This is a genomic window from Sinorhizobium sp. 8-89, assembly GCF_030124325.1.
Taxonomy (GTDB): Bacteria; Pseudomonadota; Alphaproteobacteria; order Rhizobiales; family Rhizobiaceae; genus Sinorhizobium.
Genome location: NZ_JASKLR010000001.1, coordinates 405,626 through 460,189 on the forward strand (window position 1 = coordinate 405,626; position 54,564 = coordinate 460,189).

Annotated in this window: 56 protein-coding genes, 2 tRNA genes and 1 pseudogene; 33 read left to right on the top strand and 26 right to left on the bottom strand. The window is 62.0% G+C overall.

Going from position 1 to position 54,564, the window contains the following annotated elements; all coding sequences use genetic code 11:
• Nucleotides 1-198: 198 nt before the first annotated feature.
• Both QN219_RS01935 and QN219_RS01940 read left to right on the top strand, forming a co-directional pair.
• Nucleotides 199-792 (top strand): biotin transporter BioY, encoded by a 594-nt coding sequence (locus QN219_RS01935; protein ID WP_283997536.1) that lies wholly within the window; start codon nucleotides 199-201, stop codon nucleotides 790-792.
• On the top strand, nucleotides 789-1,205 hold the full coding sequence (locus QN219_RS01940) for a DUF1284 domain-containing protein (protein WP_283997537.1): 417 nt from the start codon (nucleotides 789-791) through the stop codon (nucleotides 1,203-1,205). The genes QN219_RS01935 and QN219_RS01940 overlap by 4 nt, the downstream gene beginning before the upstream one ends.
• A 27-nt stretch (nucleotides 1,206-1,232) precedes the next feature.
• Here QN219_RS01940 and QN219_RS01945 read toward each other — a convergent pair whose 3' ends face one another.
• On the bottom strand, nucleotides 1,233-1,913 hold the full coding sequence (locus QN219_RS01945; protein ID WP_283997538.1) for a winged helix-turn-helix domain-containing protein: 681 nt from the start codon (nucleotides 1,911-1,913) through the stop codon (nucleotides 1,233-1,235).
• Nucleotides 1,914-1,985: 72 nt separating this feature from the next.
• On the opposite strand from QN219_RS01945, the gene QN219_RS01950 reads away from it, so the two are divergent.
• The 3 genes from QN219_RS01950 (at nucleotide 1,986) to QN219_RS01960 (ending at nucleotide 3,952) form a co-directional block, all read left to right on the top strand.
• Nucleotides 1,986-2,306: an NIPSNAP family protein gene (locus QN219_RS01950; RefSeq protein ID WP_283997540.1), complete on the top strand. Its 321-nt coding sequence runs from the start codon at nucleotides 1,986-1,988 to the stop codon at nucleotides 2,304-2,306.
• A gap of 4 nt (nucleotides 2,307-2,310) precedes the next feature.
• On the top strand, nucleotides 2,311-2,670 hold the full coding sequence (locus tag QN219_RS01955; protein WP_283997541.1) for an antibiotic biosynthesis monooxygenase: 360 nt from the start codon (nucleotides 2,311-2,313) through the stop codon (nucleotides 2,668-2,670).
• A gap of 151 nt (nucleotides 2,671-2,821) precedes the next feature.
• Nucleotides 2,822-3,952, top strand: a complete 1,131-nt coding sequence (locus tag QN219_RS01960; protein ID WP_283997543.1) for a site-specific DNA-methyltransferase — start codon at nucleotides 2,822-2,824, stop codon at nucleotides 3,950-3,952.
• Between the two features lie 170 nt (nucleotides 3,953-4,122).
• On the opposite strand, the gene QN219_RS01965 is transcribed toward QN219_RS01960, so the two are convergent.
• The 3 genes from QN219_RS01965 to mutY form a co-directional block, all read right to left on the bottom strand.
• On the bottom strand, nucleotides 4,123-5,160 hold the full coding sequence (locus QN219_RS01965) for a calcium-binding protein (RefSeq protein WP_283997544.1): 1,038 nt from the start codon (nucleotides 5,158-5,160) through the stop codon (nucleotides 4,123-4,125).
• A gap of 180 nt (nucleotides 5,161-5,340) precedes the next feature.
• Nucleotides 5,341-5,958 carry an HAD family phosphatase gene (locus QN219_RS01970; RefSeq protein ID WP_283997546.1) on the bottom strand — a complete coding sequence of 206 codons (618 nt, stop codon included), beginning with the start codon at nucleotides 5,956-5,958 and terminating at the stop codon, nucleotides 5,341-5,343.
• A gap of 73 nt (nucleotides 5,959-6,031) precedes the next feature.
• The gene (gene mutY, locus QN219_RS01975; protein WP_283997547.1) at nucleotides 6,032-7,126 is read right to left on the bottom strand and encodes an A/G-specific adenine glycosylase; all 1,095 of its coding nucleotides are present in this window, start codon (nucleotides 7,124-7,126) and stop codon (nucleotides 6,032-6,034) included.
• Nucleotides 7,127-7,319: 193 nt separating this feature from the next.
• Between mutY and QN219_RS01980 the strand changes: the two genes are divergently transcribed.
• From QN219_RS01980 to ppdK, 4 genes are all read left to right on the top strand, one after another.
• The gene (locus QN219_RS01980) at nucleotides 7,320-7,829 is read left to right on the top strand and encodes a DUF721 domain-containing protein (RefSeq protein WP_283997549.1); all 510 of its coding nucleotides are present in this window, start codon (nucleotides 7,320-7,322) and stop codon (nucleotides 7,827-7,829) included.
• A 117-nt stretch (nucleotides 7,830-7,946) separates the two neighbouring features.
• Nucleotides 7,947-8,762, top strand: a complete 816-nt coding sequence (locus QN219_RS01985; protein WP_283997551.1) for a DsbA family protein — start codon at nucleotides 7,947-7,949, stop codon at nucleotides 8,760-8,762.
• Nucleotides 8,763-8,876: 114 nt separating this feature from the next.
• Nucleotides 8,877-12,338: a chromosome segregation SMC family protein gene (locus tag QN219_RS01990; RefSeq protein ID WP_283997553.1), complete on the top strand. Its 3,462-nt coding sequence runs from the start codon at nucleotides 8,877-8,879 to the stop codon at nucleotides 12,336-12,338.
• 181 nt (nucleotides 12,339-12,519) lie between these two features.
• Nucleotides 12,520-15,210, top strand: a complete 2,691-nt coding sequence (gene ppdK / locus QN219_RS01995; protein WP_283997555.1) for a pyruvate, phosphate dikinase — start codon at nucleotides 12,520-12,522, stop codon at nucleotides 15,208-15,210.
• Between the two features lie 43 nt (nucleotides 15,211-15,253).
• On the opposite strand, the gene QN219_RS02000 is transcribed toward ppdK, so the two are convergent.
• On the bottom strand, nucleotides 15,254-15,496 hold the full coding sequence (locus QN219_RS02000) for a hypothetical protein (protein WP_283962870.1): 243 nt from the start codon (nucleotides 15,494-15,496) through the stop codon (nucleotides 15,254-15,256).
• 310 nt (nucleotides 15,497-15,806) lie between these two features.
• Complete coding sequence (locus QN219_RS02005; RefSeq protein ID WP_309486537.1) at nucleotides 15,807-16,193, bottom strand: hypothetical protein; 387 nt, start codon at nucleotides 16,191-16,193, stop codon at nucleotides 15,807-15,809.
• 251 nt (nucleotides 16,194-16,444) lie between these two features.
• On the opposite strand from QN219_RS02005, the gene QN219_RS02010 reads away from it, so the two are divergent.
• Nucleotides 16,445-17,359: a DUF1499 domain-containing protein gene (locus tag QN219_RS02010; RefSeq protein ID WP_283997558.1), complete on the top strand. Its 915-nt coding sequence runs from the start codon at nucleotides 16,445-16,447 to the stop codon at nucleotides 17,357-17,359.
• A gap of 15 nt (nucleotides 17,360-17,374) precedes the next feature.
• Here QN219_RS02010 and QN219_RS02015 read toward each other — a convergent pair whose 3' ends face one another.
• Nucleotides 17,375-18,298 (bottom strand): MBL fold metallo-hydrolase, encoded by a 924-nt coding sequence (locus QN219_RS02015; protein WP_283997559.1) that lies wholly within the window; start codon nucleotides 18,296-18,298, stop codon nucleotides 17,375-17,377.
• Between the two features lie 294 nt (nucleotides 18,299-18,592).
• Between QN219_RS02015 and QN219_RS02020 the strand changes: the two genes are divergently transcribed.
• Nucleotides 18,593-18,667 (top strand) — tRNA-Gln (locus tag QN219_RS02020).
• A 110-nt stretch (nucleotides 18,668-18,777) separates the two neighbouring features.
• On the opposite strand, the gene paoC is transcribed toward QN219_RS02020, so the two are convergent.
• From paoC to paoA, 3 genes are read right to left on the bottom strand one after another with little or no spacing between them, the layout of a single operon-like run.
• Nucleotides 18,778-20,979 (bottom strand): aldehyde oxidoreductase molybdenum-binding subunit PaoC, encoded by a 2,202-nt coding sequence (paoC, locus tag QN219_RS02025; RefSeq protein ID WP_283997560.1) that lies wholly within the window; start codon nucleotides 20,977-20,979, stop codon nucleotides 18,778-18,780.
• A gap of 4 nt (nucleotides 20,980-20,983) precedes the next feature.
• Nucleotides 20,984-21,934, bottom strand: a complete 951-nt coding sequence (locus QN219_RS02030) for a xanthine dehydrogenase family protein subunit M (RefSeq protein ID WP_283997562.1) — start codon at nucleotides 21,932-21,934, stop codon at nucleotides 20,984-20,986.
• A complete protein-coding gene (gene paoA, locus QN219_RS02035; protein WP_283997564.1) occupies nucleotides 21,931-22,578 on the bottom strand; it encodes an aldehyde dehydrogenase iron-sulfur subunit PaoA in 648 nt (215 codons plus the stop codon). Before paoA ends, QN219_RS02030 begins: the two co-directional genes overlap by 4 nt.
• A 259-nt stretch (nucleotides 22,579-22,837) precedes the next feature.
• Here paoA and QN219_RS02040 point away from each other — a divergent pair, with 259 nt between their 5' ends.
• From QN219_RS02040 to QN219_RS02060, 5 genes are all read left to right on the top strand, one after another.
• On the top strand, nucleotides 22,838-23,140 hold the full coding sequence (locus QN219_RS02040) for a hypothetical protein (RefSeq protein WP_283997566.1): 303 nt from the start codon (nucleotides 22,838-22,840) through the stop codon (nucleotides 23,138-23,140).
• Nucleotides 23,141-23,294: 154 nt separating this feature from the next.
• Entirely contained in the window at nucleotides 23,295-24,287 is a 993-nt protein-coding gene (locus tag QN219_RS02045) for a YihY/virulence factor BrkB family protein (protein WP_283997568.1), read from the top strand.
• A 225-nt stretch (nucleotides 24,288-24,512) separates the two neighbouring features.
• Nucleotides 24,513-25,112, top strand: coding sequence for a nutrient deprivation-induced protein (locus QN219_RS02050; RefSeq protein WP_283997570.1), 600 nt, complete (start codon nucleotides 24,513-24,515; stop codon nucleotides 25,110-25,112).
• A complete protein-coding gene (locus QN219_RS02055) occupies nucleotides 25,105-25,524 on the top strand; it encodes a phage holin family protein (protein ID WP_173510572.1) in 420 nt (139 codons plus the stop codon). Before QN219_RS02050 ends, QN219_RS02055 begins: the two co-directional genes overlap by 8 nt.
• Nucleotides 25,521-26,492: a DUF3618 domain-containing protein gene (locus QN219_RS02060; protein ID WP_283997573.1), complete on the top strand. Its 972-nt coding sequence runs from the start codon at nucleotides 25,521-25,523 to the stop codon at nucleotides 26,490-26,492. Before QN219_RS02055 ends, QN219_RS02060 begins: the two co-directional genes overlap by 4 nt.
• A gap of 268 nt (nucleotides 26,493-26,760) precedes the next feature.
• Here QN219_RS02060 and QN219_RS02065 read toward each other — a convergent pair whose 3' ends face one another.
• Nucleotides 26,761-27,234 (bottom strand): DUF2269 family protein, encoded by a 474-nt coding sequence (locus QN219_RS02065; RefSeq protein WP_283997575.1) that lies wholly within the window; start codon nucleotides 27,232-27,234, stop codon nucleotides 26,761-26,763.
• Nucleotides 27,234-28,523 (bottom strand): SDR family oxidoreductase, encoded by a 1,290-nt coding sequence (locus QN219_RS02070; RefSeq protein WP_283997576.1) that lies wholly within the window; start codon nucleotides 28,521-28,523, stop codon nucleotides 27,234-27,236. The genes QN219_RS02065 and QN219_RS02070 overlap by 1 nt, the downstream gene beginning before the upstream one ends.
• A gap of 706 nt (nucleotides 28,524-29,229) precedes the next feature.
• Here QN219_RS02070 and QN219_RS02075 point away from each other — a divergent pair.
• The 5 genes and pseudogenes from QN219_RS02075 (at nucleotide 29,230) to QN219_RS02095 (ending at nucleotide 31,563) form a co-directional block, all read left to right on the top strand.
• Entirely contained in the window at nucleotides 29,230-29,604 is a 375-nt protein-coding gene (locus tag QN219_RS02075) for a hypothetical protein (RefSeq protein ID WP_283997578.1), read from the top strand.
• Nucleotides 29,605-29,724: 120 nt separating this feature from the next.
• Entirely contained in the window at nucleotides 29,725-30,183 is a 459-nt protein-coding gene (locus QN219_RS02080) for a hypothetical protein (protein WP_283997580.1), read from the top strand.
• A gap of 147 nt (nucleotides 30,184-30,330) precedes the next feature.
• Nucleotides 30,331-30,514 (top strand): annotated as a pseudogene (locus QN219_RS02085) (hypothetical protein).
• An 8-nt stretch (nucleotides 30,515-30,522) separates the two neighbouring features.
• Nucleotides 30,523-30,723, top strand: coding sequence for a hypothetical protein (locus tag QN219_RS02090; protein ID WP_283997582.1), 201 nt, complete (start codon nucleotides 30,523-30,525; stop codon nucleotides 30,721-30,723).
• 327 nt (nucleotides 30,724-31,050) lie between these two features.
• Nucleotides 31,051-31,563, top strand: coding sequence for a cupin domain-containing protein (locus tag QN219_RS02095; RefSeq protein ID WP_283997584.1), 513 nt, complete (start codon nucleotides 31,051-31,053; stop codon nucleotides 31,561-31,563).
• Nucleotides 31,564-31,666: 103 nt separating this feature from the next.
• Here QN219_RS02095 and QN219_RS02100 read toward each other — a convergent pair whose 3' ends face one another.
• Complete coding sequence (locus tag QN219_RS02100; protein WP_283997586.1) at nucleotides 31,667-32,080, bottom strand: hypothetical protein; 414 nt, start codon at nucleotides 32,078-32,080, stop codon at nucleotides 31,667-31,669.
• A 288-nt stretch (nucleotides 32,081-32,368) separates the two neighbouring features.
• On the opposite strand from QN219_RS02100, the gene QN219_RS02105 reads away from it, so the two are divergent.
• Together QN219_RS02105 and QN219_RS02110 are read left to right on the top strand one after the other, a co-directional pair.
• Nucleotides 32,369-32,445, top strand: a tRNA-Pro gene (locus tag QN219_RS02105).
• Nucleotides 32,446-32,854: 409 nt separating this feature from the next.
• Nucleotides 32,855-32,998 (top strand): hypothetical protein, encoded by a 144-nt coding sequence (locus QN219_RS02110; protein WP_283997588.1) that lies wholly within the window; start codon nucleotides 32,855-32,857, stop codon nucleotides 32,996-32,998.
• Nucleotides 32,999-33,023: 25 nt separating this feature from the next.
• On the opposite strand, the gene QN219_RS02115 is transcribed toward QN219_RS02110, so the two are convergent.
• The 4 genes from QN219_RS02115 to QN219_RS02130 all read right to left on the bottom strand — a co-directional run bounded on the left by QN219_RS02115 (nucleotide 33,024) and on the right by QN219_RS02130 (nucleotide 36,628).
• Nucleotides 33,024-33,215, bottom strand: a complete 192-nt coding sequence (locus QN219_RS02115) for a hypothetical protein (RefSeq protein ID WP_283997590.1) — start codon at nucleotides 33,213-33,215, stop codon at nucleotides 33,024-33,026.
• Nucleotides 33,216-33,370: 155 nt separating this feature from the next.
• Nucleotides 33,371-34,873 (bottom strand): sulfate adenylyltransferase subunit CysN, encoded by a 1,503-nt coding sequence (gene cysN / locus QN219_RS02120; RefSeq protein ID WP_283997592.1) that lies wholly within the window; start codon nucleotides 34,871-34,873, stop codon nucleotides 33,371-33,373.
• Nucleotides 34,873-35,826: a sulfate adenylyltransferase subunit CysD gene (cysD, locus tag QN219_RS02125; protein WP_283997593.1), complete on the bottom strand. Its 954-nt coding sequence runs from the start codon at nucleotides 35,824-35,826 to the stop codon at nucleotides 34,873-34,875. Before cysD ends, cysN begins: the two co-directional genes overlap by 1 nt.
• 46 nt (nucleotides 35,827-35,872) lie before the next feature.
• The gene (locus tag QN219_RS02130; protein WP_283997594.1) at nucleotides 35,873-36,628 is read right to left on the bottom strand and encodes a phosphoadenylyl-sulfate reductase; all 756 of its coding nucleotides are present in this window, start codon (nucleotides 36,626-36,628) and stop codon (nucleotides 35,873-35,875) included.
• A 346-nt stretch (nucleotides 36,629-36,974) separates the two neighbouring features.
• Here QN219_RS02130 and QN219_RS02135 point away from each other — a divergent pair, with 346 nt between their 5' ends.
• Complete coding sequence (locus QN219_RS02135; RefSeq protein ID WP_283998237.1) at nucleotides 36,975-37,337, top strand: DUF6152 family protein; 363 nt, start codon at nucleotides 36,975-36,977, stop codon at nucleotides 37,335-37,337.
• Nucleotides 37,337-37,819 carry a DUF2214 domain-containing protein gene (locus QN219_RS02140; RefSeq protein WP_283997596.1) on the top strand — a complete coding sequence of 161 codons (483 nt, stop codon included), beginning with the start codon at nucleotides 37,337-37,339 and terminating at the stop codon, nucleotides 37,817-37,819. Before QN219_RS02135 ends, QN219_RS02140 begins: the two co-directional genes overlap by 1 nt.
• Nucleotides 37,820-37,935: 116 nt before the next feature.
• Here the strand turns inward: QN219_RS02140 and betA are convergent, their stop codons facing one another.
• The 4 genes from betA to betI all read right to left on the bottom strand — a co-directional run bounded on the left by betA (nucleotide 37,936) and on the right by betI (nucleotide 43,529).
• Nucleotides 37,936-39,585, bottom strand: coding sequence for a choline dehydrogenase (gene betA, locus QN219_RS02145; RefSeq protein WP_283997598.1), 1,650 nt, complete (start codon nucleotides 39,583-39,585; stop codon nucleotides 37,936-37,938).
• Nucleotides 39,586-39,785: 200 nt separating this feature from the next.
• Nucleotides 39,786-41,249, bottom strand: coding sequence for a betaine-aldehyde dehydrogenase (betB, locus tag QN219_RS02150; RefSeq protein WP_283997600.1), 1,464 nt, complete (start codon nucleotides 41,247-41,249; stop codon nucleotides 39,786-39,788).
• A gap of 1 nt (nucleotide 41,250) precedes the next feature.
• Nucleotides 41,251-42,789, bottom strand: a complete 1,539-nt coding sequence (betC, locus tag QN219_RS02155; RefSeq protein WP_283998238.1) for a choline-sulfatase — start codon at nucleotides 42,787-42,789, stop codon at nucleotides 41,251-41,253.
• Nucleotides 42,790-42,923: 134 nt separating this feature from the next.
• Complete coding sequence (gene betI / locus QN219_RS02160) at nucleotides 42,924-43,529, bottom strand: transcriptional regulator BetI (protein WP_283997601.1); 606 nt, start codon at nucleotides 43,527-43,529, stop codon at nucleotides 42,924-42,926.
• Between the two features lie 147 nt (nucleotides 43,530-43,676).
• Here betI and QN219_RS02165 point away from each other — a divergent pair, with 147 nt between their 5' ends.
• From QN219_RS02165 to QN219_RS02175, 3 genes are all read left to right on the top strand, one after another.
• Nucleotides 43,677-44,225, top strand: coding sequence for an HdeD family acid-resistance protein (locus QN219_RS02165; protein ID WP_283997603.1), 549 nt, complete (start codon nucleotides 43,677-43,679; stop codon nucleotides 44,223-44,225).
• 165 nt (nucleotides 44,226-44,390) lie between these two features.
• On the top strand, nucleotides 44,391-46,190 hold the full coding sequence (locus QN219_RS02170; protein ID WP_283997605.1) for a GGDEF domain-containing protein: 1,800 nt from the start codon (nucleotides 44,391-44,393) through the stop codon (nucleotides 46,188-46,190).
• An 83-nt stretch (nucleotides 46,191-46,273) separates the two neighbouring features.
• Complete coding sequence (locus QN219_RS02175) at nucleotides 46,274-47,281, top strand: NAD(P)H-quinone oxidoreductase (RefSeq protein ID WP_283997607.1); 1,008 nt, start codon at nucleotides 46,274-46,276, stop codon at nucleotides 47,279-47,281.
• A gap of 394 nt (nucleotides 47,282-47,675) precedes the next feature.
• On the opposite strand, the gene QN219_RS02180 is transcribed toward QN219_RS02175, so the two are convergent.
• Nucleotides 47,676-48,413, bottom strand: a complete 738-nt coding sequence (locus tag QN219_RS02180; protein WP_283997609.1) for a DUF3750 domain-containing protein — start codon at nucleotides 48,411-48,413, stop codon at nucleotides 47,676-47,678.
• 71 nt (nucleotides 48,414-48,484) lie between these two features.
• On the opposite strand from QN219_RS02180, the gene QN219_RS02185 reads away from it, so the two are divergent.
• Nucleotides 48,485-49,492 carry an asparaginase gene (locus QN219_RS02185; RefSeq protein WP_283997610.1) on the top strand — a complete coding sequence of 336 codons (1,008 nt, stop codon included), beginning with the start codon at nucleotides 48,485-48,487 and terminating at the stop codon, nucleotides 49,490-49,492.
• Nucleotides 49,493-49,496: 4 nt separating this feature from the next.
• Here the strand turns inward: QN219_RS02185 and QN219_RS02190 are convergent, their stop codons facing one another.
• The gene (locus QN219_RS02190) at nucleotides 49,497-50,249 is read right to left on the bottom strand and encodes a DeoR/GlpR family DNA-binding transcription regulator (protein ID WP_283997612.1); all 753 of its coding nucleotides are present in this window, start codon (nucleotides 50,247-50,249) and stop codon (nucleotides 49,497-49,499) included.
• Nucleotides 50,250-50,342: 93 nt separating this feature from the next.
• Between QN219_RS02190 and QN219_RS02195 the strand changes: the two genes are divergently transcribed.
• Both QN219_RS02195 and QN219_RS02200 read left to right on the top strand, forming a co-directional pair.
• A complete protein-coding gene (locus QN219_RS02195; protein WP_283997614.1) occupies nucleotides 50,343-50,714 on the top strand; it encodes a DUF4406 domain-containing protein in 372 nt (123 codons plus the stop codon).
• A gap of 124 nt (nucleotides 50,715-50,838) precedes the next feature.
• Complete coding sequence (locus QN219_RS02200; RefSeq protein WP_283997616.1) at nucleotides 50,839-51,459, top strand: glutathione S-transferase family protein; 621 nt, start codon at nucleotides 50,839-50,841, stop codon at nucleotides 51,457-51,459.
• 70 nt (nucleotides 51,460-51,529) lie between these two features.
• Here the strand turns inward: QN219_RS02200 and QN219_RS02205 are convergent, their stop codons facing one another.
• Together QN219_RS02205 and QN219_RS02210 are read right to left on the bottom strand one after the other, a co-directional pair.
• The gene (locus QN219_RS02205) at nucleotides 51,530-51,892 is read right to left on the bottom strand and encodes an MmcQ/YjbR family DNA-binding protein (protein WP_283997618.1); all 363 of its coding nucleotides are present in this window, start codon (nucleotides 51,890-51,892) and stop codon (nucleotides 51,530-51,532) included.
• Between the two features lie 58 nt (nucleotides 51,893-51,950).
• The gene (locus QN219_RS02210) at nucleotides 51,951-52,145 is read right to left on the bottom strand and encodes a hypothetical protein (RefSeq protein ID WP_283997619.1); all 195 of its coding nucleotides are present in this window, start codon (nucleotides 52,143-52,145) and stop codon (nucleotides 51,951-51,953) included.
• Nucleotides 52,146-52,235: 90 nt separating this feature from the next.
• Here QN219_RS02210 and QN219_RS02215 point away from each other — a divergent pair, with 90 nt between their 5' ends.
• Nucleotides 52,236-53,159: a LysR substrate-binding domain-containing protein gene (locus tag QN219_RS02215; protein ID WP_283997620.1), complete on the top strand. Its 924-nt coding sequence runs from the start codon at nucleotides 52,236-52,238 to the stop codon at nucleotides 53,157-53,159.
• Between the two features lie 15 nt (nucleotides 53,160-53,174).
• Here the strand turns inward: QN219_RS02215 and QN219_RS02220 are convergent, their stop codons facing one another.
• Nucleotides 53,175-53,834 (bottom strand): glutathione S-transferase family protein, encoded by a 660-nt coding sequence (locus QN219_RS02220; protein WP_283997622.1) that lies wholly within the window; start codon nucleotides 53,832-53,834, stop codon nucleotides 53,175-53,177.
• Nucleotides 53,835-54,104: 270 nt separating this feature from the next.
• Between QN219_RS02220 and QN219_RS02225 the strand changes: the two genes are divergently transcribed.
• On the top strand, nucleotides 54,105-54,564 hold a 460-nt coding region (locus tag QN219_RS02225), incomplete at its 3' end, for a PAS domain-containing protein (RefSeq protein ID WP_283997623.1).

Genomic DNA, 54,564 nt, shown 5'->3' on the forward strand with positions numbered 1-54,564 from the left:
TCGCTGCGACGATTCAAAATTATCTATAATTTCTCCAGCCGGAGGCGCGTGGATGCGTCGCTCCAGAGCTTCCATTCGGTTGCGAGCGCCAGTTCGCAGCCTCATGACTATTGATCGCGTCTCGGCTTACGGCTATTGGATAATTATAGATAGTTCCAGAAATTATCTATAATTCTGAATTCCAACTTGAGAGAACCAATGTCCGATCTTGTTTCTGCGCATTCGCCCGTTTTCGATCCGCTGCGTCTCGACGGAAAAGCGTGGCCACTCAAGGCGCTGTTCGTGCTGGCAGGCACAGGCTTCCTTGCAATCTCCTCGCAGATCAGCGTGCCGATGGTGCCGGTGCCGATCACCATGCAGACCTTCGCAATCACCATGATCGGCGTCATCTACGGCTGGCGTCTGGGTGTGGTCACCATCCTGGCATGGCTGACGGAGGCCTTGGTCGGGCTGCCGGTGCTTGCCAATGGCGCGGGCGGCATCGTCCACTTTGCCGGTCCGACGGCCGGTTACCTCGCCTCGTTTCCGCTGATCGGCGGCCTCGCCGGTTGGCTCGCCGCGCGCGGCTGGACGGGTGATCGGGTGGTGCTGAGCTTCCTGGCGCACTTCTCCGCCAATATCCTCTGCCTCGTCATCGGTGTGGCGTGGCTTGCCACGCTGATCGGCCTCGAAGAGGCGATCATGTTGGGCGCCGCTCCATTCCTGCTCGGTGCGGTCCTGAAATCAGCGTTAGCGGCGGCGGTTCTCAAGGCAATCCAGCGCTCCATTCGCAAGCCGGCAGGCCTGTTTTGATGGTTCGCCTGCGCGGGCATCATCTTCTGTGTCTGCTGACCTTCGTGGGCGAGGGCTATACGCCCTCGTTCACCCGCAACTATCGCCAGATTGCCGGTCGCCTTTCGGCCGGCGAGCCGATCGAGATTGTCGACGGGCCGGACGATATCTGCGCGCCGATGCGGGATGTGCCCGAGGCGCATTGCCGTAACGAAAATATCCGCTGTCGCGACAACCGGGCTTTGGCTGCGGTATCCAACCTGCTCGGGCTGCCGCTTGGTCCCGGCTCGGTTCTCATTCTCGATGATGGCCGCCTTCAGGACCTGCGCGGCGCCTTTACGCGTGGCTCTGTTCGCGCCGCCTGCGACGAATGCGAATGGTCCACGCTTTGTACACGCGTCGCGACCGATGGCTTTGATGGCGTGCTCGTTTGAGGAGTGCCGGCGTCGGCTGCCGTATCCCTATTGCGGAAAGAGCTCTGAGAAGGCTTTTTCGCCAGTGGCGGTAAAGCGGATGGCACGGCTGTTCTGCTCGCGCTTCGCCCAGCCCTTGTCGATGAAGAGGGTCAGGAGCGCCTCACCGAGCGAGCCGGCGAGATGCGAACGGCGCTCGCTCCAGTCGAGGCAGGTCCGACAGATCGGTCGGCGTGATTTCTTGAGCGCGGCGTAGTCGATGCCCAGCGCCTCGACGCGGGCGCGACCGCCATCGGTCAGCGCAAGGTCTTCGCCTGTCACTGCGATCTGCCGTGCGGCCACCAGGCTGTCGAGCATGCGTACGCCGTAATCGCCGGCCAGATGATTGTAGCAGACGCGCGCCTTTCTCAGCGCCGGGTCCTTCGGCCCCGGTTGATGGCGCGTCAGGCCGCGGCTCGCTGCAAAACCCATGATGCTTTCGAGCATCAGCCCGACCTCATCCTCGCTCAAGGCATAATAGCGGTGGCGGCCCTGCTTGCGCTGCGTCAACAGGCCGCCAGCCTCGAGCTTGGCGAGGTGTGAACTCGCGGTCTGCAATGTGATTCCGGCATGTGCCGCAAGCTCCGTCGGCGTCAATGCCCGACCGCCCATCAGCGCGGTCAGCATATTGGCGCGCGCAGGATCGCCGATGAGCGAGCCGATCAAGGCAATGTCCGGACCTTCCTTCATACTTCGATCTTAATCGAAGCATTCGCGCCGGACAAGGAGGCATAATTGTTCCCAAGCCAGAAGGAGAAAACCATGATCACCTGCTTCATCCGTTACGAGATCGATCCGTTTCGCAAGGACGACTTTGCGACCTACGCCCGCAATTGGGGCCAAGCCATCCCTCGCTGCGGCGCCGATCTCATCGGCTATTTCGGCCCGCACGAAGGTTCGGCGACGACCGCCTACGGCGTCTACAACATCGAAAGCCTCGCCGCCTACGAAGCCTATCGCGCCACACTCGCCGCCGACCCGCTTGGGCGCGAGAACTACGAGTTCGCGCGGAGGGAACGCTTCATCTTGAAGGAGGAACGCATCTTTTTGAGGAATGTCTCTCTGCCGCATGGAAAGGAGTGACGCGATGATTGCTGTGATATTCGAAGTTGTGCCGGCCGCAGGGAGGCGTGACACCTATCTCGGCCTTGCCGCCGATCTGCGGCCCCTTCTGGACAGCATCGATGGCTTCATTTCCATCGAGCGTTTCCAGAGCCTCACCGATCCGAATAAGCTGCTGTCGCTCTCCTTCTGGCGCGATGAAACGGCGGTGCAGGCGTGGCGCATCGGCGCCGAGCATCGCACCGCGCAGGAGGCGGGCCGGCGTGGAGTCTTTGCCGACTACCGGCTGAGGATCGCGGCAGTCGTCCGGGACTACGGTCTCAACGATCGCGATCAGGCGCCGGCCGACAGCCGCCAGTGGCATGATCGGGACGAGACGACTTGAGGAAAGCGCTGCACAGGTGAACCACTGATCGCGGATTGGTCGGCATAAGCATGGACGCGAATTTTTCTGGAGCGGCTTCAGCCTTTGGTAACCATCTTCGGTAACCATAAGCGTATAGTCAGTCCGAGTAAGCGTATTTGCGAGTTGTCCAATGTCTTCAGTTGTTTCGCTTGCCGAAATCTCCCGTGCCGCCCGTCCGTTGAGCTGGCTCGACAGCATCATCAAGGGAGATTGCGTGGCAGCGCTGAACGCGCTTCCCGATAATTCCGTCGATGTTGTTTTTGCCGATCCGCCGTACAATCTTCAGCTCGGCGGCATGCTGCATCGCCCGGATCAATCGCTGGTCGACGCCGTCGACGACGACTGGGACCAGTTCGCCTCCTTCGAGGCTTACGATGCCTTCACCCGCGCCTGGCTGCTCGCCTGCCGCCGCGTCCTCAAACCGACCGGTACGCTTTGGGTGATCGGCTCCTATCACAATATTTTCCGGGTCGGCGCAATTCTGCAGGACCTGCATTTCTGGATCTTGAACGACATCATTTGGCGCAAGACCAATCCGATGCCGAACTTCAAGGGCCGACGTTTTCAGAACGCGCATGAAACGCTGATCTGGGCGACGCCGAACGCGAAGGCCAAGGGCTACACCTTCAACTACGAAGCCATGAAGGCGGCAAACGACGACGTTCAGATGCGCTCCGACTGGCTGTTCCCGATCTGCTCGGGCAATGAGCGCCTGAAGGGTGACGACGGCAAGAAGGTGCATCCGACGCAGAAGCCGGAGGCGCTTCTCGCCCGTATCCTGATGGCCTCGACCAAGCCCGGCGACGTCGTGCTCGATCCCTTCTTCGGCTCCGGCACCACCGGCGCTGTTTCCAAGCGCCTCGGTCGCCATTTCGTCGGCATCGAGCGCGAACAGGACTACATCGACGCCGCCGCCGAACGCATCGCCGCCGTCGAGCCGCTCGGTAAGGCGACGCTTTCCGTGATGACCGGCAAGAAGGCGGAACCGCGCGTTGCCTTCAACACGCTCATCGAAAGCGGGCTGATCAAGCCCGGCACGGTCCTAACCGATGCAAAGCGCCGCTACAGCGCTATCGTGCGTGCGGATGGTACGCTCGCCTCGGGCGGCGAGGCGGGCTCCATCCATCGCCTTGGCGCGAAAGTTCAGGGGCTCGATGCCTGCAACGGTTGGACATTCTGGCACTTCGAAGAGGGGAGCAGCCTGAAGCCGATCGACGAACTCCGATCCGTCATTCGAAATGACCTGGCAAAACTGAACTGATCAACCAGTTCCGCTCGGGTCTTCGAAAGGCGCTCCGTCCGGTTTTTGTACCTTCAGTCCCGGAGGGAGAGCTTTAAACGCCCGGAATCCGCAAGGATTCCGGGCGTTTGTAATCAATGTCGGAAAAGGAAACCCGCCGCGGCAGGTCTTCCATCGAGAGATGCAGCGTATCAGAGAAAGAAGTCGTCGAACCGCAAGCTGGAGACGCCATTGACCTTGATCTGGAAATCGGCGTAGCCGTCGCCATTGACGTCACCGGAGACGACCCCGTAGCGGAAATTGAGCTCGCCCGCCTCTCCGGAGAAGGTGCTGCTGCCGATGAAGGTGAAGCTCTGATTGCCGCTCCAGGTCGTGTCGGCGTCGATCGTCGAAAGGTCGATCACGTCGTATTCGGAACGATGGAAATCGGTGATCACATCGCGGCTGCTGCCGACCGCCGTTTCGCTGATCGAATTGAAGTCGAAGTCGTCGGCGCCAGTACCGCCGACCAGATAATCGAACCCTGTCCCGCCGCGCAGGATGTCTGCGCCGGAGCCGCCATAGAGATCGTCGGCACCGCTGCCGCCGTCGAGAAAGTCGTTGCCGCCGAGGCCGTCAAGAATGTCGTTGCCACCGAGCCCGCGCAGGACATTGGCGACCGAGCTGCCGGTAATATCGTCGTGGCCGTAATTCGTGCCCGTCGCATTCTCGATACTGATCAGGTCTTCCCGACGACCCGTGCCGGTGGTCGCATATTTATAGCCGAGGTCGATCGTCACCCCTCTGCCGCGCTCCGAGCTGAAGCTGTCCTGCAGTTGATAGCTGATCGTATCGACTCCGGTTCCGCCGTTGAAATAGTTCTTGAAACCGACGGAGAGGAAGGTGTCGTTGCCGCTATCGCCATAATAGTCGCTGGCGTAGGTCTCAATCTCAAACCGGTCGTTGCCGGTGCCGCCGGAAACTACGTCATAGGAGCTTGCGTCGCGGACACGTGCGTCGGCGATGTAAAGGTCGTCGCCGGCACCCATGAAGATATCGTTGCCACCCTCGAAGTAATTCACGACCATGTCGTTGCCGTAGCCGGCATCGACGAAGTTGTATCCGCCGTAGGCGTCAGTCCTGTTCAGGTAAATCTGGTCGTTGCCATCAAGTGCATAGATCTCAACCGAGATGTAACCGTTCTGAACGATCTTATCGCTGTAGTTCGTTCCGTAGATACGCGTGGCCATGGAGAAGAACCTTTCGGGGTGGGCGTCGAATTCTGGCCGTGATCATTAAGGGTGAGACCTGAATGACGGCTGAACCGATTGTGGCGCTTTGGTGATTTCACAGCCACCACGGACATTAAAAAATCGTGCGACTCAAAGAGTTGGATCATTTCACCGTTTCAATGGAAACAGTGAAATGATCTAGTGATGAATGCCATACGCCGCGAGGTCGACCTTCAGCTTCTCGGGGTCGGTGAAGCGAACCGCATGCCAGCCCGCAGCGCGCGCGCCTTCGACATTGGCGATGCTGTCGTCGATGAAGAGCGTGGCGGCGGGATCGAGGTCAAAGGCCTCGGCATGGGCCTCGTAGATTGCGACGTCCGGCTTGATCAGCCCGACGTCACCGGAGACCGTCACGCCGCGCGGCAGCGTCAGGAACGGAAAGAGCTTCTGCGCCTCCCGGAACGTATCGGACGCAAAATTGGTGAGCATGGTGACGTCGCGTCCTTCGGCGATCAGTCCCTCCATCAGGGAGACGGTCTCGACATAGGCATGCGGTACCATCTCCTGCCAGCATCGGCGAAATGCGCGAATCTGTTCCTCGCGGTCCGGGTGTTCCCGTATCAAGATTTCCTCCGCCTCTTTCCATGAGCGTCCGCGATCCTGCTCGACGTTCCAGTCGTGCGTGCAGACCTTGGCGAAGAACCAGTTGCGCTCGGTCTCGTCGGGAATGATGCGGCAGTAGGGAAGATGTGGGTCGTAGTGGATCAACACCTTGCCGATGTCAAAGACGATGTGGCGGATGTTGGCGCTGCTCATCGGCAATCCTTGGTTGTCCAACAGGTTCTGTGCGGGGGAGATTGACGAAAAACGCTTCATGCCTTGGCTCTATCTAGTTTCGCTCGGCCTTGAAGGCGTTTGGTATAGCCTGGGCGATTGCCTTTTTCATGACGGTTGGCAGCGCCTGCGCCTTGAGTGACGCGATCGGTTCCCACCATCCGTTCGCGCCCGTCTCGGCGCGCTGGACATTGGCGCGGTAGACCGAAAGGTGCAACTCGAAATGCGTGAAAATATGCGTGATCGCTCCGCAGGGCGCCCAGGGCGCGGCGAAGGGCTGGGCATCGATCGTGGTCTCGCCGTCGCGGCGGGCCGTCCATCCTGTGCCGGGAACCTCGGTCATGCCCCCGAGAAGGCCCGTGTCGGCGCGCTTCTGCAGGTAGACGGCGTTCGAGTTGTCGATCGCCACGAAAGCTGCGCCGAGACGTAGCGGCTTTTGCTTCTTTTCCGCCTTGCGCGGGAAGGTTTCGGGGTCGGCCGTCGCAAGTGCCAGACAGCTTGAACGGAAAGGACAGAGCGAACAGGCTGGCCGCTTCGGGGTGCAGATCGTCGCGCCGAGATCCATCATCGCCTGCGCAAAATCCCCCGGGCGATCCACCGGCGTCAGGGCAAGGACACGCGCCCGCATTTCGGGCTTGGCGGCCGGCAGCGGCGTTTCGATGGCATGGAGTCGCGAAATCACGCGCTCGACATTGCCGTCGAGAACGGCGCTTCGGCGGTTGAAGGCAATCGCGGCGATCGCCGCCGCCGTGTAGTCGCCGATGCCTGGAAGTGCTTTCAGCCCCTCCTCGGTGTTCGGAAAGTGCCCGCCGTGCTCACCCGCCACCGCTTCGGCGCATTTTTTCAGGTTGCGCGCGCGGGCGTAATAACCGAGCCCGGCCCAGGCCTTCATCACGTCTTCCGTATCTGCAGCGGCAAGATCACCGACCGTCGGCCAAAGCTTCAGGAACTTGTTGAAATAGGCCCTGACCGCCTGGACGGTGGTCTGCTGCAGCATGACCTCGGACAGCCAGACATGGTAGGAGTCGGCGACCGCGCCCTTTCGCGCCATAGGCGGCGAGACCCGCCATGGCAGGTCGCGATGGTGGCGATCATACCAGTCGAGGAGAAGAAAGGTGGCTTCCGCCGCCTTCGGGGTGTCGTGCATCATTTGCCGGGGAATCCTTTTCCGGCCTATAGTTGGATGACGTCAGCCTACAGCGCCACGCGTCTTATCAGACGCGCAAAGGACGCTGTAGCATTTTGAATGGCTGCATGTGTTTATCCTTAAATCGGCGATGATTTAAGGAAACATGCAGTAGGCCGCAAGGCGCAATCGGAGTTGCAAACAGAAAGTCGTGCCGGTGAATCAAGAGAAGGCCCGCAAGGGCGTCGTCCAGATCAGCGAGGTCGCGAACGGCCTTATCGATCCGGTGCTCGCCAAGCGCGCGGGCATCAACACCATGCTGCTGGGGTCCTGGGACGAGATCGCCGGGCCCGAGTTTGCCGACTGTACGCGGCCGGAAAAAATCGCCTGGCCGCGGCGCGCCTCCGAAATGGGCGGCGAGGGCGGCCATCAACCGGGTGTTCTGACCGTCGCCTGCGAGGGCGCGAGAGCACTTTTCCTGACTCACGCCCAGGGCGAGCTTATCCAGCGCATCAACGGCTTCTTCGGTTTCCATGCGATCGGGCAAGTGCGCATCGTGCAGAAGCCGGTTGCGGCGCCTAGGCCGTTCCGTCGTTCGCGTCCGCTCGTCGGCGAGCCCGCGCGAAAACTCGAAGCCATGGTGGAAGGCGTGGAAAACGAGGCGCTGAAGGCAGCGCTCCGGCGCCTTGGGACCGCCGTGTTTTCGTCGCGTCCGAAGAGAAGCTGATCTTCAAGCGGTCACATTTCTTTGAATTCAGTTGAGACGCCGCCCCTTGTCGCCTCCAGCAAGGCAAGTTATCGAATTCGCAATTCAATTTTCCCTCATAGAACACGGGTCAAATTCATGTCCGCTTCCGAAAAGAGCCTTTCGAAACGCCTTCTGGGCGGTGCTGCCGTCGCCGCGCTCGCCCTGGTGCTCGCCGCCTGCAGCGAGGAGAAGAAGGAGGCGGCTTCGACTGCGCCGGCCGAAACCAGCGCGACCGCGGAGGCGACGACCACTGCGTCCACCCCGGCAGCACCGGCCGCCACCAGCGAGGCAAAGCCTGCTGAAACCGAAGTTGCCCAGGCATCCCCATCCACTGCCGCCAAGGTTGAGCTGCCGCAGCCGGAAGGCACTGTCGATGTGAAGAAGCTGCTCGAACCGGGCGCGCTGCCGGAAATGGCGCTCGGCGAAGCCAATGCGCCGGTGACGATCGTCGAGTACATGTCTATGACCTGCCCGCACTGCGCGAACTTCCACAACAAGACCTTCGACGCCATCAAGGCGAAATATGTCGACAGCGGCAAGGTGCGCTTCATCATTCGCGAGTTCCCGTTCGATCCGCGTGCGGCTGCGGCCTTCATGCTGGCGCGCTGCGCGCCGGAAGGACAGTATTTCCCGATGATCTCCATGCTGTTCAAGCAGCAGGAGCAATGGGCCGCAGCGCAGAATGGCCGTGATGCGCTCTTGCAAATGTCCAAACTCGCCGGTTTTACACAGGAGAGCTTCGAGGCCTGCTTGACGAACCAAAAACTTCTGGATGATGTGAATGCAGTGATGCAGAGGGGCGCCAAGGATTTCGGCGTCAAGTCGACGCCGACCTTCTTCGTCAATGGTGAGCACTATTCGGGGGACATGTCGGTTGACGTTATGTCGGCCCTCATCGACAGCAAGCTCTGATCCTTCGCTTTTCCTGAAAACGGGCGACGGCGGCAGCCGTGCGCCCGTTTTTTCGTTCTATCCGCCTCGTCCTGATGGCGAATGGCTCGGCGGCCGCCAGCCGAGGTGCGGCTGATGAAGTTCAACAAGCTTCGTCTGCTCGGTTTTAAATCCTTCGTCGAACCGACCGAATTCGTCATCGAGCGAGGCCTGACCGGCGTTGTCGGGCCGAACGGCTGCGGCAAGTCGAATCTTGTCGAAGCGCTCCGCTGGGTGATGGGCGAGAACTCCTACAAAAACATGCGCGCCTCCGGCATGGACGATGTGATCTTTTCCGGATCGGGCAACCGGCCGGCGCGCAACACGGCTGAAGTCGGCCTCTATCTTGACAACGCCGATCGCACGGCGCCCGCCGCCTTCAACGACAGCGACGAGATCCAGGTGACCCGCCGCATCGAGCGCGAGCAGGGATCGGTTTACCGCATCAATGGCAAGGAAGCGCGCGCCAAGGATGTGCAGCTGCTTTTTGCCGATGCGTCAACCGGCGCGCGTTCGCCGTCGATGGTTGGCCAGGGCCGGATCGGCGAACTAATTGCCGCCAAACCCCAGGCCCGGCGCCAGCTTCTTGAAGAGGCGGCCGGCATTTCCGGCCTGCATTCGCGCCGCCATGAGGCCGAATTGCGCCTGCGAGCGGCCGAGACCAACCTCGAGCGGCTCGACGACGTGACGTCCCAGCTCGAAAGCCAGATCGAGAGCCTGAAACGCCAGGCCCGCCAGGCCAACCGCTTCAAGATGCTGTCGGCCGATATCCGCCGGCACGAGGCGATCCTTTTCCATATCCGTTGGGTACAGGCCAAGGAAGCTGAGGCCGAGGCGACAAGCCAGCTGAACCAGATCACCGCATTGGTCGCCGAGAAGGCGCAGATCCAGATGGAGGCAGCGAAAGCCCAGGCGATCGCCAGCCTCAAGCTGCCGGAACTGCGCGAGAACGAGGCGAAGCTCGCGGCGGCACTGCAGCGCTTGCAGATCGCCCGCGCGCAACTGGAGGAGGATGCAGGCCGGATCCTCAGGCGCCGCGATGAATTGCAGCGCCGGCTGGCGCAGCTCGCCGAGGATGTCGCGCGCGAGGAGCGGCTGGTTGCGGACAATGCCGGCATTCTCGCTCGCCTCGACGAGGAGGAGGCGGAGCTCCAGGACGTCCTGGCGGAGGCGGATGACCGCGCCGGCGAAGCGCGCGAACGGCTGGAGGCGGCCGACGGGACCCTGTCGATCAGCGAGGCCGAACTTCAACGGCTGACGGCTGAGCGTGCCGAGGCTCAGGCTGCCCGCAATCAGATCGAGAGAACGCTTCGCGATCTCTCCGAGCGGCAGGCGCGTCTCGCCCGTCAGCTTTCCGACCAGACGCGCGATCTCGATGATCTCGATCGCCAAATGTCGGCACTTCCCGATCCGCATGAAAAGCAGGGGCAGGTGGAGGTCGCGGAAGCTGCACTCGAAGAAGCCGAAGCCGCTGTCATCGCCATCGAAGAGGCACTTTCCGACGCTCGCGCCGATGAAGCTGCCGCGCGCCCGCCGGTCGATCAGGCGCGTGCAACGTTGAATGGCATCGAAGCCGAGGCACGCACGATCCGCCGGATGCTGGAGGCGGTCGGTGGTGCGGCCTATCCGGCGATCGTCGAGGAGGTGAAGGTCGAGCGCGGTTTCGAGACGGCGCTTGGTGCGGCGCTCGGCGACGATCTCGATTCGCCTTTGGATCAGGCGGCGCCCGCCCATTGGCGCATGCCCGGCGACCATTCTGCCGATCCATCCTTGCCGGCTGGTGCCGTGCCGCTGGACGGCTATGTGCGCGGGCCGGAGGCGCTCAAGCGGGTGCTTGGCCAGATCGGGATCGTCGAAAGCGAAGCGGAGGCGGAGCGCCTGCTGCCGTTGTTGAAGACTGGCCAGCGCCTGGTGACGAAGGAAGGCGCGGTCTGGCGCTGGGACGGTCACGTGACGGGATCGGAGGCGCCGAGCGCCGCAGCCTTGCGGCTCGCGCAGAAGAACCGGCTTGTCGAGCTCGAGAGCGAGACCGAGGATGCGACCGAGGCGTTGCGGCGGGCCGAGGCCGATCTCACCGCGGCCAGTGCACGCATCCGTGCCGAGGATGAACGGCTGCGGCTTGCGCGCGATGCCCAGCGCATGATCGCCCGTCAACTCGGCGAAGCGCGGGAAGCCTTGGCCACGGCCGAGCGTGCCTCGGGCGATCTCGCCCGCCGTCGTGCCGTGCTTACCGAAACGAAGCTTCAGGTGGAGGGACAGGTCGACGAGGCGGCGGAACAGATCGAGGCGGCCAATGACGCGCTTGCCGCAGCACCCGATCTTTCCGAACTCGAGCTTGGCCTCCGCAACCAGACGGCCTTGGTCGCCGCCGATCGCGCAGCGGTCGCCGAAGCCCGTGCCGCACATGACGGCCTTGCCCGCGAAAACGAAGTGCGGCTGCGCCGGCTTTCGGCGATCGTCGCGGAGCGCGAGACGTGGCGAGCGAGGGCCGCGAGCGCGGAGGAACATATCGGCACGCTGCGCGATCGCGAGGCGGAAGCGCGGGAAGAGGTCGAGGAACTGATCGATGCGCCCGACGAGTTTGAGGACAAGCGCCGCGCGCTGATGAGTGAATTGCAGAAAGCGGAGGCGTCGCGCCGTGAAGCGGCCGATATTCTCGCCGAAGCGGAAGGCCGCCAGCGGGAGACCGATCGGGTGGCCGCGGCTGCGCTTTCGGACCTCGCGGAGGCCCGTGAAAAGCGTGGTCGCGCGGAGGAGCGCCTGGTCTCGGCCCGCGAGCGGCGCGTCGAGATCGAGGCGCGCATTCAAGAAGGGCTCGCTTGCGCGCCGCATGAGGTAATGCGCCTGACGGGACTCGCTGCCGACGAGGCGCTGCCCGGCATGCATGGCGTCGAGCGCGAACTTGAGCGGCTGAAGATCGAGCGGGAACGGCTCGGAGCCGTCAATCTTCGCGCCGAGGAAGAGCAGAAGGAGCTCTCCGAACGCCTTGCGGCGATCCTCAAGGAGCGCGACGACGTGATCGAGGCAATCCGCAAGCTCCGCAGTGCCATCCAGAACCTCAATCGCGAGGGGCGCGAGCGGCTGATCGCCGCGTTCGACGTGGTCAACGGGCAGTTCCAGCGGCTGTTCACCCATCTCTTCGGCGGCGGCACGGCCGAACTGCAACTGATCGAGAGCGATGATCCGCTCGAGGCCGGCCTCGAGATCCTCGCGCGTCCGCCCGGCAAGAAGCCGCAGACGATGACGCTACTATCGGGCGGCGAGCAGGCGCTGACGGCGATGGCGCTGATCTTTGCCGTCTTCCTCACCAATCCGGCGCCGATCTGCGTGCTCGACGAAGTCGATGCCCCGCTCGACGACCACAATGTCGAGCGCTACTGCAACCTGATGGACGAAATGGCGGACTCGACAGAGACCCGCTTCATCATCATCACTCACAACCCGATCACCATGGCCCGGATGAACCGTCTCTTCGGCGTCACAATGGCCGAACAGGGTGTCTCGCAACTCGTTTCCGTCGATCTGCAGACGGCAGAGCGTATGCGGGAAGTGGTCTGATCGGTCCTCCCTGGGCATTTCCAGCGGCTTCGAACAGGCAGAACCGGCCGTCGCCGCACGGTGCGCCAGCTTCAGGTTTCAATTTTGGTGCACTGCAGCAAAATTCTTCGCTGAGTGCATTTTCACGCCGAAGCATATACTGTAGATCGTCATAAAAGGCTGTTTCGGGTGGAGAGCAGGCATGGCGAAATGGGTATACACCTTCGGCGGAGGCAAGGCCGAAGGGCATGCGGGGGATCGCGACAGGCTTGGCGGCAAGGGTGCAAACCTCGCCGAGATGTGCAATCTCGGCCTGCCGGTGCCGCCGGGGCTGACGATCGTCACGGATGCCTGCAACAGCTATTTCGAGAACGATAGAGCCATGCCCGACGGCCTGCGCGAGCAGGTGCGGGAAGGTATTCGGCGGATGGAGGAGATTACCGGCCGGACATTCGGCGATACGACCCGTCCGCTTCTGCTGTCCGTTCGCTCCGGCGCGCGCGCGTCGATGCCCGGCATGATGGACACCGTTCTCAACCTTGGCCTCAACGACCAGTCTGTGCACGCCCTCGGCCACGACGCCGGCGATGCGCGCTTCGCCTGGGATAGCTACCGGCGCTTCATCCAGATGTATGGCGATGTCGTCATGGGCGTCGACCACGAAGTCTTCGAGGAAATCCTTGAGGACGAGAAGGGGCGGCTCGGCCACGAGCAGGATACCGAACTTTCTGCCGTCGAATGGCAGCACGTCATATCGCGCTACAAGGAAGCGATCGAGGAGGTGCTTGGCACGCCGTTTCCGCAGGATCCGGAGGTTCAGCTCTGGGGAGCGATCGGCGCCGTCTTTTCGAGCTGGATGAACCCGCGTGCGATAACCTACCGCCATCTTCACGGAATTCCGGCCGGCTGGGGCACGGCGGTCAATGTTCAGGCGATGGTCTTCGGCAATCTCGGAAATTCGTCGGCCACCGGCGTCGCCTTCACGCGCAATCCTTCGACCGGCGAAAACGAACTCTATGGCGAGTTTCTGGTGAACGCTCAGGGCGAAGACGTCGTCGCCGGCATTCGCACGCCGCAGAACATCACCGAGGCCGCGCGTATCGCGTCGGGTTCGGACAAACCCTCCCTAGAAAAGCTGATGCCCGAGGCGTTCGCCGAATTCGAGGCGATCTGCAACAAGCTGGAGCGGCATTACCGCGACATGCAAGACCTGGAGTTCACGATCGAGCGCGGCAAGCTGTGGATGCTGCAGACCCGGTCCGGCAAGCGCACCGCCAAGGCGGCCCTGAAGATCGCGGTCGACATGGCCGAACAGGGGCTCATCTCCAAGGAAGAGGCGGTGGCGCGCATCGACCCGGCTTCGCTCGACCAGCTGCTGCATCCGACGATCGATCCCCATGCGCGGCGGGACATTATCGGTTCCGGCCTGCCGGCTTCGCCCGGGGCGGCAACCGGAGAGATTGTCTTTACGTCCGAGGAGGCCGTGCACGCGGTCAAGGAAGGCCGCAAGGTCATTCTGGTCCGCGTGGAGACGAGCCCCGAGGACATTCACGGCATGCATGCGGCGCAGGGCATCCTGACGACCCGCGGCGGCATGACGAGCCACGCGGCAGTCGTTGCCCGCGGTATGGGCACGCCTTGCGTTTCCGGTGCCGGCAATATCCGCGTCGATCCGCGCAACGAACTGCTGATTGCCGCGAGCGTAACCTTGAAGAAGGGTGATGTCATTACCATCGACGGGTCTTCCGGCCAGGTGCTGAAGGGCGAAATCCCGATGCTTCAGCCCGAACTTTCAGGCGATTTCGGCAGGATCATGGAATGGGCCGATCAGAGCCGCCGGATGACCGTCCGTACCAACGCCGAAACGCCGGCGGATGCGCGTGCCGCCCGCTCGTTCGGGGCCGAAGGCATTGGTCTCTGCCGCACCGAGCACATGTTCTTCGAGGACGACCGCATCAATGTGATGCGCGAAATGATTCTCGCTGAAGACGAGGCGGGCCGGCGCACGGCGCTTGCCAAGCTTCTGCCGATGCAACGCTCGGATTTCATCGAGCTTTTCTCGATCATGCACGGCCTGCCGGTCACGATCCGCCTTCTCGACCCGCCGCTGCATGAGTTCCTGCCGAAGACGGACGAGGAGATTGCCGACGTCGCCGCGGTCCTTTCGATCGATCCTTCGGAACTGCGCCAGCGGGTAGATGCCCTCCACGAGTTCAACCCGATGCTCGGCCACCGCGGTTGCCGCCTGGCGATTTCCTATCCGGAAATTGCCGAAATGCAGGCTCGCGCCATCTTCGAGGCGGCAGTCGAGGCGGCGCATGAGACCGGTGCGGCTGTGGTCCCGGAGATCATGGTGCCGCTCGTCGGCCTTCGCTCTGAGCTCGACTACGTCAAGGAACGGATCGAGACCGTTGCCAAGGAAGTGATCGGGGAAGCGGGAATTGGTATCGACTATCTCGTCGGCACGATGATCGAGCTGCCGCGGGCAGCCTTGCGCGCCGGCGTCATCGCCGAGGCGGCCGACTTCTTCTCCTTCGGCACCAACGACCTGACGCAGACCACCTTTGGCATCTCGCGTGACGATGCGGCCCCGTTCCTCGCCACCTATCAGCAGAAGGGCATCATCGAGCAGGATCCGTTCGTCTCGCTCGATTTCGAGGGTGTCGGAGAGCTAATCATGATTGCGGCGGAGCGCGGGCGCCGGACCAAGAACGGTCTGAAGCTCGGCATATGCGGCGAACATGGCGGTGATCCCGCATCGATCCGCTTCTGCGAGGAGGCGGGTCTCGACTATGTCTCCTGTTCGCCCTTCCGCGTGCCGATCGCCCGTTTGGCGGCGGCGCAAGCGGCGATCAACGGCAGCGGCAAGACGGAGGCGCTGGCGGCAAGTTGACTGCTGTCCACGCCCGCCGTCCGCGACGGCGCACCGGTTCGCGTCAATACCAATAATACGGCCTGCGTATCAGGAAGTCGTTGTCGTAGCGGAAGGCGCGTGCCTCGGCGCGACGGTCGAGTTCTATGCGCTGCAGGCAGGTGGCAAACGCATCCGTGCCGCGGCGAAAGCCATAGGAGGCGCAGGTCGTTTCGTCCCTTGCGCGCCGCTCCTGCGGCGTCATCGTCTGGCACCCGGCAAGCATCAATCCTGCCGCAGCCAGGGTCAGCAGTCTCAAAGGTTTCATCATTGCCTCCTGATCGGCACCGGTGGCACGGGACGATTCCGCAGAGATCACACGAGCACAACAGATGTTGCTTAGCGCCGATCTCGGTGAGGGCCGCCGGTGCCGGTGGGTTGGGAACAGAGGTCGGCCGAAAGGCGGGGCGTCATGTCCACGGCGGAGCGAGGCAAAAGGTTCAACGCGCTTCGTTCTCTGGATGAAGAGGTTGCAAGCATGCACGGGTGACGCATAACGCAAGGTCCGCAGGCGCGATTCAATTAGACCGCGATATCATGCGCCCGCCGCAGGCGACCGGTCAACCGCCGGCCGCTGTTCAGATCCGCTCGAGCACGCCGACAAAGGCCTCGGCAAAGCTCTTCAGATCCGCGGTTCTCTCGCTCGGCTGCTCGACGCGGATCGCGCTTCCGTCTCCGCCAAGGCAGACGAACAGGATTGTCGGCATTTTGCCGGCATCGCTGTAGCGAATGGCAGCGATCGTGAGACAATCTTCGATGAGACCGGATGCCGGCAGGGTGAAAAGCAGTTCGCCGCCGATATCGGCGGCCACCGTACGCACAAAGGCGGCAAATTCTTCCTTGCTCCCGGAAAATCCATCGAGAGAAAGTTCCAGCTCAAGCAGGGCCATCGGGATGGCCGCGTCGCCTGACTGAGGCAGGAGCGTGGGGGCAGGCTTCGTCACGGTTGTTTCCGATGCGACCATGATGTCCTCTCCGTTGTTGCCGTGCGCTCGTTCCATTCGCCGACGCCGGCTGATGCTTCCAGTTGAACTCCTTCCACCACGGAACGTTTGGCGGGAATTTGAAATAGGTGGTTAACGAGAATGGCGAATTTGCGGCAAAGCTTCAAGTGCGGCATTGTCGGAGAGATGGGCGAGCATTCCCTGTTCCCACGTCCGCAGCCATGGTCTAAGAAGGCCATGGTCTGTTCCGCTTGGGGGATTGATTCCGTTAGATGATTGTCCGCTACGAGCGTCCCTATTCGCACGCCTCCCACTGGGCACGCCGGCTTGCCCGCATTGCATTCGCGATCTTCGCGTTGTCGCTGCTGGCGCATCGTTTCGGTCCGTTGACCACACCGCATTTTCTGGCGCTGGCATTGCTGTCGGGCGCCTTTGCGCTTGTCGGTGTGCTGCTCGCGACGATCGGGCTTGCGCGCTTGTGGCAAGTGGCGGCCGTCGGCGGCATCGCCTCGCTGTCCGCGCTGGTCTATGCCGCTGCTCCGCTTGGTTTTCTCGGCTTCGGTGCCGTGCAATATCTGAGGCGGCCGACGATTTACGACGTCACCACCGACACGGTGACGCCGCCGCCATGGATCAGGGTTCCGGCGGCTGAAAGAAGCTGGCTTGCGCGCAACCCGACAGTCACGCCGCAGGATCGGGAGGCGCAAATCGTCGCTTATCCAGGACTGACGGGACGGCGCTACGACGGCGCGCTCGACCGCGTGTTCCAGGGCGTGCGTAAGGTCGTTGGCGAAACGCGCATCGCCACCACGGCGGAGCTCGGGGTCGAGAACGCCCGCGCGGACTTTGAGGATCTGGCCGTGCGCCCCGGTGCCGGAGTGGACACGAACGGTGAGCCGGGCGTCATTCCGGTTCCGGCCGCACGTCCCGCGCCCGATCCCGATATAGACGGGACGCTTCCCGGACGGCGCTCCAGCGACATCGTTCTGCAGGGCGAATGGCGTACGCTGATTGTCGGCTTTCGCTTCGATGTGCTGATCAGGCTGCGGGAAGAGGCGGAAACGACCTTTGTCGACCTGCGCGTGGCATCGCGCTACGGTGCGCACGAACTCGGCATGGGCGCCGCCTTTGCCGAAGAGTTCCTGCGAGCGCTTGACGCCGAACTCCTGGGTATCGCCGGCGGTTGACGCGGCGCCAACGGGTTACCCAGCGCCGCCGGGGACCAGCCGATAGTCGCCGAAGAGCGATGGCGGACCATCGGTTTCGACGCGACCCTGTTCGACCAGGTCTTCGAGGTGCGCCAGGACCGAAAGTGCCGCTGCACCATGGAGCCGCGGATCGGTAGAGGCATAGATCACCTTGACCATTTCCGGTATCTTCCGGTCGCCGCTGCGGATACGTTCAAGCACCGAGCGCTCGCGCATCTTGCGATGTGCCCGAAGCGCCCGGAGGAACGAACCAGGATCGCTAACCGGACCGCCATGGCCGGGCAGATAGAGCCGGTCGCCTCGCTGTAATAGTTTTTCCAGCGAGGCCATGTAGTCGGCCATGGCGCCGTCCGGCGGCGCGACGATGCTCGTTGCCCAAGCCATCACATGATCGGCGGAAAAGAGAATGCCGGTGCCGTCAAGCGCGAAAACGGCATGATTTGCTGTGTGGCCAGGCGTCATCACGGCGGTCAGGCTCCAGCCGTCGCCGTCGATCCGTCCGCCCTCGGGAAGCGCGATGTCAGGCGCGAAATCCATGTCCGAGCTTTCGGCGAACGGATTGGTTTCGCCGGCGTGCAAGGGGCGCGCTGCCCGGTGCGGGCCTTCGCCAACGATTATGGCGCCGGTCGCAGCCTTCAGCCGTCGGGCGAGGGGGGAATGGTCGCGATGCGTATGACTAACGGCGATGTGCGTCACTTCGCGACCATCGAGCGCCGCCACAAGGGCGCGGAAATGCGCGTCGTCCTCCGGCCCCGGATCGATTACCGCGACAGAGCGCCTGCCGACGATATAGGTGTTCGTTCCGTGGAAAGTGAACGGGCCGGGGTTGTTGACAGTGATGCGCTGCACGCCCTCGGCAACCGATACCGCTTCACCATGGGCCGGGTTGAAGTCGAGGTCGAAATCCGGTCCCTGCATGCGTCTCTTCCTAGCTTTCACTTGTACCCGATCCCGGCAACGGCCATCGCCTTTGCGCCTGCCTTCGCCATCTTGCGCGCTTGCGCCGGCGCGTGGCGACAATAGGCCAAAGGGTTATAGGAGGAAACTGCTTCCCACTCCGGAATTTTTAAACACGGCGGTCGCTGTTCGCATTGAACCGTTCTATTGTCGGCGAAATAAATCTGCGTGCGAAGCGAAGTTAAGCATTGTGACGGCGCACGAGCTTTGCTAATCAGGCGCACGATTTGGCGAGGTAACCTCGCCGCCTTAAGTTGGGGCGTAGCCAAGCGGTAAGGCAGCGGTTTTTGGTACCGCCATTCCCTGGTTCGAATCCAGGCGCCCCAGCCAAGTCTCCCTTTTCAGGCTCAAAACGCGATTTTCCGGCACTTCTTCCCGTGCTCCAGCATCTCCCCCAATGACCGCGGGTGGCGACGAATTCGCCACCCGGCGGTTTGGGTTTAGCTGAGTTCTGGAAGTCCATTGATCAACTTGTCGAGCGTGATCGGATAGTCGCGAACCCTCACGCCGGTCGCGTTGTAGATGGCATTCGCCACCGCCGCTGCGACGCCACAAAGGCCGAGCTCGGCGATCCCCTTGGCCTTCATCGGCGACGACATCGGGTCGGTCTCGTCGAGGAAAATTACTTCCTGGTGGGGGATGTCGGCATGCACCGGCACCTCATAGGCAGCCAGATCGTGGTTGACGAAGAAGCCGCGCGCCTTGTCGACGACGAGGTCCTCGGAGAGGGCCGCGCCGACGCCCATCGTCATGGCACCGATCACCTGGCTGCGTGCCGTGATCGGATTGAGGATCCGACCGGCAGCGCAGACGGCCAGCATCCGCCTTAGCCGCGTCTCGCCGGTCGCCACATCCACCCCGACTTCCACGAAATGCGCACCGAAGGTGGACTGTTGATGGGTCTCGGTGAGCTTGCCGAATTCGATGCGATCCTCGGCTACGAGTCCTTCATCGCCGGCGGCTTCAGCAAGCGTTATTCTGCGGTCGCCGGACCGGACTTCGCCATCTGCGAAGATCACATCGTCGGCGTTGTTGAAGCCGAGCTTTTGGGCCACGGCCTCGCGCAGTTTGACGCAAGCGGCATAAACCCCCGCGGTGGAGCTGTTTCCTCCGAACTGTCCACCGGAGCCCGAGGACACCGGAAAACGGGAATCGCCGAGACTGACCGCAACCTTGTCTACGGGAACACCGAGCATCTCCGCGGCGGTCTGGGCGATGATCGTGTAACTGCCCGTGCCAATATCGGTCATGTCGGTCTCGACGGTGACGACACCTCCCCGGTCGAGGCGGACACGCGCTCCAGAGGGTACTACAAGATTGTTGCGGAAGGCCGAGCCCACCCCCATGCCGACGAGCCAGTCACCGTCCCGGCGGCTTCCCGGCCGCTTGCTGCGATCCTTCCAGCCAAACCGTTGCGCCCCGGTGCGCAGGCAGCCGACGAGGTCGCGGTGCGAGAATGGTCGCTCGGGCTTCTCCGGATCGACCTGCGTATCGTTGATGGTCCGGAACTCGACGGGGTCGAGCCCCAGCCTTTCGGCCATCTCGTCGATCGCGATCTCCAGAGCCATCATGCCCGGCGCTTCGCCCGGTGCCCGCATGGCGTTGCCTTCAGGCAGGTCGAGCGTCGCAAGGCGCATCGCTGTCATCCGGTTCTCGCCAGCATAAAGCAGGCGCGTTTGCTGAACGGCCACTTCGGGGCCGCCGCCCGGAAGATCGCCGGACCAGCTCTCATGGGCAATCGCCGTGATCCTGCCGTGGCGCCCGGCGCCGATGCGGATCCTCTGGATCGTAGCAGGGCGGTGCGTGGTGTTGTTCATCAGGAAGGGGCGGGGGAGGGCTACCTTTACGGGACGCTTCGCTTCGCGCGCAGCAAGGGCCGCAAGAACCGCGTCTGCACGAAGGAACAGCTTGACGCCGAACCCGCCGCCGATGAACGGCGACATGATGTGCACCTTCTCCTTGTCGATCCCGAGGGTGGTCGCCAGATCGGTCCGCCACCAGTCGATCATCTGGCTCGACGTCCAGACAGTCAGTTCATCGCCACTCCATGCGGCGATGGAGGCGTGCGGCTCCATCATGGCGTGCGACTGGTCCGGCGTGGTGTAGGTCTGGTCGAGCTTGACCGGTGCTGTCTCGAACGCGGCATTGAAATCGCCTGCGGCGGAGTCCGGTTCGCCATCGTCTGGCTTGACGGCGGTGTCCCTGGCGGCCGCGAGATCGAAGACACCTTTCTCCTCCGCATAGTGGACCTTGACGAGCGAAGCGGCAGCGCGGGCTTCTTCGAAGGTTTCCGCGGCCACGACGGCAATTGCCTGGTGGTAATGCTGGACCTCCGTGCCACCGAAGAGCTTGGCAGTATTGTATTTGCCCTTCTTCAACTCCCCCACGCCGTCGGTGGTGACGACCGCGAGCACTCCAGGGGCGTTCTTTGCCGCGGTGACGTCGATGGACCGGATCCGGCCCTTGGCGATCGCCGAGCCAACGATATAGCCGTAGGCATAGGGCGTGTTCGGATCATGCCATTCGTAGGCATAGACCGCCTTGCCCGCGGTCTTGAGCGGGCCGTCAATGCGGTGGATGGGCTGACCGACGATCTTGAGCTGGTCGATCGGGTTCGTCGTTGCTGGTGTGTCAAATCTCATTTTCTCATCCCCTCGCTTCGGCAAGAACCGCGCTCAGCATGCGTTCGACGAGCGTAATCTTGAAAGCGTTCTGTTCGGTCGGTCGGGCGTCTGCGAGAAGCCTGGTGCTGGCCGCCTTAGCTCCCCTTGGAAGCTCTTTTTCGGCAGCTTCGTCGCGCCAAGGCTTGGGTGCAATGCCGCCAACGGCGATGCGCCCCGTTCCGTCCGGCTGCACGATGGCGCCGACAGAGACCAGCGCGAAGGCGTAGGACGCGCGGTCACGGACCTTCCGGTAGATATGTTTGCCGCCCATCGGCTTCGGCAGGACGACCGCGGTGATCAGTTCGCCGCGCTCGAGTACATGCTCGATATCTGGCGTCTTGCCCGGAAGGCGATGGAAATCCGCGATCGGAATGCTGCGCGTGGTGCCGTCCGCTCGGATGGTTTCGATGACGGCGTCGAGCGCCCGCATCGCGACTGCCATGTCGCCCGGGTGCGTCGCGATGCAGGCGTCGCTCACTCCGACCACGCCAAGCTGGCGGCTGAAGCCGGCGATCGCTGCACAGCCGCTGCCAGGCTGTCGCTTGTTGCAGGGCTGATTGGTGTCGTAGAAATACGGACAACGCGTCCGCTGAAGCAGGTTGCCGGCCGTCGTCGCCCTGTTGCGCAACTGTCCTGACGCCCCGGCGAGCAGGGCGCGTGACAGAAGTCCATAGTCGCGGCGAATCCGTTCGTCGGCCGCAAGATCGGTATTGCGGACGAGGGCACCGATTCTGAGGCCGCCTTCCGGCGTCGGCTCGATCCTGTCCAGCCCAAGGCCGTTGACGTCGATGAGATGGGTGGGCGTCTCGATCTCAAGCTTCATCAAATCCAGCAGATTGGTGCCGCCGGCGATGAATTTTGCGCCGTCGGTGCTCGCCGCGGCCTTTGCTGCCGTCTCGATCGAAGAGGCGCACTCGTAGCTGAAAGCTCTCATGTCTTCCTCCCCGCAACTTCGGTAATGGCTTCGACGATGTTTGAATAAGCGCCGCAGCGACAGATGTTACCGCTCATGCGTTCCCGGATTTCGGCCGCCGTGATCTCGGCCGGCGCCATCAGATCATCCGTCACATGGCTCGGAATATTGGCGCTGATCTCCTCCAGCATGGCGACGGAGGAGCAGATCTGGCCGGGGGTGCAATAGCCGCATTGGAAACCATCGTGCTCGACAAACGCAGCCTGCATCGGATGGAGATTGCCGGGCTGTCCCAATCCTTCGATCGTGGTGATGCTGCCGCCTTCGTGCATGACGGCGAGGGTCAGACAGGCATTGATACGGCGTCCGTCGACGAGGACGGTGCATGCGCCGCACTGACCATGGTCGCATCCCTTCTTGGTGCCTGTCAGATAGAGGTGCTCGCGCAGCGCGTCGAGAAGCGTCGTCCGGTTGTCGAGTTCGAGCTCGAGGCGTTCACCGTTCACGGTGAACGAGACGTTCGTGCCTGTCGATGCTTCCGGGGTGTTCGTCTGAGAATGAGCGAGTGAGGGGGCGCCCGCCACTGTAACGGTGGCGGCGGAGGCGACCAGCAGGTCGCGCCGCGAGATTTCGAGTGCGCCGGGACTTTGCATATCCAGCTCCATGTCTTGATGATGAAAGGTCTAGGACGGCGTGAAGTTGTCCGATGAGCCGCCACGGCGAAACAACGCAAACGGCGGAACGATCCCGTTCATGCGTTCACAAGTAAGTTAGCGCGCCGGCAGACGCGGAATAGTGCCTCAAAATTGATAAGGCCTATTAGCCGTGTTCATGAATGTCCGGCCCAACCGCACGGGCGAAGCCAATTGCTTGCGAACAAAACGCACGCCTGCGCGTTGGGTGACATGCAGCAAGGAGATCGAGATGCCTTCGAAAAAGCAAAACACGTCGCTGCCGCGCGAGGAAGACTACCGGGATTTCGAGGAGCGGAACATCCGCGACGGCTGGCCGTATTCGGACCAACCCGATGCTGCCTCCAGCAAGCCAAAGAACCGAGCCTACGGTGAACCTGAGGCTAACTTCGACAGGGAGCAAAAGTCCGGCTTCAGCATCGAGGGAAAAGAGGAGGTGGGCACCGATAGCCAGCTTACATCTCGAAATCCCGACAGCGTCGATCATGACCTGAGGGCGAAACCGCTTTGGCCGGCCACGCGGGTCCCTGCATGATCGAGACTGCCGGCTGGGCTTGGCTTTCATCCTGGATAGCGCAAGGTGGGGCGGCGCCTGTCTCAAAAGCGCGCAAGAGGCTGAATAGTCGGAACAAGGCATTTCCTCCGGAGTTGCTAATGCACGCTCTCGTCTAGCAGCGGATGCCGATCCAATGGGTGCGAAAGAAGCCGATATTGCCGAAAGGCTGGCGGCCACGGAGCCGGGACGGGGACGGGACGCCGTCACGCCGGGAGACATACCTGCGAAGGGGATGCGGGACGTATTCTGGCGAGTCGTATCGGAGATCGCGGAGGAGCGGATCGTCCTGATCGCGGCCGGGGTGAGCTTTTATCTTCTGCTGGCGCTGTTTCCTGCGCTGGCTGCCCTCGTTTCAATCTACGGACTCGTCTCGGACCCATCCGCGATCGGCACACACATGGGCATCCTGGCAGCGGTGTTGCCACCTGGATCCTACGATCTCATCATGGATCAGTTGCAGAACCTGACGACGCAGAAGACGACCACGCTCGGCATCGGCTTCCTTGTGAGCCTGCTCGTCTCGTTGTGGAGCGCTGCCAATGGCATTGCGGCGCTCTTTGATGCGATGAATGTTGCCTATGGTGAGCAGGAAAAGAGAGGCTTCCTGTCGAGAACCCTCTTGTGTCTTGCGTTCACCTTCGCAGCCCTGTTGTTCGCGGTCGCGCTGATCGTGGCGATTGGCGTGGTGCCGGCGGTACTCGCCTATTTGTGGCTCGATCGGTGGGTGGAGGTCTTGACCAAGGTGGCGAGGTGGCCGGCCATTCTGCTTCTTGCCACCATCGGTACCGTCCTCATCTATCGTTTTGGGCCAAGCCGGGAACGGGCGAAGCTCAGATGGCTGAACTGGGGCGCGGTATTCAGCACATTGCTCTGGCTCGCTGCCTCATGGATCTTTTCCTTCTATCTGGAACACTTCGCCAACTACAACGCCACATATGGCGCTCTCGGCGCACTTGCTGGCCTCATGATGTGGGTCTGGATCTCGGTAATCATTCTTATCGTTGGGGCGCTCCTTAATGCCGAACTCGAGCACCAGACAGCTACGGACTCCACAACAGGCGAGCCACTGCCAATGGGCGAACGCGGTGCTTACGTGGCCGATACGGTGGGGAAAGCGGCCGATTGACGGGCGAACTCATGGGAGCGGAAACCAACGCCGGGCCGCGACACGAATGGCCCCGCGAGACGGGGTCGCTTGCCCTTACCCGTGAACGGCAAGCCCCGTGAACGGCAAGGCGTCTGAAACACCGACAATAATTACGGAATCGGCCTTGGCAGGGAACAAGGCTTCAAGTGGCTCGTTTGATTGCACACGGGAATCGATCCCGTTACGCGATGGGAGGAGCCGAAAATGAACAATGAACCAAATGACCGCGGCGACCCATTGGGAGCGCCTGCGATGGCCCCGCAAAGTGTCGACGATATCCATGGCGCGCAAACCAGCGGAACTGGCATGACAGATCGCAACTTGCAGCAGGCAGTGCAGGAGGATCTGAAAGACGTCAGAGAGTTCGCCGACGAGCAGGCGGAGCGCACCCGGGAAGCCGCAAGCCGCGCCGCCGAGCACGAGAAGAACGTCGTGGCGCGCCAGTTGAGCGGCGTCGCAATGGCCGTTGAGAAAGTCGGCTCCGAACTCCAACAGTCGGATCAACAGGCTCTCGGCCGCTACGCCCAGCAGATCGGGACGTCGCTCGGGAACTTCGCGCGCGACGTCGAGGGGCGCGACTTCGGTGAAATTGCGGGAATGGCGGAAGACTTCGGCCGAAAGCAGCCGCTCGCCTTTCTCGGAATGGCGGCGATCGCGGGCCTGGCCGCCAGTCGGTTTCTGACCGCCTCGGCTCAGCGTCGCACTCGCCGGAATGTTTCCCGGACGTCCTCCGCGTCGCCGTCGGCAAGTGGCCGATCAAGTGAAGGCGGGTGGAATTTTGAGGAGGATCAGCGCAATGGCTAACCATCGGGACGACCGCCCCTTATCGGAACTCATGACCGGTTTGGTGGCGGATATATCCGGGCTTTTCCGCAAGGAAATCGACCTGGCAAAGACCGAGGCATCCGAGACATTGAACCGGGCGGTAGGCAGCCTCGAGACGCTTCTAGTCGGCTTGATCTTCGCAATCGGCGCCATCGGTGTGCTCTTGGCTGCGGTCGTCCAGGGACTGGCCGCGTTTCTGGTGACCCGGGGCATAACCGAACCGAATGCCGAAGCATTATCAGCGGCTATTGTCGGTGTCGTCGTGGGGTTGCTCGCCTGGGCGATGATTTCGCGGAGCCTGTCGACACTGAAGGGCAGCAGTCTCAAGCTCGATAGAACAGCAACCTCGCTGCAGCGCGATCTGGACGTGGTGAAGGAGAGAGTACGATGAACGATTCTTCCCACACGCATTCGGCTGCGGAGTTGCAGCAAGAGATCGAGGCCGATCGCCAACGGATCGAAGAAAAGCTCCACGCTATCCAGGAGCGGATGTCGCCAGGACAGCTGATGGACGAACTGCTCGAATATGCCAAGACGAGCGGGGGAGCCGAATATCTCAGCAATCTTGGTGTCGCACTTAAGGCAAATCCGATCCCTGTCGCATTAATGGGGGTAAGTCTGGCTTGGTTGCTCGCCAATCCGGGGTCGCGCGCTCCAGGATTAAGGGAAGACGACGACGCGGATGAATATCCGCTCGCGACCGTGAAAGGTTCCGTAAGGCGCATCGGACCGGTGGAGGCGAGCTTCGGCGAGCGGTATAGCCACTTCACGGATGAAAGCGGCAATCGCTTCAGGGCCCTGACGGATCCAGAAGGTCGCCGGGCCGGCCACTTCGTCGACCCAAGCGGCAGCGTTTATCGCGGTTTTGCCGACGCGGTCGGAAAGCAGATCGAAGATATACGCGACGAGACCGGTGCCTTGTTCGACGAGGCCTCCGGTTGGGCATCCAGAACATGGCGCGAGGTGGGTGCCACGGCAAGCCGCGTTACCGGCTCCATTGCTGACGCCGGCAAGTCTCTCGCGAGCCGTGCACAGGACGCGAGCCGATCGCTGCAGGATGAGGGTGCGCAGCTCAATGCGGCTATCCTCAAGCATTTCCGCGACCAGCCCCTGGTCGGCGGCGCGCTCGCCTTCGCTGTCGGCGCAGCGATAGGCGCCGCGTTGCCGCATACCGAGACCGAGGATGAGGCCATGGGCGAGGCGGCCGACCAGGTGCGTGGCAACCTGGCGGCGAGAACGAATGCTGCGGTTGGCGAGGCGCTGGAAACGGGGCAGGAGATCCTGGACAAGGCGGGTGATGCCGCGCTTAAAGCTCACGACGCCGCCAAGGAGCGAGTGCGCGAATCGGTCCGCGAATGAAACCGCGCTGGCGGGTGTACGTCGAAACCCAAGCGATCGATCATCGCGGTCGAGGGGTTTTAGGCGGATAGAAGCCGTGGTCAGTTTTATGGGGGATTGCCGGACGGCAGGACCCGGGTTCATGGAGTCAACGCTTCGCCGATCGCTCTGCCGCATCTGGAGCGTGCCGAAATTCGATGAACGCCGAGCATGACCAGTGTTCGCGTGGGAAGGTCAGCTCCCGTCGCCCAAGCATCATGTCCACTCGCGAGTCCGCCTCCCCGCCTCGCTACCACTCAATGGCCGGTCGGGTGATCATTAGCCAGAAAATCGCGAGAACGGCACCAAACGCCGGAAAGCCGAAGGCGAACCACAGACGGAAGAGCTGATGGTAGCGTTTTGGCAGCGGCTCGACGCCTTTGCACGCCACTTCCGCGAGCCTGCACATTTCCACCTGCATCCAGACAACCGGGAGCCAAAACGCTCCCGTAACAGCGTACAGAAGCAGTGAAAGAAGTATCCAGCCTTCCATCAACGAGTAGCCGACGTGCCAAGCAAGGGCGATCCCGGTGACGGGCTGCAAGATGACGGCGGTTGCGGTGAAAAGGAAGTCGGCCAGGACGACGATACGGGCCACGGCAGCAATCGTATCTGAACGACCGGTGCGGTGGGCGAGCAACATGAAGAACGCGATTCCGGCTCCCGTGCCCAGCAGGACTGAAGCGCCGATAAGATGCAGGTACTTGAGCACGAAATAAAGCATCACCGCTCCTTGAGAATCGCCAGCGCGGCGAGGTGTAACGCCAAAATCGGCCAGATTTTCATGAGAGGCCCCAGCGGTTCGCTCCATAGCTCCGGGAGCAGGACCGTTCCCGCGAGTGCATAGAAGAGCGACAGACAGATTGCCGCGTAGAGTCCGATGCGGCTGGTTCGACGGACTGCGATCGCGAACCCGACAAGAATGTCTGCAAGTGCTCCGGCGACGACGCTGGGTCCTGCGAGAATATCGGCTCCGGCTCGTTGCATCAGATCGACGCCTATGCCGTATCCGGACGTAAGCGAGACAATGCCCGTACTGATCCAAAACAGCGACAGAATGATGAAGATGACTGGCTTCAGGAGATAGAGCCTGGCGAACCAGCGTTCCTGGACGGTGGCCGGCGTTCTGGCGAGCGCCTCGGACAACGCCATTGGTTGGATCCGCGTGGTCTCGACCCACGCCCGGATATCGCCAACCGCGCCGCGTGCGATCTCTTTTTGCGCCGTGCTTCGTGTCGGCGGGCGCCAGCCCAGTACTCCGGCAAGATCGCTTAGCCTGTAGATGAGATCGGCCGAAAGAGGAGGCATCCTGATCACTCGAGCAGCCCGCCAGCCAAGCCAGCGACGGTAGGTGGCAACAACGTCTTCAAAAGACAGAACCTCCGGCCCGGCGATCTCCAGCACGAGCCGTTCGGGAGCATCCGGGCTGACGAATATCTCGACTGTGCGCACCACATCTTCGAGGCGAACGACCTGGAGCGAGCCAGTCTTCGGCATGAGCGGCAGGACCGGCAAAGCCGCCAACCCCCTGAAGAGGGCACTGGCTCCAAAGGCTCCAGGACCGAGCACGACTGAGGGGCGGAGAATGACCCAATCGAGATCTCGAGCCATCAAAGCCTTGTCGCCCTCAAGTTTCGTTTGCGAAAAAGACGAAGGCTGCTCCTTTTCAACGCCCATCGCAGAGAAATGGACAACCCGGCGCACGCCGGCCTGCTCACAAGCTCTAAACAGTGCCGACGGGCCACGCGAATGAACGCCGGACGTACTTTCGCCGGGACTGTCTTGAAGTGTGCCTGCGCAGTTCACGACAGCGGCAACACCCGATAAATGAGGCAGCCAGTCTGCGGGTTCGACTGCCGGCGCGAGATCGATTTCGACGACTTCGCCGCCTCCTCCAGAGGCCAATGTCGAGCCTGGCCGAACCACGCGCACGACTGTCATGCCGCGCTCGGAAAGCTTCGCGCATACTGCTGAGCCGATCAGGCCGGAGGCGCCTACCACAAGCACTCTCATAGTCCATCCTTGCGAATGTTGGGCGCTGTCGCGGCACTTCGCCCGAATGAAGTTCTGGTGGTTCTCGCAGCTCCAGATCTGGGGACAGTCTTATGGGCTCGATGCTCTACATACGCGCGTTAGGTCTTCGCGCTTGAATTCGGATTGTGCTTGTCGCTTTCGCTGACGGAACCTTTCGAGGCCTTGGAACCCCCACCCCACTGTTGCGCTTTACGCGCATGGTCGCCTCCGACGTGACCCGGTTGATTTTTCTTGGCAGTACCGCTTTCTCCCTTGTTCTTGGGACGGTCTGATTTGTTTGCCATCTCATGCTCCATAGGTTTTGGGTGCCGGCTCCGCACCTGGATCAGCACATGCGGGAAGCCTTTGTCCGCAGGCCACTGCATCCGACCGGAGTTCATCGGGCCGTGGTCCGCCGCCAACCGGTTGAATACCGATCCGAACAATCGAGGAACTGATCGGTTCCAAACTCGTTCCAAGGCGCGGTTTGACGGATGAAGTCGAGCGGTCCGCCGTACGGAAGGCAGGCTCTCCCACCTCCATGTTGTCGCCAACCGCGGTCGAGCTAAGGGGAGCCACTCGCGTATTTCCTATTGCCTGCGCCTCGATCAAAACGATCAACGCGGGAACATCGGTTCGTCCCGCGGGTTCGACCATTATCGAGAATGGTCGGTGCTGCTAGCTAACATGTCGACGGAGAATCCAAATGGCGTTGTTCGAGATACTGGCTGACCAAAAAATCTGTGAGGAACTCGACGTTGCGCTTGTGATGCTGACCAGCAACGAAGACAGCGGCGGGCCGCGCAAGGGAATTATACTTACGCACGAACTCGTCGAGGATGCCTTTGATGGTGACCGCGCCCGAGCGGCTGAAGCGGTCCGGTCCGGAGTAGTCGATCATGAGGCGATGCGCAGGATCGGCAGCCCGGACAAACTCGTCTACCAACCTCAAAACGCAGATGGGGCAAATGCCGCCCGTTGGACCTTGGCTGTGTTCAGCCGGGACGATCTGGGCCTGTTCGAGGGACCGGTACGCACCGAGATGAAGGCGGGCTCGCCTGTCGGCGGCACTCGCACGTAGCTGCCATGTGGCGAAACGGTTTGGCTCGGCGGTCATTATGCCACGGGAAGACCTTTGAGCCGTCTCTCCGTTCGGTATCTCCCTTCAACCCGCAAACCTGACGCCACTTAGGAGATATCGATGTCAGGCAGAGTAGTGTTTGCGAGTGGAGCGTGCGCCGGCCTGGCCACGGTCTTGGTGCTGATGGCATCGGCCAGTCGTCGAGGGCGAAGTCACTGGCGACTGATCAACGCGACGAGCCACTGGGTGCACGGCCAAGCCGCTGGCTCCGTATCCCGCTTCGACCTCTCTCACACGCTCACCGGTTTCGCGACGCACATGCTTGGCTCGCTCTGGTGGGCGCTGCCGTTTTCGGCCTTGCTGGGGAGAAATACGGCGAGCTCGCCGCGGGTGGTGGCGGCAGCCGCAGGCACAACCTTACTCGCGGCCCTCGTTGACTACGGTCTGGTGCCGAGACGCCTTGCTCCGGGCTGGGAACTGGCCTTACGGAAAACCGACATCGCGAAGGCCTATGTCGCCATGGCTCTGGCCCTGGCATTGGGGACCTTCTGCATTACCGAGCGCGGACGCGTTGATTGATCTGGATCGCATGTCGAGCCTCATAGCTGCGGCGATGGGGACGACCCTCAAATGTGACATCCTGGGAACAACACCCGATCTGACTTGTTGGAAATCGAGGCCAGCGTGCGTTGGCGAAAAATCGAAACACACTTCGGGAGACTTTATATGAGCAGTCGCGCACCCCCAATTCCTCCGGAAAATCGCAGCGGAAAGGGAACTGGAGAACCCGCAACGAACGCATCTGTTGAATCCAAGAAGCCAGAGACACCCTCGGATCCCAGAGAAGAAGGGGCAGCAAGGCAATACGAAGATCAATACCACCCATCAGGGCTACCAACAGGATCGATGAGGAGCATCATGTCCACTTCCAAGAAGACGCCGGCAAGCATCCGCCAAGGCGGCCCAGGTGCCTCGCATGAAAATGCCAAAGCTCCATTGGATATCCCGAAGCCACCCGCCGAACCTGACAAGCGTACCCGCAGCAAGGTTTCCGGCGGCGGAGGCGAGCACGACAGACACCACAGCCACGATCCCGGGCGGAAGGGCGGTCAAGGTTAGATCATTTCACTTTGACCGACACATGGTCGACGCCTGTCGTAGCTCCTCCCACGGCAGGCTCTTTTTTTGACGCTGGTGGTTAAATCGGCCAAACGGTGCGTTGGGGCGACTGTGGAATGCCGGCCTGTTGTTGTTCCCTGATCGCCCTGTCACGCTGCCCGCAGCGCTCAAGAGGCGCAGCAGGTTGTGCTCAACGGTCATGTTGTAATGTCTGCCGGATCGCTCCCGGCGTGTTGGCCGGATCTGGCCGACACGGGATCTGCACATAAATATCATCTCGTGCTGCGCCGCCTGCGCTAGCCATGCCGGAAGAATGGGAGACGGAGAATGTCGGACCACCACCATCACCACGACCATGATCGTGAGGACAAGCACGGCGAGGACCGGTGGAAACACAACGGTGTCCGCGTCATCAAAGGTGATCAATTGGACGGCAACACGGCCCAGACGCCCGGCATGTATCGGCAGGCAGCCATCAATCATGCGCGTGTCGGCGCCCAGAAGATCTGGGCCGGAACCGTCGCGATCGAGCCCAATGCCAAGACCGGCGTGCATCACCACGGGCCGCTCGAAAGCGTGATCTTCGTCGTCCGCGGCAAGGCGCGCATGCGCTGGGGCGACAGGCTCGAATATGTCGCGGAGGCAGGCCCGGGGGACTTCATCTACGTGCCGCCATACGTGCCCCACCAGGAAATCAATGCGGATCCTGAACATCCGCTCGAATGCGTGCTGGTGCGGTCCGATAACGAGGCCGTCGTCGTTAACATCGCCGACATCGATCCGGTCGAGAAGCCGGAGGAGATCTACTGGGTCGATCCGATCCACAAGCATCCGGGCTGACTGTTTGCTAGAACCGAGGCATCTTGCTTGGATATTATGGATCGCTGCAGCCCACACGAAAAACCCGCCTGCTCTCGCGGACGTTATGCGGCGGTGACGGCTCTCACTCCCCCTTCACCCCACCCAGAAATTCCTCGCACCAGCTCGGTCCATTGGCGCGCTTGCGGTCGCCGACGAGGCGGATCGAGCGGATGACGTAGTCGGAAGACACGGTGAGTTGGACGGAACAGCTCAGATATTCGGTGCGGGCGGCGGAGATGCGCTTGCCACGTTTGCCGTCGGCGGCCTTTTCATACTCGGCCGGGATCTTGCGGGTCTTGTAGCCGCCCTTCCAGCTGTAGACGGTGTCGTCACCGGTTTCGACGTCGGCAATCGGCGGGCCGAACTGGGCGAAGAAGGTGCCAGCGGGCTTGCCCAGCCACCGGGTCTCGACGGCATTTCTTGCCACCACTGAAGTCGTCGTGCAGCCGGCAAGGGCCAGCACAAGGCCGGCGACCGTCATCATGCGGAAGTTCATGTTTTTGTCCCTTTGAGTCTCGTTCTGAAATCTGCGGCGCGGAAGCCCGTATCCCCCGGTTTCCTAGCTTTCCGCTGAGCCTCTAGCGCCAAAAGACGCGAAAGAAAATCCGCCCTGGCCGCCGGGATTCAGGAAAATATAAAGCGTTGCAGAAACGCCCTATTGCCGTTCCAGGCGAGGGGCGCCAACGGGTTTCCACCGATCGAATTTTTTGTGTCAGGTTGCATTCTTTTCGAGATAGGCGCTTGTGAAATCGAAAATGCTGTTCTATAGAGGCGCCGCTGGTCACGGAGTGTAGCGCAGTCTGGTAGCGCACCACGTTCGGGACGTGGGGGTCGCGTGTTCGAATCACGCCACTCCGACCAGCCAAATCAATCACTTATCGAGCTATTTTGTCGCCGACGAGCCGAGCGAACGACGGATCGCACCTTCTCGGGCGGCGCGGCTGACGACGCCCTGCCGGGGCGGACTGTCTCACGGCGTTCGGAAACGGTGAAACAGTCCTATCGATCGTCATGATCGACACGCCACCTTACGGTTAGACGATTGAAATTGAAGCCCTGAGTTCTCAGGGGCGAGACGGGACTGATCGCATCTTGGCTTTGCGCGATCTTGGCGTGGGCAGGTTTGGCTGCTTCCTTGGCAGGCTTGAATCGAGGCGCCTAGCTTCTTTCGTTGTTCACTTTGAAATAGTCTGTTAACCATATGCCGTCTTTGCAGGGTGAACGATCGCCGCCATTATCCTTTCAACAAACGCAATCCGGTGAGGCCGTGATGTTGAAGGAACCAATTTTCACACTGCGCGAAATCATTATCTGGTCCGCGATTCTCGGCAGCGTCGTCGGCTACCAGCTCTGGCGCAACGGTGATCCGCCGCCGCTGACGATGCAACTTGCGCCGATCGAGCGGCACGCTTGACGGTCTGCGGGCGCAGACCGCTCCCTTACTCCTCAGGAAGTCCATTGCGTCTTGCGGCTCTCAGCAGGTCCACTTCCGGTGCGGCAGGGCCGAATTCCTCTTCGAGGCGGTTGGCTTCGTCCTCGTCCAGGCGGTATTTCCGCGCAAATGCTTCGATCGTCATAGTGCGGCCGTCGAAGCCTCCGTCGGGCGTTTCCTTTCCATTGTCGCTAAGCATGGCTGCGTCTCCCTGCTATGCCTGGCGAAAAGCTAGGGCGGGAGAGGCGGTTTGGAAGAGTGAAGCGAAGCGAGACGACCACCGCCGGCCCGAATGGCATGGACCAATGAAAAAGGGGCCGAGCAGCCCCTTTTCCAGCTTCGACAAGTCGCCGATCAGCCGTCGATCGAATCGATGATTTCCGCCGCCTTGCCGGCATTGACGCGGCGGATTTCCGCGTCTTCGCGCCGGCTGGCAAAGAGTTCCGTTGCCATCAGCTGGTCGGCGAGGTCTGCCGGCAGCGACAGGATGACCCGGCTTTCCTCCGCATGGATACCCCCGAGTGCCGCGCGTTTGGCAGTGATCATGCCGCCGGCGACTGTGTTGTTGGTGTCCGGGTCGATCAGGATGAAGGCGCCGGTCGTGCGGTTCTGTTCGTAAGCGTCGAAGATCGCCCGTTCATCGAAGACGAGATGAACCTTGCCGATGGCGTTCATCGGCAGCGCGTCCGCATGGTTCCACTTGCCGGTCTTGAGATCGAGCTGGCTTGCGGGCTGAACCTGCACGCGCTGACGGCGGCTGCCGGATTTCAGCCAGTAGCGCTTGCCGGGCTGGATACCCTCCGGCTGAAGGGCAACGAGTTGAGCGTCGAAGGCGAGCCCGGTCATCGGCTGGCTGTCGATCGACGCGATCACGTCGCCGCGGGAGACGTCCACCTGACGGTCGAGCACGAGCGTGATCGCGTCGCCAGCAACGGCGGCATTGCGCACGAGGTCGAAGGTGACGATCTTCGTGACGTTGGCAACCATGCCGGACGGCAGAATGACGACGGAATCGCCGGGCTTCACCGAGCCACCGGCGACGGTACCCTGATAGCCGCGGAAGCTCTCGCCCGGGCGCGAGACTCGCTGCACCGGCAGGCGGAAGCCGACCGTCTGTGCAGAGCGTGTCGTCGCGAGTTCGAGTATCTCGATCAGCGTCGGGCCATCGTACCAGGGCATGGAGGCGCGGCCGTCATAGACGACGTTCTCGCCCTTGAGCGCCGAAACCGGGATCGCGGTGACCTGCCGCACGCCGAGCGACAAGGCGAGTTCCTTGAACTCGTGCGAGATCTGCTCGAAGCGGCTGCGGTCGTAATCGGTGAGGTCTATCTTGTTGACGGCGAGCACGAACTGGCGGATGCCCATCAGCGTCGCGATCGTTGCGTGACGCCGGGTCTGTTCCAGGAGGCCGACGCGGGCGTCGACCAGGAGCACGGCGAGATCGGCAGTCGAAGCGCCGGTCGCCATGTTGCGCGTATATTGCTCGTGACCGGGCGTGTCGGCGACGATGAAGGAACGCTTGTCGGTCGAGAAGTAGCGATAGGCGACGTCGATGGTGATGCCCTGTTCACGCTCGGCCTGCAGACCATCCAAAAGCAGCGCGAAATCGGGCAGGCCGAGATCGTTCTGCTTGCCGCTGGAATCGCGCTCGAGCGTGGCGGCCTGGTCTTCCTTGACCGCCTTCGTGTCCCAAAGCAGCCGGCCGATCAGCGTCGATTTGCCGTCGTCAACGCTGCCGCAGGTGATAAGGCGAAGCGGACGGGAATCGCGCGTGGCGCGCACCGGCTCCTGCGCCGGAAAGGCTGCGACGGTGGTTGCTTCGTCCAGCGCGGCGTTCGCGATTGCGGGTGCGGTCATCAGAAGTATCCCTCGCGTTTTTTCTTTTCCATCGAGCCGGACTGGTCCCGGTCGATGGCGCGGCCCTGCCGTTCGGAGACGGTCGCGGTTTCAAGTTCCGAAATGATGTCGTCGAGCGTGGTGGCACCGGAGCGGATGGCGCCCGTCAGCGGAAAACAGCCGAGCGTGCGGAAGCGGATCATTTCCTCGCGTTTCAATTCGCCCGGAAGAAGTTCGAGACGCGGATCTTCGGCAAGGATCATCATGCCGTCACGCTCGACGATCGGACGCTTCTTGGCAAAATAGAGCGGCACGATCGGGATCTCTTCCGCCTGGATGTAGCGCCAGATGTCGACCTCGGTCCAGTTGGAGAGCGGGAAGGCGCGCACGCTCTCGCCCTTGCGGATCATGCCGTTATAGATGTTCCAGAGCTCGGGACGCTGGTTGCGCGGATCCCAGCGGTGGTCCGGTGTGCGGAAGGAATAGATGCGCTCCTTGGCGCGGCTCGCTTCCTCGTCGCGGCGAGCGCCGCCAAAGGCGGCGTCATACTGGCCGGCATCAAGCGCCTGACGCAGCGCCTCGGTCTTCATGATGTCGGTGTAGAGCGCCGAGCCATGCGAGAAGGGGGTCACGCTTTCTGCCGCCCCGCGCGGGTTGGTATGGACGACCAGGTCGAGATCGTATTTTTCGACCATCTCGTCGCGAAACGCGATCATCTCCCGGAACTTCCAGCCGGTGTCGACATGGAGCAGCGGAAAGGGGACGCGGCCGGGATAGAAGGCCTTGCGTGCCAGATGCAGGAGTACGGACGAATCCTTGCCGATCGAATAGAGCATCACCGGGCGCTCGAATTCGGCGGCGACCTCACGGAAGATGTGGATCGCTTCGTTTTCAAGCGCCTTCAGATGCGGGTCGAGCGGCGGCTTCGCGCTCTGCGGGTTATGCAGTTCCGTTTCCGGATGGTTATGGGGCATTTCGAACTCCGGGGAGGGTACGTGTCTCTCGGTGCGCCGGCCGCTTTCAGGCAGCATTGCTGGCGTTGGGAATGATGGAGGAGGCCGCTTCCGGCACATGCAGGCCGCATTCGCGCTTCTCGTCGTTCTCCCACCACCAGCGTCCGGCGCGCTCGGGCTCACCGGGCTTTATCGCGCGGGTGCAGGGCTCGCAACCGATCGACGGATAGCCGCGGGCATGGAGCGGGTTGACGGGAATGGCATTGGCCGCGACGTGGTCGCGGATCGTCTCGATGTCCCAGTCCGCCAGCGGATTGATCTTGATGAGGCCGCGTTCGAGGTCCGCTTCGGCAAAGGGCGTTGTAGCGCGATTGCCCGACTGGCCGCGGCGCAGGCCGGTGATCCAGTAGCTTGCCCCCTCGAGCGCACGCGCAAGCGGCTTCAGCTTGCGTACGCCGCAACAGGCATGTCTTGCTTCCACGCTTTCGTAGAAGCCGTTCATGCCGTACTCAGCCACATAGGCGTCGATGTCGCCCTTTTCGGGGTAGAAACGCTTGATAAGGATTCCGTAGGTTTCCTCGGTCTTGTCGATAAGCGCGACGGTCTCGTTGAAGAGGCGGCCGGTCTTCAGTGTCGCAACATCGATATCGAGCTGATCCGTGCCGATCGCGGCCGTGATGACCTGATCCTCGATGCCGAGCGACGTGGTGAAGACGGCTCTGCCTTCAAGACCGGCGATGAGCGCCAGGCGTCCGGCAAGATCCAGGCCTGCAAGCGCTTCGCTCAGGGCTTTCGCTTCGGCTTCGAGGGTCTGCGTGGTCATGGCTAAATCCCGTTGCAATTTGCACGGAATATCGCAGCCGTTTGTGATAAATGACAGAAAAACGGATTTCTATTGCTCAAGGATCAGAGCAAATATCTCTCTGATCCATAAAGTTCTAAGAAAACCTAGTAATTTGATGGACTATTTCTGCCCCCGGCAAGCGTGCATGCCCTTTCGTTTGCTGCAGGCGGTCCAAGCCCTCCGCCACCGACAACGGGGCATCACCTTTCAACAATTGTTGAATGCCCTGTCCTTTCACTTCAGGTGCTCCACGTTCACCTTGATCGTTTACGCGCATCGAAGGAGACAGGAGATGGCAGAAATAACAAGGTCCTTTTCCGCTCGCATGCTCGGTGGAGGTGTCCTCGGATTGCTTCTTGTCACCGGCGCATACGCGCATCATGGCTGGTCCTGGGCGGAGGCCGATCAGATCGAACTATCCGGAACGATCCGCGAGATTTCAATGGCGCCGCCGCACCCGACACTGGACGTGGAGACGGAGAATGACGGCGTTTGGCGCGTGGAACTGGCCAATCCGCGCCAGACGGAACGCTCGGGATTTGTAGAGGGCGTGGCAAAGGTCGGTGATCCGGTCGTCGCGCTCGGCAATCGCTCTCTCGATCGCAGCGAGAAGAGAATGAAGGCCGTCCGCATCACCGTGGCTGGAAAAGCCTATGCCCTCTATCCGGAGCGCATACGGACGAATTGATGGACGGCGTTGAGGTGTTGGAGTGGATCGGCGCCCTATCTTTTGCGGTGGCAATACGACGCTCGGCGCTCCTATACCTCTTTGTGAACGCGGCCCATATCCTGTCGATCGGAATAATCGTCGGCGCGATCCTGCCGCTCGACCTGCGCCTGATCGGGTTCTTCGGCAGGGTGCCGGTCCCGGCGATCGGACCGTACCTTTCGCGCGCCGCCGCAACCGGCGTCATCCTCGCCATCATCACCGGCTTCTGCCTCTTCAGCGTCCGCCCGCTTGAATATGCCGGCAACGCTGCGTTCCTGACAAAGATCACGCTGCTCGCACTCGGCATCGTCAATGCGGTTCTGTTGCATCTGACACCGCAATGGCGCGCCGCCGTTAACGGCGGGCCGCTCTCCTGGGGAGTCCGCCTTTCGGCGCTGCTTTCCATGGCGATCTGGACCGGAGCGGTTCTTGCCGGCCGCTGGATCGGGTTCCTATCGTAGAGCGAGACCGGACTTGATTGGGTCGCCGCGACCGCCGGTGGCGCGCGATGTCGCATCTCCGAGCTATCGAGGGCGGTATCCACACTCGCTTTTCCGCCGCGGCAATCTGATCCGCCCTACCGATCGCTGATCGCCCAGCGCGGGTTGATCCACGGCTCCTGGTTTGAGCGGGCGAGGGGCTGCTTGCCGAGGATGTGATCGGCCGCCTTCTCGCCGGTCATGATCGAGGGACCATTGAGATTGCCGTAGGTGACGTGCGGGAAGATCGAGGAGTCGGCGACGCGCAAACCCTCGACGCCGATCACTCGCGTCTCCGGATCCACCACCGCCATCGGATCGTCCTTGGCACCCATCTTGCAGGTGCCGCAGGGATGGTAGGCGCTTTCGAGATGCTCGCGCAGGAAGGCGTCGATCTCGTCGTCCGTCTGGACCTTGTCGCCCGGCTGGATTTCCGGTCCGCGATACTGGTCGAAAGCCTTCTGGCCGAAGATCTCGCGCGTCAACCGCACGCAATGGCGGAATTTCTCCCAATCCTCCGGGTGGCTCATATAGTTGAAGCGGATCACCGGATCGGCCTTCGGATCGGACGAGCGAAGGGTGACGCTGCCGCGCGACTTGGACAGGTTGTAGCCGACATGCACCTGGAAGCCGTGCGTGTTCGCCGCCGCCTTGCCGTCGTAGCTGATCGCCACCGGCAGGAAGTGATACTGGATATCGGGCTGTTTGACCCCCGGGGCCGAACGCAGGAAGGCGCAGGCCTCGAACTGGTTGGAGACGCCAAGGCCTCGCTTGAAGAGCAGCCACTGCGCGCCCGCGACCCCCTGCCAGAACCATGGCAGCCAGGAATAGAGCGACACCGGCTTTGTGCTCACCTGCTGGAAGTAGAACTCCATGTGATCCTGGAGGTTCTGGCCGACGCCCGGCCGGTCGGCCTTCACCTCGATGCCTAGCTCCTTCAGATGCGCCGCCGGGCCGATGCCGGAGAGCATCAACAGCTTCGGCGAGTTGAAGGATGATGCCGAGACGATCACCTCGTGATTGGCCTTCACAACCTCGGTCCGGCCGTTGCGCTCGATCTCGACGCCGGTCGCGCGGCCGTTCTCGATCACGATCTTGTGGGCGAGGCAGCGGATCAGTTGCACATTTGCGCGCTTCAGCGCCGGCTTCAGATAGGCGGAAGCCGCCGACCAGCGCCGACCTCGCCAGGTCGTCTGCTCCATGAGGCCGAAGCCTTCCTGCTTGGAGCCGTTATAGTCGTCGGTGAGTTCGAACCCTGCCTGGTTTCCCGCCTGGATGAAGGCGTGAAAGAGCGGGTTCCTGAGGCTGCCGCGCTGGATATGCAGCGGCCCCTGTGTGCCGCGCCAGCCGTCTTCGCCGCCATGCGAATGTTCCATCCGCTTGAAATAGGGCAGCACGTCCGCATAGGCCCAGCCCTGGGCGCCTAGCTCCTCCCAGCGATTGTAATCCTCCGCGTGGCCGCGCACATAGACCATGCCGTTGATCGAGGAGGAACCGCCGATCACCTTGCCGCGCGGCGCGGTGATGCGCCGGTTGTTGAGGTTCGGCTCGGGCTCGGAAAGATAGCCCCAATTGTAGCGGTTCATGCTCATCGGCCAGGCAAGCGCCGCCGGCATCTGGATGAACGGGCCGACATCCGAGCCGCCGAATTCCAGCACGATGACCGAATGCTTGCCGTCTTCCGAGAGGCGATAGGCAAGCGCCGAGCCCGCCGAGCCGGAACCGATGATGACGAAATCTGCCTGCATGCGAGTGTCTTTCTTATAGATGCCGCTCCATGTGCCCCTCATCCGGCTGCCGCCACCTTCTCCCCGCTTGCGGGGAGAAGGGACAAGCGGCACCCGTTTGCTTCTCTCCCGCTTGGGAGCAAAAAGGGGCTCGCCGCCCCCTCCAGTCCCCTCTCCCCGCGGGCGGGGAGAGGGCTAGGGTGAGGGGCAAATTCAAATCGTCAGTACGGCGCCTCTACCTTCCCCATACCGACATAGACGGTCTTGAGCTCGGTATAGTGGTTCAACGCCGCGACCGAATTCTCGCGACCGAAGCCCGATTGCTTCGAGCCGCCGAAGGGGATCTCGACAGGGCAGAGATTGTAGGTGTTGATCCAGAGCGTGCCGGCCTCAAGCTGGTCGACCACGCGGTGCGCCCGGGTGATGTCGGCCGTGAAGACACCGGCGGAAAGGCCGAATTCGGTGGCGTTCGCGCGGGCGACGACCTCCGCTTCGTCGTCGAAATCGAGCACGCACATAACCGGCCCGAAGATTTCCTCGCGCGCGATCCTCATCTCGTCGGTGACGTCGGCAAATACGGTCGGCTGTATATAGGTGCCCTCGGTGTTGACGGCGTTTGGAATGCCGCCGCCGGTCACGAGCCGCGCGCCTTCCGCCTTGCCCTTCTCGATGTAGGAGAAGACCTTGTCGCGCTGCGCCTTCGAAACCATGGGGCCAAGCTGCGTCGCCTCGTCCATGGGGTCGCCGATGACGATCGCCTCGGTGCGCTCCTTGAGCCGCGCCAGAAAGGCGTCCTTGACCTTCCGCTGCACGAACACGCGGGTGCCGTTGGAGCAGACCTGCCCGGTCGAATAGAAATTGCCGAGCATGGCGCCGCCGATAGCGCTTTCGAGATCGGCATCGTCGAAGACGATCAACGGCGACTTGCCGCCGAGTTCCATCGTTACATGGCGAAGCCCGGCTGCGGCTGCCTCATAGACCTTGCGGCCGGTCGGCACCGAGCCGGTGAGAGAAACCTTGGCGATGTCGGGATGGTTGACGAGCAGTGGACCGGTCGATCGGTCGCCCTGGATGACATTATAGAGGCCCTTCGGCAGGCCCGCCTCGATCAGGATCTCGGCGATCTTCAGCGCCCCGAGTGGAGTGTTTTCCGACGGTTTGAAGACCATGGCGTTACCGGCGGCAAGTGCCGGCGCGCCCTTCCAGCAGGCAATCTGCTGCGGATAGTTCCAGGCGCCGATGCCGACGCAGACGCCGAGCGGCACTCGCTTGGTATAGGCGAAATCGCCGCCAAGCGGGATGTAGTCGCCGTTGAGCGCCGCCGCCGCGACGCCGCCGAAGAACTCAAAGCTGTCGGCGCCGGAAGTCGGGTCGGCGACGATCGTTTCCTGGATCGGCTTGCCGGTGTCGAGCGTTTCCAGTTCGGAAAGCTCGCGGTTGCGCTCGCGCATGATTTCCGCGGCGCGTTTCAGGATGCGGCCGCGCGCCGTCGGGCTCTTCGCCGCCCATTCCGGCTGCGCCCGTTTCGCGGCGGCGATCGCCTTTTCAACGATCGCGGGCGTCGCGGCATGAAGCCGGGCGATCACCTCGCCGTTCGCCGGATAGATGCTCTCGATCACGGTGCCGGCGGTGTCCTCGACATATTCGCCGTCGATGAAGTGCGAGGCTTTCGGTTGGGCTCTCATGTCATTCTCCCCGCGGATAGCGCTTGGATTCCTCGAGGTTGTCGAGGTTCATGTGGTTGCGCATGTAGCGCTCGGATGCCTTCTGCAGCGGCTGGTGGTCCCAGGGATAATAGGCGCCATTGCGGAGCGCCTCATAGACCACCCAGCGCCGGGCCTGGCTTTCGCGTACGGCCGCGTCGAAGGCCTCCATGTCCCAGTGGGCGGCGCGCATGTCGCGGAAGGCGGCGAGCGTTGCCGCATCGACAGAGTTGCGCGGATTTTCCGCGAGGTTGGTGAGTTCCAGTGGGTCGCTTTCGAGGTCGTAAAGCTGGTCCGGATCGAGGGTGCAGTGGATATATTTCCACTTTCCTTCACGAATGCAGACGAGCGGCGCGTAGGAGGCTTCCGCCGCATATTCCATCAGCACCGCCTCGGTGCGCTCCGTGCCGCCCACCATCGGCATAAGGCTGATGCCGTCCGTCCAGGGCTTTACCTCCTCCAGCGAGATGCCCGCGAGTTCGGCAAGCGTCGGCGTCACGTCGAGGTTCGAAGTGGGCGCCAGATGCAGGCCGGGTGTAACCCCCGGTCCGGCGATCATCAGCGGCACGCGCGCGGAACCTTCGAAGAAGTTCATCTTGAACCACAGACCGCGTTCACCGAGCATGTCGCCGTGGTCGGAACAGAAGAGGATGACGGTATCGTCGAGCATTCTCGTCCGCGACAGCGTATCGATGAGCTCTCCCACTTTTTCGTCGAGGTAGGAGATATTGGCGAAATAGGCGCGGCGTGACCGGCGGACATTCTCCTCGGTAAGCGCGAAGTTTTCGTAGTCGCAGGAGTGCATGATGCGCTGCGAATGCGGGTCCTGCCGATCGAAGGGAAGCGCGCCGATCTCCGGCAGCAGGTGCTCGCAATTCTCGTAAAGATCCCAGAATTTGCGCCGTGCGACATAGGGGTCGTGGGGATGGGTAAAGGAGACGGTGAGGCACCAGGGGCGGCGGCTTTCGTCGTCGTTCTCGCGGGAGAGCTGATAGAGCTTCTGGTTCGCCAGAAACGCCACCTCGTCGTCATATTCCATCTGGTTGGTGATCTCCGCCACCCCGGCGCCGGTGACGGAACCGAGATTGTGGTACCACCAGTCGATCCGCTCGCCGGGCTTGCGATAGTCCGGCGTCCAGCCGAAATCGGCCGGATAGATATCCGTGGTCAAGCGCTCTTCGAAGCCGTGCAACTGATCCGGCCCGACGAAATGCATCTTGCCGGAAAGGGCGGTGTAGTAGCCGGCCCGGCGCAGATGATGGGCATAGGTCGGGATCGAAGACTGGTATTCGGCAGCGTTGTCAAAGACGCGGGTGCGGCTCGGCAGCTGCCCGGCCATGAACGAGGCGCGCGCCGGCGCGCAGAGCGGCGACGAAGTGTAGTTGTTGCGGAATCGGGCGGAGCGCTTGGCCAGTGCCTTCAGGTTTGGCGCGTGCAGGAAGTCGGCGGGGCCGTGCGGAAAGAGCTTCCCGTTCAGCTGGTCGACCATGATGATCAAGATATTCGGCTTTCCGGCAGTCACGTCGTCGGTTCCTCGAAGGTTTGAATTGCAGTTCGTTTCGGAGATCGCCTCATCCGGCGCCGCCATCTTCTCCCTGCTCGCGGGGAGAAGATATGTCGCGCCCAAGTCTCCTCCCCCCGCGTTCGGGGAGAGAGCTAGGGTGAGGCGTAGTTTTCACCATCACCCACCCGCAAGTGCGCATTCACGTAGTCTTCCGTGAGCGCGATCGAAGCTTCGATGCTGATCGGCGCCGATTTAAGACTTTGCCGGATGTAAAGCCCATCGATCATCGCAGCCGCGCCCTCGGCGATGCGCTCCGCGTCATCGGCTGTAGAGAGCGGCCTGAGGCTGGCCAACAGATTAGAGCGCAGCCGGCGCGCATAGATGACGAGGAGGCGGCGGACATCCTCGGACCGTTGCGCCTCCGAATAGAAGGCAAGCCAGGCGGCGACCGTCTCGGGGGCGAACTGGGCGGCGCGAAAGCTCACGCGGATCAGCGCACTCAGCTTTTCGCGCGGCGTCGTCGCCGCCTTCAGTGCGGTGACCGCGTCGTCGCGCAGTTGCCCCAGAAGGCTGCGGATCGTTGCGATCAGCAATTGTTCCTTGCTGCCGAAATAGTGGTGCGCGAGCGCCGGCGAGACGCCGGCGGTCCTGGCGATGTCCGACATGGTGACAGAGAGCGTGCCCTGATCTCCGATCACGCGCAGCGCTGCGTCCACCAGCGCCTTTCGGCGCACAGGCTCCATTCCGATTTTCGGCATCAGATACTCCCTCGGACACCTATTTTATTTTTGATTGACGCATCAATCAAGAAAAACCTTTCGCTTTTTTCTCTTTCTTTTTGCTGAGAAATCCGGCCCAATCGCTAGGTGGCGCTCAGGCTCGCCAACAGGACTGGAGGTTGAAAAATGGTCCACACCTTCGACCCCGCCGGCAAGGAGGCCGTCGCCGGAAAATGGGCGTGGTTCGTCGCACTTGGCGTGCTGTTGATCATGTGTGGCGGCATCGCTTTCGGCAATCTGTTCATGGCGACGGTCGGCTCGGTCTACTACATCGGCGCCATCATGCTCGTCGGCGGTCTGCTCAACCTCGCGCACGCGTTCCAGGTCAGAGGCTGGGAAAGCATCGTCTATTGGGTCTTGAGTGGCGCCTGCTATGCGGCGGCTGGCCTCTTTGCTTTCATCAACCCCGTGCTTGCCTCCTCGGTCCTGACCTTCCTGATGGCCGTAGCATTGATCGTTGCCGGCTGCTCCCGCCTGTGGGTCGGCTTCAAGCTCAGGCCGCTCGCTGGCTGGGGTTGGATCGTCATAGGCGGGCTCGTCACCTTGGTTGCCGGCCTCGTCATTGCTGGCGGGTGGCCGGTCAACAGCCTGTGGATTCTGGGGCTGTTCCTCGCAGTCGATCTGGTGATGCAGGGCCTTGCGTTGATCGCTTTCGGCGTTCTCGCCAAGGGTTAGGAATCCATCGCATTTTCAATGCGCTGCGGCCTTGAGGCGTGCGCGACGACGGCCGCCGCTCTTGTTATGCAAGCTTCATGAAACCTTCACATTCGTGAAAGGTTTCGTTGACGCTTGCCCTTGATGCTGGCGCGGCCTTTGTTCGTGTATGTTCCTGGAGCCGGCATGTCCGTCGCCCCCGCCGAAATCCTTTCGCTTCGCCGCTTCGGCGACGACCAGATTGTCACGCTTGCCAAACTTGTCATCGAGAACGCCTTCCAGCCGATCGTCGAGGCGACGACTGGTGCCGTTTTCGGCTATGAATCGCTGATGCGCGGGTTCCAGCGCCTGGGCTTTGCCTCGCCGCTCGAATTGCTGGACAAGGCGGAGGAGGGGGGCCAGCTTCTGGCGCTCGAACATCTTATCAACAGCCGCGCCGTGGCCGCCTTCGCGACGATCCCCGACTCTTCGGCACGGACCCTTTTCCTGAATTTCGATTCGAGGCTGGTCGGTGGCGAGGACGATATCGTCGAGCGCCTCGTCAATCACCTGAAGCGCGCCAACATTGCCCCGTCTTCGCTCTGCTTCGAGCTTTCGGAGCGCTTTGACGGTGGGAAGATGCCCGATTTTTCCGCGCTGGTGCGGCAATTGCGGCTTGCCGGCTTCAAGCTCGCGATCGACGATTTCGGCGCAGGCTTCAACGGGCTGAAATTGCTCTGCGACCAGCCCGTCGACTACGTGAAGATCGATCGGCATTTCATCTCCGGCATCGAGCGGGACCCGCGCAAACGTCATCTCGTTCGCCATACGGTCAATACGGCCCACGTGCTCGGAACGCGGGTGATTGCGGAGGGCGTGGAGACGGAGGCCGAGTTCCTCGCCTGTCGCGATCTCGGATGCGATCTGGTGCAGGGCTATTTCATTGCTCGGCCGACCACCCATCTCAGCGAGCTTCAGCCGGCTTACCCTCATCTGGAATTGAGCGGTGCCGCGCGGCGCTCCTCCGCGACGCTCGACAGCATTCTCATCAGGAAACAGATCGAACAGCTTCCGGCCGTGAGGGAGAGCGACGAACTCGAATCCGCCTTTGATCTTTTTCGGGTCAATCCGCGCCAGCCTTTTTTTCCGGTGTTGAACGCCAACGGCGAGCCGCGCGGCATCCTGCACGAGTATCACGTCAAGGAGATGATCTATCATCCCTTCGGCCGTGACCTGCTGAAGAACCGCATCTACCAGCGCCGCATTTCGCATTTCGTCAGCCCGGCGCCGATCGCCGATCTCGATACGCCTGCCGACGAGATGCTGAAAATCTTCGCCGGCATGGACGGCAGCGACCGTGTGATCCTGACCGAAAACATGCGCTACGCCGGCATTCTTTCCGCTTCGTCGCTGTTGAAGATCATCAACGAGAAGCAGTTGAAGATGGCGCAGGAGCAGAACCCGCTGACGGGCCTGCCGGGCAACCGCGCGATCCGCGACTACGTGCAGGACGCGATCCTCGACGGCGACGAAACGCGCTACTTCTGCTATTGCGACTTCGACGACTTCAAACCGTTCAACGACACCTACGGTTTTCAGAAGGGCGATCTGGCGATCACGCTGTTTGCCGCCCTGCTCAGGCGTCATTTCATCGGAGAGGAGAAGTTTCTGGGGCATGTGGGCGGCGATGATTTCTTCGTCGGCGTCAGCGGCTGGACCGATCAGGAAATCCACTCCGTCCTTACGCGCCTCGCCGAGGATTTCCGCTCGGATGTCCGGCAGCTCTATTCCGCGGAACACCAGGCCGAGGGGCGGATCAGCGGATATGGCCGCGACGGAGTAAGCAAGAACTTTCCCCTGATGCGTTGTTCGATCGCCGTTCTCGTGCTTCCGCAGGGCTTCATTTTATCGGACACCCAGACAGTCAGCGCGCGGATTGCTGAAATCAAAGCACGCGCTAAGGAAAGCGAAAGTGGCCTCGTTTTTGAGTTGCTCCACGGTGACTGATTATTCGCCTGCCGATATCGGGGTTTCCGGAACTGTGAGCGGGCGATAGGTTTAGGCGCAATCACCTTTGCGAGGACGCCTCCATGACCATTCCGACCGAAATGACCTACGTGGACCTACCGGCCCCGGGTGGACCGGAAAATATGGTCCTGGCACGCGGACCGCTGCCGGACGTCAAAGCCAGCGATATCCTGATCCGCGTCGAGGCGTCCGGCATCAACCGGCCCGACGTGCTGCAGCGCAAGGGCGACTATCCGCCGCCGCCGGGCGCCAGCCCGGTCCTCGGTCTCGAGGTGGCCGGCGAGGTGGTGGCTCTCGGCGAGGGGGCAACCGGTTTCTCGATCGGCGACAAGGTCTGCGCGCTCACCAATGGCGGCGGCTATGCGGAATATTGCGCGGTACCGGCGACGCAGGCGCTCCATTGGCCGAAGGGCTATGATGCGACGAAGGCCGCCGCCCTGCCGGAGACTTTCTTCACCGTCTGGGCCAATGTCTTCGACATGGCCGGCCTCAAGGTCGGTGAAACGATCCTCGTCCATGGCGGGTCGAGCGGTATCGGCACCACCGCAATACAGCTCGCCAGGGCCCTCGGCGCCGAAGTTTTCGTGACCGCTGGCAGCGCGGAGAAATGCAGGGCCTGCGAGGCGCTCGGGGCCAAGCGGGCGATCAACTATCGCGAGGAAGACTTTAAGGCCGTCGTGCTCGAAGAGACCGGCGGGCGAGGGGTCGACGTCATTCTCGACATGGTCGGTGGGCGCTATTTCGACCGCAATATCGGCTCGCTCGCGAAGGACGGCCGTCTGTCGATCATCGCGTTTCTGGGTGGCGCGCGCGCGGAAAGCGCCAATATCGCACCCATCCTGACGAAGCGGTTGCATGTCATGGGATCGGCGCTTCGCCCGCGCACATCAGCGGAAAAACGGGCGATCCGCGACGGGCTTGCGGCAAAGGTCTGGCCATTGCTGGAAGGGGGCGCGGTGGCACCGGTCATCCACGCGGTCTTACCCTTAGAAAGGATCGCCGACGGTCACCGCCTGATGGAAGAAGGCGATCATATCGGCAAGATCGTGATGACGATGGGCCGATCCTAGGAGTGCCAAAGCAGGTGATCTCACCGGTGCTTTCGCTCCCTAAGACGATAGTTGGTCTTGTATTCGGATGGGAATCACCTACCTTGGAGCCATCGTCAACGAACAGAAAGGAAGGTGATCCAATGTCTAATGAGATTTCGAACCTCGTGACAGGCATGGGAGAGGTGAAGGAGTCGAGGCAGCCCTCGGCTTGATTGCCGCCTTCCTTGGGCCTGTGAGGCCCGGCCGTCATTAGGCCAGAACTCATGGAAGGGTCGCCTCGGGCGGCCCTTTTCCTTTTCTGCAAGGGTTCTCGCGAAGCGTTCTCAAGCAATTCAGGAAAGTGTGTAATTCCGTCCGGAATTGCGCAGTTCCAAAGAGCTAGATCACTGTTTCAATGAAACAATCAAATGATCTAACTCCCGAAGCGGCCGAGCGCGGGGATTTTTACCCCCGCGGGTGCAATATCAACGCCCGCCACTAATCCCATGAAGTGCAGCTCCAGCCCGCTTCGCCAGCCGGCCGAAATGCCGGCCAGCCCGTAGAGGGTTGCGTGCAGGTCGCGGCCGTCGCTATCGATGTGGAAAAGCTTGCCCTCCGGCAAGTAGTCGCGGCCGACGGCGCTCGGCGGTAGCACCGCGCCAATCTCGGGCACCGAACGAAGCACGTGCGCGACGAAGGTGTTCGAGTTCGGTCCGGGCCATAGTCTGTAGGTGCCGGGCGAGGCGTAGGGGTATTTGGCAATCGCCCGCTCGACCTTCGGAATCAGGCGTTGCGCCTTCTCTCCCGTGATCATGACGACGATGTGCGGCTCGTTCGAATACCACCGGCCATCGGCCTGATAGGCATTCTTGCGGACCGGCTTGCCCCAGCCGACCTTTTCGTATCGGGTATAGGCCGGGGCCCCTTCATCCTTGGTGACGATCCACGCGTGGCTGGCGACGGCCCCCTTCATGCCGCCGGTGGTTGCCGAGAGGATATAGACTGCCGCCTCCGGGCTTTCTGCCGGTTTGGGGAGAAGGCCGGCGGATGACCAGTCCGCCTCCCGCCAGCTTTGCGGCCTGTCCTTAATGTACCATAAGCCGGCCGAGGCAAGCGCCGGAAGCAGGTAGATGAGCAGGAAGGCGACAAGCAGCCTACGGACGAATTTCATCGTATACCCCGGTTTCCAGCAGTCGGATTCCTGATAAATGCAAAGGCGAAAAAGGAAATTTGAGGGCAAGCATGTCTAATCCCGTCCTGGTCGAGGTAACGCGCGGAAATCTCGTCGAAAGCCGCCATCGCGGTATGGTCATCGCCGTCGATGGGGACGGCGACACCGTGTTTTCATTGGGCGATATTGATGGCGCCATCTTCCCGCGTTCGGCCTGCAAGGCCATGCAGGCGCTGCCGCTGGTCGAAAGCGGAGCGGCGGATGCCTACGGGTTCGGCGCCAAGGCGCTGGCGCTCGCCTGTGCCTCGCATTCCGGCGAGCCGGAGCATGTGGCGCTCGCGGCGGAGATGCTGGCGGCGGCCGGCCGTGACGTCGATGCGCTGGAATGCGGCGCCCACTGGTCCTTCGACCAGAAGGCGTTGATCGCGCAGGCGCGTTCGATCGAAGCGCCGAGCGCCCTGCACAACAATTGCTCCGGCAAGCACGCCGGCTTCGTCTGCGCCTGCTGCCATTCGGGCACGGAAGTCCGTGGCTATGTCGGCTACGACCATCCGATCCAGCAGGAAATCCGCGGTGTCATGGAAAGTCTTACGGGGGCGATCCTTGCGCGCGACAATTGCGGGGTCGATGGCTGCTCGATCCCCACCTATGCCGTACCCCTGAAGGGGCTCGCCCATGGCTTCGCCAAAATGGCCACAGGGGCGGGGCTTGCGGCGGAGCGGTCCCGCGCGTCCAGGCGTCTGGTCGAGGCTTGCATGGCCGAACCCTTCTACGTTGCCGGCACCAAGCGTGCCTGCACGCGGCTGATGAAGATCGCGCCGGGCCGCATCTTTGCCAAGACCGGTGCCGAAGGCGTCTTCTGCGCGGCAATCCCCGACAAGGGGATCGGCATTGCGCTCAAATGCGAGGACGGCACGACCCGCGCCGCCGAGGCGATGGTTGCCGCGACGCTTGCGCGGTTCTTCGCCGATGAACCGCAGATCCACACGGCGCTGATGGCGCAAGCCAACCATCCGATGCGCAACTGGAACGGCGTGCATGTCGGCGACGTGCGCGTGACGGAGGCGTTTGGGGCGTGACCCTCTACGCCATGATCAGTGCGGTGGAGCCGTCGCGATAGGGTGACAGGGCTTCGGCTGCCATGTCCGCCGGCACGACGAGGCCGGTAAGTTCGCTGACGCTCATGATGCGGTGAGGGGAGGCTGCGCCGAATTTCTCCGGTGTCGCGAGCACATAGGTTTCTGCGGACTGCCGGGCGATTGCCCGTTTTATCGCCGCTTCTTCGTAGTCTCCGGTCGAAAGCCCATGCGCCGGATGAATGGCAGTGACCCCGAGGAAGAAGATGTCGACGCGGATCTGTTCGATTGCGGCGACCACCGCCGTCCCCGTCGCCACCATAGAATGTTTATAGAGCCTGCCGCCGATCAGGATCACCTCGGCGTCGTGTTTTTCGAGCTCGGCGGCGATCGTCGGACTGTGCGTGACGATGGTCGACCGTAAGTCGCGCGGCAAGGCGCGAGCAAATTCCGCATTGGTCGTGCCGCCGTCGAGAAAGACGGTTTGCCCGGGCTTGACGAGGTCCGCCGCCCGTCGTCCGAGCCGGCACTTGAGGTCGCTGGCGATCGCTTGGCGGGCGGCGAAATCCGGAAGCGGCGGCGTCAGCGGCAGCGCGCCGCCGTGAACCCGCTTCAACAGGCCTTCGGCCGCCATTTCCCTGAGGTCGCGACGGATCGTGTCTTCCGAAAGCCCGAGTTCGTCGGCGAGCGCCTTGGCAACGATTTGCCCGTCGCGGGCAAGCCTTGTCGAAATCATCGCTCGTCTGTGTGTCGTCAGCATCGATTGCCTCTTGATTAGTCACGATATTGCATGAATATTCATGACAATTCCAGAATTATCTGGAAGTTTCGTGCAAAAACCATGGAGAAAGTCATGCTAATTCTGATTGCCGGCCCCTACCGCTCCGGAACGGGGGACGATCCATCGAAAATGGCGGAAAACTTGAAGCGTCTGGAGGAGCCGTCCTATGCGCTCTTCAAGGCTGGGCATGTGCCGATGATCGGGGAGTGGGTGGCCTTGCCCGTGTGGCATGCGGCCGGCGGAAACCGGGTGGGCGACGATCTTTATGAGGAGATCTTTCATCCCGTTGCCGGCCGGTTGCTTGCGCTCTGCGACGCCGTCCTGCGCTTGCCGGGCGAGTCGAAAGGCGCAGATAATGATGTGCGCATCGCCCGCGAGCGCGGCATTCCGGTCTACGGCCGCCTTGAAGACGTGCCGGGCTGTGCAGGGACGATAGCCGCGTGACCGAAGGCCCGGCGGATCATAGACGCCGGGCCGCTTCGGGACCTTGTAAACCGCGGCAATTTCATTTCTTCTGCTGGCGAATTTGCGGGTGCCGAACCGCCGCGACATTATGGGAGGCAGAATGATGCTGAAACTGTTTTATGCCCCGGGAACCTGCTCGCTCGCTTCGCATATCGCGCTCGAGGAAGCGGGCGCCTCCTACGAGGCGCGACGCGTCGATTTCGCCAAGGCCGAACAAACCACGCCGGAATATCTTGCCGTCAACCCAAAAGGCCGGGTTCCGGCTTTGGTGACCGACCACGGCGTGCTCACCGAAACCCCGGCCATCCTGGCCTATATCGCCCAGAGCTTTCCAGACCGCCGTCTTGCGCCGCTTGACGATCCGTTTGAGTTCGCACGGCTGCAATCCTTCCTGAGCTATCTCTGCTCCACCGTGCACGTGGCCCACGCGCATGCGCGACGCGGTGCCAGATGGGCAGACGATCCGGCGGCGCATGAGGCGATGAAGGCGAAGGTGGCATCAAACATGGGCGACTGCTTCGCGCTCATCGAACGCGACATGTTCGCCGGCCCTTTCGTCATGGGAGAGGATTATACGATCGCAGATCCTTATCTCTTCACGATCGCCAACTGGCTGGAGGCGGATGGCGTCGATCCGGGGCGTTTCCCGAGGGTTCTCGACCACCGCAACCGCATGGTCGCACGACCGGCCGTCGCCAAGGTGCTGGCTGCGGTCCAGGCATAGGGCAATTCCAGGAAAGGCGTGTAGTGTTTTTCCGTCCGCATTTGCGTTGTTTCAAGGGAGTTTAAGCGTTTCAACGATCCGGGGAGCCGAGGCGACGTGCGAGGCGTTCCGGCGCTTTTTCGCGCCAGGCCGCGATCAGGCGTTGCGTCAGTGTTTCGTCGTCAATTGCGGCGAGCCTCACCAGCATTGCGGGCCAGCCTTTGTAGTGGTCGGTCTCGAAGAACAGGGATGGATCGAGTTCCATCAGCATCTCCTTCTCGTCGAGCGCGCACATCACCACCAGTGTCTCTGCGTCCTTCATCCGCGCGAAACTCTTGCCTTTGACGAGGAGGGCCGGCGTCCCGTAGGACGTGCCGACCGCCGTTTCCGGCAGGCCAGCCGCCTCCGCCAGCCGCCGTACACGCTCGAAAGAACGTCCGAGATCATCGCTCATGCATCACCATCGCTTGCGCGAAGCGCATCGAAGTCGCGTCCCATAGTCTATCCTCAGGTCAGAAGCAATCGCAATGATCGGGCGCGGCCCGCGGCCAGGGCCATCCCGGAAACGGCAGGTCGGCAAGTTCGCGCTCTTCCATGCGAGCGAGATCCGGGTGCTGCAACGGATCGCGTTGCCAGGCGAGCGGTGTCTCGGCACGATCGCCGTGGGTCAATGAGGCACGCTTGAGCATCGTTAGAATCTTCAGCATGACGGATCACCCTTTCGATAGGACCCAGCATCCGCTCGTCACGGCAGGATTTCAATTGAGATTGCCGGCCGTTCGTTTTAGAAAAACTATATGAAGGAACTGAACACAGTCCACCTTAACGGCCTGCGTGCCGTCGAAGCCGCTGGCCGCCTCGGCTCGCTCGCAGGCGCTGCGGCAGAACTCGGCGTCACGGCCGGCGCCGTCAGCCAGCAGATTGCCAAGACGGAAGCGCAACTTGGCCGCATGCTTTTCGAGCGTACCGCCCGCGGGCTCGTCGCAACGGATTTCGGGCGCCTGTTCCTTGTGCGGCTCTCGAGTGCCTTCGGAGAGCTTTCCGAGGCGGTGGTATCGGCGCGGCGCCGCGATGAATCGGTGCTGACGATCTCCGTTGCCCCGGTCTTCGCGGCCCGGTGGCTGGTTTATCGGTTGAACCGCTTTGCCGAGCGGCATCCGGATATCCGGCTGAGGATCGACGCGACGACGACGCTCGTCAATCTGGATACTTCCGACGTCGATGTTGGCATCCGCGTCGGCGCCGGTGACTGGCCAGGTGTCCATGCCGAACTCCTGCTGGAGCAGGAGATCTTCCCCGTCTGTTCGCCGAGCTTGGCCGCGGATCTGCGTGTGCCTGCAGATATTCTAAAGCTGCTGGCGGTGATCGACGGCCACTCGATGTTCACATGGGAAGTGTGGTTCAAGGAGGCTGGCCTTTCGGGTTCGCAGATGACGGTGCGCCACACCTTCAACGAAGCCTCGCTCGTGCTTGACGCGGCAATTGCCGGGCAGGGGGTCATGCTCGCCTGGCAGACGCTCGCAGGCTTTGCCGTAACCGAAGGCAGTCTGGTTGCGCCGTTCGACATCCGGGCAAAAACCGGCTTCGGCCACTATTTCGTGCGCTCGCCATCCCGGCGCGAGAGCAAGGCCGCCCTGGCTTTCAAGCGCTGGGTGCGCGATGAGGTCGAAGAGGGAATGCGCCTGCTTGACGCCAAGATCGCCGGCTATTCCGGCAAGTGATGCCGCCCGTCGCTCTTATTCCGGCTCTTTCAGCCGCTCCTCCATCATCGCCTTGAAGCAAGGACGCGCCTGGCAACGCGCAAGCCACGCCTTGACGTGCGGATGCCTGTCGAACAACGCCGTCTGGCTCATAGTGTAGCGAAAGACCTCGGCGAGGTTGAGATCGGCGACCGTGAAGCGGTTGCCGACGACATAGTCGCGGCCTTTGAGATGCGTTTCGAGAACACGGAAGGCTTTCTCGAGTGATTGGGCACAAGCGGCGATGCGTGCCTGACCTTCGGGCGTATTTTCGATGCCATTGTCATAGGCGAGAATGATCTTGACCGCATGCGGCTCCACCTCGGTTGCCGCCCACATCGTCCAATTGCCCATCTGCCCTTCCTCGCCGAGATCGGCCGGTGCGAGAGGACCGCCATATTTGCGGGCGAGATAGAGATTGTTGGCGAGCGATTCCGTGAGGATCAGGCCGTCATCGTCGATCGCCGGAATGAGACCCATAGGATTGATGGCAAGGAAGTCCGGCGACTTGGTGTTGAGCGGTGCATCCGCGGCCAGCGGATTGGCGACGCGGCGCGCCTGGATCACCGGAACAGATGTGAAGGGAATGCCAAGCTCGCGCGCCATCCAGTAGTTGCGCGACGCGCGCGAACGATAAACTCCGTAGATTGTCAGCATCCCGGCTCCCCTCCGTCTGTTCGATGCGCCACTTCATATGCGATCGCAGGCGGCGACAGAAGCGTGCCCCTTTGATGTTGCTCATGAAATGTTTTGATGAAACGCAACCAACGTGCTCGCTCTGGTCGCGGCAACATCCAGTGTCGCGATCCACTCTGCAACCTTTAGACGATTTTTTCCGGCGACATTTAGAGAAGTATAACCTCTATTGGCTAGAGCTGAGACTGGAACGACCAACGGATATTTGCGCTGCTCTTCCGGAGGCTTTGCTTGGCAAGGAAAACGTCTCGCAATACTCGCTATGCCGCCCTCAATGCTGGCGACAACGCGGAGACGCGTCGGCTGATCGAGGCCAGCAACCGGCTGGCGGATGAGGTGGCCCGCATTTTCCCGTCCGAGCCGGACATCGCCGATCGTCATTATTGGCTGGAGACGATGATCAATCATGTCCCGGACTACATCTATGCCAAGGACACGAAAGGCCGCTTTCTTATTGCCAATGAGGTGACGGTGGCCGACAACGGGCTCGAAAGCCTGCACGATCTCGTGGGCAAGACCGATTTTGACCTGCACCCGACGAAGTTCGCCCAGGCTTTCGCCGACGTGGAACAGCGAGTGATCGAGACTGGCGAGCCGATCTTCGGCATCGAAGAGCGGGCCATGGTTACCAAGGGGCGCGATCGCTGGTTGATGACGTCCAAGGTGCCGCTACGCAACAAGGGCGGCAAGA

Coding starts and splice junctions, on each gene's coding strand:
- QN219_RS02040 (WP_283997566.1), top strand. CDS start 22,838: ATGCCTTCGAAAAAGCAAAACACGTCGCTGCCGCGCGAGGAAGACTAC.
- QN219_RS02170 (WP_283997605.1), top strand. CDS start 44,391: ATGTCCGTCGCCCCCGCCGAAATCCTTTCGCTTCGCCGCTTCGGCGAC.
- QN219_RS02195 (WP_283997614.1), top strand. CDS start 50,343: ATGCTAATTCTGATTGCCGGCCCCTACCGCTCCGGAACGGGGGACGAT.
- QN219_RS02060 (WP_283997573.1), top strand. CDS start 25,521: ATGAACGATTCTTCCCACACGCATTCGGCTGCGGAGTTGCAGCAAGAG.
- betI (WP_283997601.1), bottom strand. CDS start 43,529: ATGCCGAAAATCGGAATGGAGCCTGTGCGCCGAAAGGCGCTGGTGGAC.
- QN219_RS02055 (WP_173510572.1), top strand. CDS start 25,105: ATGGCTAACCATCGGGACGACCGCCCCTTATCGGAACTCATGACCGGT.
- QN219_RS02090 (WP_283997582.1), top strand. CDS start 30,523: ATGTCCACTTCCAAGAAGACGCCGGCAAGCATCCGCCAAGGCGGCCCA.
- QN219_RS02130 (WP_283997594.1), bottom strand. CDS start 36,628: ATGACCACGCAGACCCTCGAAGCCGAAGCGAAAGCCCTGAGCGAAGCG.
- QN219_RS02065 (WP_283997575.1), bottom strand. CDS start 27,234: ATGCTTTATTTCGTGCTCAAGTACCTGCATCTTATCGGCGCTTCAGTC.
- QN219_RS01945 (WP_283997538.1), bottom strand. CDS start 1,913: ATGAAGGAAGGTCCGGACATTGCCTTGATCGGCTCGCTCATCGGCGAT.
- QN219_RS02185 (WP_283997610.1), top strand. CDS start 48,485: ATGTCTAATCCCGTCCTGGTCGAGGTAACGCGCGGAAATCTCGTCGAA.
- QN219_RS02100 (WP_283997586.1), bottom strand. CDS start 32,080: ATGAACTTCCGCATGATGACGGTCGCCGGCCTTGTGCTGGCCCTTGCC.
- QN219_RS01935 (WP_283997536.1), top strand. CDS start 199: ATGTCCGATCTTGTTTCTGCGCATTCGCCCGTTTTCGATCCGCTGCGT.
- betA (WP_283997598.1), bottom strand. CDS start 39,585: ATGCAGGCAGATTTCGTCATCATCGGTTCCGGCTCGGCGGGCTCGGCG.
- ppdK (WP_283997555.1), top strand. CDS start 12,520: ATGGCGAAATGGGTATACACCTTCGGCGGAGGCAAGGCCGAAGGGCAT.
- QN219_RS01960 (WP_283997543.1), top strand. CDS start 2,822: ATGTCTTCAGTTGTTTCGCTTGCCGAAATCTCCCGTGCCGCCCGTCCG.
- QN219_RS02200 (WP_283997616.1), top strand. CDS start 50,839: ATGCTGAAACTGTTTTATGCCCCGGGAACCTGCTCGCTCGCTTCGCAT.
- QN219_RS02110 (WP_283997588.1), top strand. CDS start 32,855: ATGTTGAAGGAACCAATTTTCACACTGCGCGAAATCATTATCTGGTCC.
- QN219_RS02010 (WP_283997558.1), top strand. CDS start 16,445: ATGATTGTCCGCTACGAGCGTCCCTATTCGCACGCCTCCCACTGGGCA.
- QN219_RS01970 (WP_283997546.1), bottom strand. CDS start 5,958: ATGAGCAGCGCCAACATCCGCCACATCGTCTTTGACATCGGCAAGGTG.
- QN219_RS01985 (WP_283997551.1), top strand. CDS start 7,947: ATGTCCGCTTCCGAAAAGAGCCTTTCGAAACGCCTTCTGGGCGGTGCT.
- betB (WP_283997600.1), bottom strand. CDS start 41,249: ATGAGAGCCCAACCGAAAGCCTCGCACTTCATCGACGGCGAATATGTC.
- cysN (WP_283997592.1), bottom strand. CDS start 34,873: ATGACCGCACCCGCAATCGCGAACGCCGCGCTGGACGAAGCAACCACC.
- QN219_RS02015 (WP_283997559.1), bottom strand. CDS start 18,298: ATGCAGGGACCGGATTTCGACCTCGACTTCAACCCGGCCCATGGTGAA.
- QN219_RS02070 (WP_283997576.1), bottom strand. CDS start 28,523: ATGAGAGTGCTTGTGGTAGGCGCCTCCGGCCTGATCGGCTCAGCAGTA.
- QN219_RS01950 (WP_283997540.1), top strand. CDS start 1,986: ATGATCACCTGCTTCATCCGTTACGAGATCGATCCGTTTCGCAAGGAC.
- paoA (WP_283997564.1), bottom strand. CDS start 22,578: ATGGAGCTGGATATGCAAAGTCCCGGCGCACTCGAAATCTCGCGGCGC.
- QN219_RS02215 (WP_283997620.1), top strand. CDS start 52,236: ATGAAGGAACTGAACACAGTCCACCTTAACGGCCTGCGTGCCGTCGAA.
- QN219_RS01965 (WP_283997544.1), bottom strand. CDS start 5,160: ATGGCCACGCGTATCTACGGAACGAACTACAGCGATAAGATCGTTCAG.
- QN219_RS01955 (WP_283997541.1), top strand. CDS start 2,311: ATGATTGCTGTGATATTCGAAGTTGTGCCGGCCGCAGGGAGGCGTGAC.
- QN219_RS02210 (WP_283997619.1), bottom strand. CDS start 52,145: ATGCTGAAGATTCTAACGATGCTCAAGCGTGCCTCATTGACCCACGGC.
- QN219_RS02205 (WP_283997618.1), bottom strand. CDS start 51,892: ATGAGCGATGATCTCGGACGTTCTTTCGAGCGTGTACGGCGGCTGGCG.
- paoC (WP_283997560.1), bottom strand. CDS start 20,979: ATGAGATTTGACACACCAGCAACGACGAACCCGATCGACCAGCTCAAG.
- QN219_RS01990 (WP_283997553.1), top strand. CDS start 8,877: ATGAAGTTCAACAAGCTTCGTCTGCTCGGTTTTAAATCCTTCGTCGAA.
- QN219_RS02135 (WP_283998237.1), top strand. CDS start 36,975: ATGCTCGGTGGAGGTGTCCTCGGATTGCTTCTTGTCACCGGCGCATAC.
- QN219_RS02080 (WP_283997580.1), top strand. CDS start 29,725: ATGTCAGGCAGAGTAGTGTTTGCGAGTGGAGCGTGCGCCGGCCTGGCC.
- QN219_RS02140 (WP_283997596.1), top strand. CDS start 37,337: ATGGACGGCGTTGAGGTGTTGGAGTGGATCGGCGCCCTATCTTTTGCG.
- QN219_RS02165 (WP_283997603.1), top strand. CDS start 43,677: ATGGTCCACACCTTCGACCCCGCCGGCAAGGAGGCCGTCGCCGGAAAA.
- mutY (WP_283997547.1), bottom strand. CDS start 7,126: ATGATGCACGACACCCCGAAGGCGGCGGAAGCCACCTTTCTTCTCCTC.
- QN219_RS02000 (WP_283962870.1), bottom strand. CDS start 15,496: ATGAAACCTTTGAGACTGCTGACCCTGGCTGCGGCAGGATTGATGCTT.
- QN219_RS02180 (WP_283997609.1), bottom strand. CDS start 48,413: ATGAAATTCGTCCGTAGGCTGCTTGTCGCCTTCCTGCTCATCTACCTG.
- QN219_RS02075 (WP_283997578.1), top strand. CDS start 29,230: ATGGCGTTGTTCGAGATACTGGCTGACCAAAAAATCTGTGAGGAACTC.
- QN219_RS02115 (WP_283997590.1), bottom strand. CDS start 33,215: ATGCTTAGCGACAATGGAAAGGAAACGCCCGACGGAGGCTTCGACGGC.
- QN219_RS02095 (WP_283997584.1), top strand. CDS start 31,051: ATGTCGGACCACCACCATCACCACGACCATGATCGTGAGGACAAGCAC.
- cysD (WP_283997593.1), bottom strand. CDS start 35,826: ATGCCCCATAACCATCCGGAAACGGAACTGCATAACCCGCAGAGCGCG.
- QN219_RS02050 (WP_283997570.1), top strand. CDS start 24,513: ATGAACAATGAACCAAATGACCGCGGCGACCCATTGGGAGCGCCTGCG.
- QN219_RS02005 (WP_309486537.1), bottom strand. CDS start 16,193: ATGGTCGCATCGGAAACAACCGTGACGAAGCCTGCCCCCACGCTCCTG.
- QN219_RS02175 (WP_283997607.1), top strand. CDS start 46,274: ATGACCATTCCGACCGAAATGACCTACGTGGACCTACCGGCCCCGGGT.
- QN219_RS02045 (WP_283997568.1), top strand. CDS start 23,295: ATGGGTGCGAAAGAAGCCGATATTGCCGAAAGGCTGGCGGCCACGGAG.
- QN219_RS02190 (WP_283997612.1), bottom strand. CDS start 50,249: ATGCTGACGACACACAGACGAGCGATGATTTCGACAAGGCTTGCCCGC.
- QN219_RS02030 (WP_283997562.1), bottom strand. CDS start 21,934: ATGAGAGCTTTCAGCTACGAGTGCGCCTCTTCGATCGAGACGGCAGCA.
- QN219_RS02220 (WP_283997622.1), bottom strand. CDS start 53,834: ATGCTGACAATCTACGGAGTTTATCGTTCGCGCGCGTCGCGCAACTAC.